A 57,519-nucleotide genomic window follows, 5' to 3' on the forward strand; every position below is an offset into this window, starting at 1 on the left:
GTGTCGTCGAAGTTCACGGTTCCGTATCGCGTATCGAACTTCGACGCCGGCTGATAGAAGACGACGACCTTGCCGTCGCGAGCGTAGGCGGGGAACCCGTAGAACGTCTTCGGGTTCAGCTCGGGGGCCTCCTCGCTCACGATCGTGTGCAGGCGGGTTGCGACCGCGCTGTCCGTTCCGTCGAGCCCATCGATCGCCTTCACACAGGCCTCGAGCTCACGGGCGAGCTTCGCCGCCCCTTTCAGCCCCTTCGTCGACCGCAGCTCCTCGGCCCGCTGCTTCATCGCGGCGCGCTCGTCGTCGCTGAACCCGCTCTTCGTGTCCGTCATGCCGGTCCGCCCTCTCCTCGTCTCAGATCCTGCAGCCTCAGGTTACGACGGCCAGCGCGGGCGCGCTTGTCGATCCGCCGCCCCGGACACGCGCTCGATTGGTCGACGCGGACCAAGACGGGTAATATTGCCCGAGGCCCTTCTTCGGGCTGAGGAGGATTCGCCTAGCGGCCTATGGCGCACGCTTGGAACGCGTGTTGGGTGCAAGCCCTCGGGGGTTCAAATCCCCCATCCTCCGCCAAAGAATCCCCTGATCAGAAGCTATTCCGATCAGGGGATTCCGTCGTCTCCGGCGCCTATCGGCTCGTCGGCGCCGCTCCGTACAGGGCCGCGAGCTCCGCGCGGTTCCGCGCCCCCGTGCGCTTGAGGAGCTTCGAGATGTGGAACTTCACCGTGTGCGCGCTGATCCGCAGTTCACGCGCGATCTCGTCATTGCGCGATCCCGCGGCGAGACACTGCAGCACATCGCGCTCACGCGCCGTGAGATCCGTCAGCTCGTCGCCGAGCATCGCGGGTGGAACGGGATCCAGCGGGATCGTGATCGCAAGATCCGTGCCCCACCCCGGGGTGGATGCGACCTCGAGCCGCCCGTCGAGCGCCGCGACGTGCTCGACGATCGGCCGCAGGGAGTCGTCGTGGGCGTGGGTCTCGCCGCTCCCGTCGTCGCGGATCGCGATGAGGAGGTTGAGGCCGTCGCAGTCCCATTGGATCCGGACACGTCGGGCTTCCGCCGCGTCGACGACCCCCAGCACAGCGCTTCTCGCAATCGCGCGCGCCGAGTGCGCCACATCGCCGGGCAGAGCGCGCCCGTTCGAGGGCGGCTCGACGAACTGCACGTCCAGCTGACCGAAGCGCACGAGCGGGCGCAGATCCCGCTTGAGCCGTTCGAATGCCCCGACAACGGGCTCCAGACGATCCTGCTGTCGCCCGTCGGCCGTCGTCCTCAGATCGACGAGCGCTGCGGCCGCCACATCGAGCGCCGCCTGTCGCGCGGCACGGTCGTCGAGGCGGGTCGACCTCAGCGGCGCGAGGATCGATTCGAGCACGACGGCGTGCGCGTCGGACTGCTCTGCCAGCGCTCGAGCCTGCTCCGACAGACGTGCGCGCGTCGACCGCACCGGGGGCTCCGTCTCCATCGCCCCAGGATAGCCATTCAGGGAGCACTACCCGACCGGCTAGTCTGCGTACCCATCCGGCGGAGGGCGCGCTTTCCGCGTTGCCGGGAGGATCGACGCATGACCACCTCGCAGACCGAGTCCGCCGCGGCTCTCGATCGCATCTCAGACGAGGTGCGGCGCGCTCTCGCGGAGATCGCCGACACCCAGGAGCCCGCACTCGCCCAGCTCGAGGACGCCCTCCTCTCCGCAGATCGCGTCTTCGTCCTCGGGGCAGGGCGCTCCGGGATCGCGCTGCAGATGACCGCCATGCGCCTCATGCACCTGGGCCTGACCGTGCACGTCGCGGGTGAGACGACGACACCGGCGATCGCGGCCGGCGATCTGCTCCTCACCGCGAGCGGATCGGGCACCACGGGCGGCGTCGTCCGCGCCGCGACGACCGCACGAGACGCAGGCGCCACGATCGCCGCCATCACGACCGATCCGGCATCGACTCTCGCGGATCTCGCCCACCTCGTCGTGCGCGTGCCCGCCGCGGGCAAGCTCGACCGATCGGGATCCGCGTCCGCACAGTACGCCGGCAGCCTGTTCGAGCAGACGGTCGCGCTCCTCGGCGACGCCGTCTTCGACGGCCTGTGGCGGAGAGACGGCACGACGGCCGATGAGATCTGGCCCCGTCACGCAAACCTCGAATGACCCCACCGACGCTCCCCGCGACGGCCACCCCATAGGAAGCAGGAACATGAAGATCCAGTTCGCCATCGACACGCTGACCACCGACCACGCCCTGGAGCTCGCGGCTGCCGCGGCAGACCACGTGGACATCCTCGAGCTCGGCACGCCCCTCATCAAGAGCGCGGGCCTCTCGGCCATCACCGCGATGAAGGAGGCGCACCCCGACAAGGTCGTGTTCGCCGACCTCAAGACGATGGATGCCGGCGCGCTCGAGGCCGACATCGCCTTCGCCGCCGGCGCCGACCTCGTGACCGTCCTCGGCGCAGCCGACGACAGCACGATCCTCGGCGCCGTCGAGGCGGCGAAGGAGCACGGCAAGGGCGTCGTCGTCGACCTCATCGGCGTCGCCGACAAGGCGACGCGCGCACAGCAGGTCGTGGCGCTCGGTGCCGACTTCGTCGAGATGCACGCAGGCCTCGACGAGCAGGCTCAGGAGGGCTACTCGCTCGACGGCCTCCTCGAGGCCGGCCGCGCGTCGGGTGTCCCCTTCTCGGTCGCGGGCGGCGTGAATGCCGCGTCGATCGCCGCCGTCCGCGAATCCGGCGCGCAGATCGCCGTCGCCGGCGGCGCGATCTACGGTGCACCCGACGTCTCGACGGCCGCCGCCGAGCTGCGCGGCGCGCTCGCCTGAGACACGCACCCCTCAGATCCCCGTCCCCACGCCGTGGGGGCGGGGATCTGCGTTTCCGGCCCCGCGTGCGCACCACGCGGCGCACGCGCGTCCCGCGGACTTGACGGCACTGCCGAAAAGAATTATTTTCATTGTCACCACTCATCGACGACGATGTTTTTCAAGGGGCAATGGTGTCACGCACGGCAATCGACGGCGGGAACCTGCTGATCGCACAGCAGATCGACGAAAAGCGCGCCGAGATGTCCGCGGTGATGGTGAAAATCGCCGACCTGCTGGAAGAACGCCCCCTGGCCCCCGTGCAGTGCACGATCACGGAGCTCGCAAACGATGCGGATGTCTCCCCCGCGACCGTGACCCGCTTCTGTCGCCTCCTCGGATTCCCCGGGTACATCCAGTTCCGCGTCGCGGTCGCCTCCGAGATCGGACGCGGCGACGTGAGTGAATCCTGGAGCGCCGACATCGGGCGCGACTTCCGCCCGGACGACGCGCCGCAGACGATCGCACGCACGCTCCTCGCCTCTCACATGCAGGCGCTTCAGGAGACGACGGAGCGGATCGACCTGGAGGGCCTGCTGCAGGTCGCTCGCGCCATCGCCGGATGCCGTCACCTCGACATCTACGGCGTCGGCGGCAGCGGGGTCATCGCCGACGAGCTGCAGATGCGGTTGTTCCGCATCGGCATCAACGGACACAGCTGGTCGGACGTCCACAGCGGCCTCGCGAGCGCCGTGCAGCAGACCGCCGATTCAGTCGCCATCGGCATTTCGAACACCGGACGCACCGACGAGACGCTCCAGATGCTCTCGCAGGCGCGATCCGTCGGCGCCCTCACGGTCGCGCTCACATCTGAGCCCGCATCGCCTTTGGCGCGCGAAGCCGACGTGACGCTTGTCACGGCGGGCCCCGGGCAGTACCTCCAGCCTGACGACCTCTCGGTGAAGCACTCGCAGCTGCTCGTGATCGATCTGATCTACCTGATCACGGCGCAGCAGGACTTCGGCGGGATCGCCACGAAGCTCGCGGCCTCTGCGATGGCGGTGTCGGATCACCGCCGGCCCGCACGCCGCTCGGTGCGCTCCGGGCGCACCACGACCTGAATGACAGATCAACGACGATCGTCGACAGAAAGGAAAACACCATGAACATCGACGAGGCACGCGTCAGTCGACGCAATCTGCTTCGCGGCGCCATCGCTGGCGCCGTGCTCTTGCCGTTCGGCGCCTCGCTCGCGTCCTGCGCAGCTCCGGGCGGCGGGGGCGGGACGGGTGACGAGCAGCCACAGGGTGACGTGACCGCTGACAATCCCTTCGGCGTCGCGGCGAACAGCACGATCGACGCGGTCATCTTCGACGGCGGATACGGCACCGACTACGTCGAGAAGGCGGCAGAGGTCCTCCAGGGCTCGCACGACGGCGTCACGGCGACCATCGCGGCATCGACGAAGATCGCGCAGGAGCTGCAGCCTCGATTCGTCGGGGGCACTCCCCCGGATCTGATCGACAACTCGGGTGCGAACTCGATCGGATGGAACACGATCCTCGATCAGCTCGAGACGCTCGATGACGTGCTCGAGGCGAACAACCTCGAGGGCGAGAAGATCGCCGACACGCTGTACGGCGGCGTGAAGGCGCCCGGCACGTTCGGCGGCGAGTTCAAGGCGCTGAACTACGTGATGACGACGTACGGCCTGTGGTACTCGAAGAGCCTCTTCGACTCCAACGGCTGGGACGTCCCCACGAGCTGGCAGGACCTCGCGGATCTCGGCGCCCAGGCGAAGGAACAGGGCAAGTACCTGTTCCTCTGGGGCAAGGAGGCCGCAACCTACTACCAGACCTTCGTCGTCGACTCGGCGATCATCCAGGGCGGCGACGAGGTGCGCCTCGCACTCGAGAACCTCGAGGAGGGCTGCTGGTCGCACCCGGTCATCCAGGACATCCTGACGACGTTCCACGAGCTGATTCAGTCGGGGTACGTCAAGCCGGGCGGCTCAGGAACGCAGTTCACGCAGGCGCAGGCGTCGTGGTCCAACGGCCAGGAGGCGCTCCTGTATCCGTCGGGCTCGTGGATCGAGAACGAGATGAAGGATCAGACGGCCGACGGCTTCGAGATGGCGGGCATCGCCGAGCTGCCGTTCGACGGCAACCAGACGACTCCGCAGGGAACGATGCGCGCCGAAGCGGGCGAGCCCTTCGTCGTCCCCTCGAACGCCGAGAACCCCGCCGGCGGCAAGGAGCTCCTGCGCACCATGCTCTCGAAGGAGGCGGCAACCTACTTCGCCCAGGAGAAACTGTCGCCGCCCATCGTCAAGGGCGTCGTGCCGGCCGACGGCTTCGGGTCTTCGGCGCTCGTCTCGCAGACCGAGATGCTCGAGGCCGCGGGTCAGAACGTCTTCACGGTGAAGTTCATCAACCTCTACGGCATGAACTCCGACCAGCTTCCGATCTGGAACTCGTTCCTCGATGGGAAGATGAGTGTCGAGGAGATCACGAAGCAGCTCCAGGATCTCACCGACCGCGTCCGCGAAGACGACTCGATCGAGAAGATCCCCGCGACATGACGCCCGCACACGGATCCGCGACGGGGCTCGACACCGTTGCGGTCGTGACGCCGGCGGGGCGCCGCGCGGCGCCCCGCCGGCGTCGGCGCCGCCTGACGGCCGACTACGTGAGCTTCCTCGCGGTCTTTCTCGGGCTGCCTCTTGCGATCTTCTTCGTCTTCGTGATCTCGCCGTTCGCGCAGGCGGTGTACTACTCGCTGACGAACTGGACGGGCTTCTCCCCCGAGATGGACTTCGTCGGCGTCGACAACTTCGTCCGGCTCTTCCAGAACCCGACGTTCGTGCAGTCGATGGGCAACAGCCTGTTCCTCGCGCTCGTCGTGCCCTTGGTGACCCTCTCGATCGCCCTCATCTTCGCCTCGATGATCACCGTGGGCGGCCCGAGCCACGGTCAGGTCCGCGGACTCGGCGCATCGAGCTTCTACCGCGTCGTGTCGTTCTTCCCCTACGTGATCCCCGCGATCGCGATCGGCCTCCTGTGGAGCCAGATCTACGATCCGAGCGGGCTGCTGAACGGCATCCTCGTGGCGATCGGCTTCGACGGCGTACAGGACTTCCCGTGGCTCGGCGACCAGCGCACGGCCATGGGCGCATCGATCTTCGTCATCGTGTGGGGCATGGTCGGCTTCTACATGGTGCTGTTCATCGCCGCGATCAAGGGGATCCCCGCGGAGGTCTTCGAGGCCGCACGGATCGACGGCGCGGGCCGCTTCCGCACGACCCTCGCCATCACGCTGCCCTTGATCCGCGACAACGTTCAGACGGCCTATATCTACATCGGCATCCTCGCCCTGGACGCCTTCGTCTACATGGCGGCACTGAACGCGACGGGCGGGCCAGGAAACTCGACGCTCGTGATGTCGCAGTACCTGTTCCGCACGGCATTCGAGAAGGGCCAGTTCGGCCTGGCGAGCGCTATGGGCGTCATGCTCGCGGTCGTCACCCTCGTGTTCGCCGCGATCGTGTTCATCGTCAACTGGGCCACGGGCGGCCGCGACAAGGGAGGGCGAGCATGAGCGTCTCCACCCGCTCGACCATCACGATCGACGAGCGCGCGGCGCGCGCGGACCGTCAGGACCGGAAGACGACGCGCGGCGATCGCGCGGTCGGCATCGCCTCGCACGCGGTGCTCATTCTCTGGTCGATCATCGTCATCCTGCCGCTGGTCTGGACGGTCTTCTCCTCCTTCAAGACCTCAGAGGAGATCTTCGCCTCGCCGTTCGGCCTCCCCGAGAAATGGGGCTTCGCGAACTACGTGACGGCGTGGTCCGAGGACGACTTCGGGCGGATGTTCGTCAACACGGTCGTCGTCGTCGGCGTCGCCCTCGTGCTGGTGATGATCCTCGGCGCGATGTGCGCCTATGTGCTCGCCCGATTCGCGCTCCCGGGCAGCAGGGTCATCTACTACATGATGCTCGCGGGCCTCACCTTCCCCGTGTTCCTCGCGATCGTGCCCCTGTTCTTCATCCTGCAGAACATGGGCCTGCTCAACACTCTGCCGGGGCTGATCATCACCTACGTGGCCTTCGCGCTGCCGTTCACGGTGTTCTTCCTGTTCTCGTTCTTCAAGAACCTGCCGGATGAGATCCAGGAGGCCGCCTACATCGACGGCGCGAGCGAGTGGCGCACCTTCTTCCAGGTGATGCTGCCGCAGGCGCGACCGGGGATCGCCGCGATCGCGATCTTCAACTTCCTCGGGCTGTGGAACCAGTTCCTCCTGCCCGTCGCTCTGAACACCGACCAGGACAGCTACGTGCTCTCGCAGGGGCTCGCCGCCTTCGCCTCGTCGGCCGGGTACAACGTCGACTTCGGATCGCTGTTCGCGGCCGTCGTCATCACGATCGTCCCCGTCCTGATCATCTACGTGTTCTTCCAGCGCCAGCTGCAGGGATCCGTGTCTCAGGGCACGTCGAAGTAGGTCTCCCATGCCGACGATCCGCCCCTCTCGCCCCGCCGACCGCGACGCGCTGTACGACGTGTGCGTCCGGACGGCGGACGCGGGATCCGACGCCACGGGGCTCGCGTGCGACGACCGGCTGTGGGGCGACGTCTGGGCCGTGCCGTACGCCGAGCGCGATCCGGGCCTGTGCTGGGTCGTCGAGTCCGGCGACGGCCGTGTGATCGGCTACATCGTCGCGACGGACGATACCGACGCCTTCGAGGAGTGGTTTCGCGACGAGTGGTGGCCGGATCGGGCGGAGCGCTACGCCGTACCGGAGCCGACCGAGCGGCACCGGAGCGTCGTGTCCGTCGCCGCGGCACGCGCGCCGGGGCGCGAACCGCACGCGTCGACGCACCCCGCGCACCTGCACATCGATCTGCTGCCCGAAGCGCAGGGGCAGGGACTGGGTCGCCGTCTGATCGAGACGCTGCTCGCCGAGCTGCGCCGCCGGAGGATTCCGGCGGCGCACCTCGGAACCGGCGAGGACAATCGCGGCGCGATCGCGTTCTACGAGCGGCTCGGGTTCCGCCGGCTGCCGTCCTCACCCGGGACGGGCGTCTCGTTCGGATACGAGCTGCTCTGAAACGCCCCGTCAGCTGTTCTGGCGATACGCGGTACGCGCGTAGTCGTGATACGGCGCCGGCGCGACGGTCGCGCGAATGCGCACCTGCCGGTGGTGGGCGTCCACCTGCGGCTTCTGCGAGATCGGATCCTCACCCCACACGACATCGACGACGTCGCCATCAGCGATGCTCTCGTCGACAGTCGCGAGCGACATGTAGAGCTGGTCGCAGGCGATGTATCCGGCGTCGGTCGAGATCCCGATCTGGGCGCCGCCCTGCTCGACGGTGTCCATCTGGTAGAAGCCGTAGCGGGCCTTCGGGAAGTCGAGGAACTTCGCCGGCGTGCCCGGCTCGATCTGCGAGCGTACGACGGACGCGACGTCCTCGGAGTTCCACAGCAGCGTCACCTTGCGCCGGGGAGGGTTCTCCGCGATGCGCTCGAGCGCGGCGCGGCCGTGGAAGTCGTGGTCGAAGCGCACCGAGCGCCCGAGACCGATGTCGAAAGGCGTCACGTAGTAGTCACGGATGTCGGCCGAGTACAGGGATCCCCCGATCGAACCGGCGCGGGCTGCGGGCAGCCACTCGCGATACTCGGCCAGATCATCGTCGAAGATCGCCGGCAGCGGCGTCGGCACCCACCCGGATTCGAGCGGCGACGACGAGTACGCCTTCGCGCCGACGCGCCGCACGTCAAACTCGTCGCCCGCTTCGAGCATCGCCTCGAGCACGGCAGGGCCGTCGGCGTAGGCGCCGTAGAACTCGAAGCCAGGCTGGCCCGCCATGCCGTGGCGGAGCGCCTTCACCTTCTTCCCTGCGATCTCGAAGTCGGCGATGTGGAAGAACTTCACCTCGGGCACCGGCCCGCCGAACAGCTTCTCCATCACATCGTCGGCCCGCGGGCCCTGCAGCTCGTAGCGGAAGAATGTCGGATCGCCCTCGCGCATGTTCGAGTTCGCCTCGAGCCGCTGGTGGACGTCTTTCCCCGCCGATGCGGCCTTCTCGACATTGAACCGCACCCAGTCGATGAGGATGTGGTGCCCGATGAGGACGATCCCTTCCGGACCGTCGGAGTTGTAGAACAGGATGCCGTCGCCGATCAGGAAACCGTCCTCGTTCACGCTGATGAGCTGCTTCGCGACCCCCGGCCTGAAGGTCCGGAACGTGTTCGGCGAGATCGTCTCGAGCAGGGGGATCAGGTCTGCTCCGTGCAGGAACAGCTGAGTCATGTGGTGCGACTGATCCATGATCGCAACCGACTGCGACCACGCGCGCTGCTCGTCGCGCCAATTCGTGAACTCGGCCTGGATCGGGAACGTGATGGAGGGCCAATCCTGATTGCGCAGCAGCTCGACGGGGCTGCCGACGCGTTCGATGGCCTGTGCCAGAGTTTCGGACGTCATCGTCTTCTCCTTGCGTGGTGGGCGGTTCGGCGAGTGTAGGCATCGCGCCGCGAGATGCGGACGCGGATTTCCGTTGATCCGAACAGCGACTCTTCGCGTTCTCAGAACAGCGTCGGCTGCGGGCTCGGAGCGAGGGTCTCCGCGGCCGCCACCCGGGCGGCGCGACGCACCTCCGGCTGGTCTTCGTCATCGCGCGGGTCGAGCCCGTGCCGGCGCAGGAGTGGGCGCAGGCGGGCTCCGAGCTGCCGTCGATAGGCGGCCGGGGCGGACGAGGATCGGTCGTAGAAGCGCCGGTATCCCGCCTCGAGCTCGGGATGCTCGCGCGCGATCCACGCGAGGAACCACTCCTTAGCGCCCGGGCGAAGATGGAGCGCGCCGAAGACGACGCGCGTGGCGCCCGAGGCCGCGATCCGCTCCACCGCGTGCTCAAGCTGCTCGGGTGAGTCGGTCAGCCACGGCATGATCGGCATGAGGAAGACGGTCACCCGGAATCCGCGCTCCACCGCCTGCCGCACGGTCGCGAGGCGCGCCTCAGTCGACGGAGTGCCGGGCTCGACCGCGGCCTGCAGCTCGTCGTCGAAAACAGCGATCGACATCGCGATGTCGACGGCCACGTGCTCCGCAGCCTCGCTCAGAAGCGGCAGATCCCGGCGGAGGAGCGTCCCCTTCGTGAGGATCGAGATCGGCGTCGCGCTCTCGCCGAGCGCGCGGATGATGCCCGGCATGAGGGCATACCGACCCTCAGCGCGCTGATACGGATCGGTGTTGGTGCCGAGCGCGACGAGTTCGCGCCGCCACGATCGGCGCCCCACCTCGGCCCGCACGACGTCGGGCGCATTGACCTTGACAACGAGCTGACGATCGAAGTCGTCGCCCGCGTCGAAGTCGAGGTAGCGATGCGTGGCGCGGGCGAAGCAGTACACGCACTGATGACTGCATCCGCGGTAGGGGTTGATGGTCCAGCGAAACGGCATGGGGCTGGCGTCGGGTACGCGGTTGAGCGCCGTCTTCGCCCGGACCTCATGAAACGTGAGCCCTGCGAACTCGGGAGTGCGGACGGTGCGCACGAGACCTGGCATCGGCAGAAGAGCGGGCTCGCCTGGGGACGAGGTTTCGATTTTCTGTCCACTCCACCGCATGCCACCATTCGAACATTTCTTCGACTGCCTGTCAACGGCGCCGCACGCCCTCCGCGATCGCTAGGCTGATCCCACGCGTTCACAACGACGAGGAGCAGCTGTGGAGCATCGGATTCTGGGGCGAACCGCGCGCGAGGTGTCGGTCGTCGGACTCGGCACGTGGCAGCTCGGCGGTGACTGGGGCGATGTCGACGAGGTTGCCGCTCTCGACGTTCTCGACGCGGCCGCGGAAGCCGGAGTGACATTCTTCGACACCGCCGATGTCTACGGCGACGGACGCAGCGAGCAGCGGATCGCGGCGTGGCGGCGCGCGAATCCCGGTTGGCAAGGAACTGTCGCGACGAAGATGATCCGCCGCGCGCCTGCCCCGTCGCTGCGCTACGCGTCGTACGACGCATTCCGCGACTGGGTGGATCGCTCGCGCCGCAACCTCGGCGTCGACACACTCGACCTCGTGCAGCTGCACTGCCCGACCGACGACGTCTTCGCCTCCGACAGCGTGTTCGACGATCTCGACACCCTCGTCGACGAGGGCGCGATCGCCGCGTACGGCGTGAGCGTCGAGACCTGCACGCAGGCGCTTTCAGCGATCGCACGCCCGCACGTCGCGAGCGTGCAGATCATCCTCAACGCGTTCCGGCAGAAGCCGCTCGACCGCGTGCTGCCGGCCGCCGAGGCGGCCGGTGTCGGTGTCATCGCCCGCGTGCCGCTGGCGAGCGGGCTCCTGTCGGGGCGGTACACGGCCGACACGACCTTCGCCGCAGACGACCACCGGTCGTTCAATCGGGACGGATCCGCCTTCGACGTGGGTGAGACCTTCGCCGGAGTCGACTTCGCGACGGGCGTCGACGCGGCCGCCGAGTTCTCCGCGCTCGCGCGTGACATCGACATCGAGCCCGCCGCGGCGGCACTCGCGTGGGTGATCCAGCAGCCCGGCGTGACGACCGTCATTCCCGGTGCCAGAAACGAAGCGCAGGCGCGCGGCAACGCCGCGGCAGCTGACGTGACCGCGCTCCCCGAGTCCTTCGTCTCTGATGTGCGCGCCCTGTACGACGAGAAGATCCGCCCGCAGGTGCACGACCGCTGGTGACGGTCGCGCGATGCTTCGCATGTCGGACGTCGATGCGAAGCTGAGGGCATGACAGACGACTCCCTCCGCTCCGACGCGCTCGCCGCGCTCCGGCTCCTTGTCGGTCGTGACGATGCGAGCTTCCACGATGGCCAGTTCGAGGCGATCGAGGCACTCGTCGGAGAGCGCCGCCGCGCGCTCGTCGTGCAGCGCACGGGGTGGGGAAAGTCCGCCGTCTACTTCGTCTCGACCGCGCTGCTGCGCGCGCAGGGCGCAGGACCGACGATCCTCGTCTCCCCCCTCATCGCCCTGATGCGCGACCAGATTCGCGCCGCGGAGCGCGCCGGGGTGCGCGCCGTGGCGATCAATTCGACGAATGCGCACGAGTGGGACGACGTGCGCGCCCGTCTCGACGCCGACGAGGTCGATGTGCTCCTCGTCTCCCCCGAGCGCCTCAACAATCCGACGTTCCGCGACGAGCAGCTGCCGACGCTCGTGCGGCGCATCGGCATGCTCGTCGTCGACGAGGCGCACTGCATCAGCGACTGGGGCCACGACTTCCGACCCGACTACCGTCGCCTCCGCGATCTCATCGCGAAGATGCCTTCGTCGGTTCCCGTGCTCGCGACGACGGCGACGGCGAACTCACGCGTCGTGGCCGACGTCGTCGACCAGCTCGGATCCGATCGCGTCACGACGATCCGCGGCCCGCTCGCCCGCTCGTCCCTGCGTCTCAGCGTCCTGAGCCTGCCGGATGCGACGGCGCGCCTCGCCTGGCTGCTCAGCCATCTTGATGATCTCCCGGGCTCGGGCATCATCTACGCCCTCACCGTCTCGGCCGCGGTCGACACGGCGCAGCTGCTCCGCGAGCACGGGCACAGGGTGCGGGCCTACACGGGCCAGAGCGACGCGGATGAGCGCGAGGAGTCCGAGCGCCTGCTGAAAGAGAACGAGGTCAAGGCGCTCGTCGCGACGAGCGCCCTCGGCATGGGCTTCGACAAGCCCGACCTCGGATTCGTGCTGCACCTCGGCGCACCGTCGTCGCCCGTCGCCTACTACCAGCAGGTCGGCCGTGCCGGGCGCGCGACCGACTCCGCCGATGTCGTGCTGATGCCCGGCCCCGAAGACGCCGACATCTGGCGGTACTTCGCGACGGCATCGATGCCCGACCAGGAACGCGCAGAGCGGGTGATCCGGGCACTGAACGAGTCGGACAGACCCCTGTCGACCGCAGCGCTCGAGACCGTGGTCGACATCCGGCGCACCCGGCTCGAGCTGCTGCTGAAGGTGCTCGACGTCGACGGAGCCGTGCAGCGCGTGCGAGGCGGCTGGACCGCGACGGGCGCGACATGGACCTACGACACCGAGCGCTACGACCGCATCGCGGAGGAACGGCGCGCCGAGCAGAACGACATGCTCGCGTACGAGCAGACGACCGAATGCCGCATGGAGTTCCTGCAGCGCCGCCTCGACGACGAGACCGCGGCGCCGTGCGGACGCTGCGACAACTGCGCCGGCGCGTGGCTGACGGCCGACATCGCCCAGACCTCGACGGCGGCCGCCGCCTCGGCGATCGATCGCGTCGGCGTGCCGATCGAGCCGCGGCGCCAGTGGCCGACCGGCCTCGAACGGCTGGGAGTTCCGCTCAAGGGCCGCATTCCGGCCGACGAGCAGGCGGCCACCGGGCGCGCGCTCGCCCGGCTCACCGATCTCGGCTGGGGCGGCCCCCTGCGCGAGCTGTTCGCCGCGACTGCTCCCGACCAGGAAGTCCCCGCGCGCCTGCTCGACGCGTGCGTGCGGGTGCTCGCCGAATGGGGATGGGACGAGCGGCCCGTCGCCGTCGCCGCGGTGCCGTCGCGCTCGCGGCCGATGCTGGTCCGCTCCCTCGCCGAAGGCATCGCCCGCATCGGGCGCCTGCCCTTTCTCGGCGAACTCACGACCGACCCGGCCGCACCCCCGGCGCGGCCGGGTGGCAACAGCGCGTTCCGCGTCGCCGATCTCCGGGACCGATTCTCGGCCGAGGGCCTCGACATCCCCGCTGGCCCCGTCCTGCTCGTCGACGACCTCGTCGACAGCCGGTGGACCTCGACGATCGCCGCGCGCGAGCTGCGCCGCGCCGGAGCAGCCTCCGTCCTGCCGTTCGCGCTGGCGCTGCGGTCCTGACCGCGGCAGCCGTCTTTCCCTGTCACACAGAGACGCGCTCGCCACGTGCCCTCGTGATGTCGAGGGCACGCGGCGAGCGCGTGTGGGAGGGTTTCAGTCCGCGGCGGGCGCTTCCTGACCATCCTGCGCTGCAGGCGTCTCGGCGGGCGCACCCTGCTCGGCCCGTGCCTGCGCCTGTCCGGACGCGATGCCCCGCCCCATGGCGTTGCCCTGGATGACGCCCGACAGGTCGATTCCCGTCGCCTCGCGCACCGTGTCGAACATGGCGCGCATGCCCATCGCGGCCTCGCCGGCCATGTGGGTCGTCGCTCCGCCCTCGCCCGATCCGGAGAGCACCGTGACATTGCCGACGTTTGCGTAGCCCTTCGCGAACTCGGTCATCATCGGCACGAGCACGTCGAGCGAGCGCTGTGCGAGCACCGCCTCCTGGTTCTTCTTGAGCGCCTCGGCCTCGGCCTCGATGGCCGCCGCCTTCGCCTCACCGGCCAGGCGGATCGCGTCGGCCTCAGCCTGCGCCTTGGCGCGCGCAGCGTCGGCCTCAGCCTCGGCCTGCACGCGGATCGCCTCGGCCTCACGCTCGGCCTTCTGTGCGTCTGCCTCGGCCGCCTTGATCTGCGAGTAGGCGTCGGCGTCGGCCTCACGACGCTGCACGTCAGCCGCCGCCTCGGCATCCTTGGCGCGCGAGTAGGCGCGCGCGTCGGCCTTCTTCTGCTCTTCGTACTGAGACGCATCGGCGACGCGCTTGACGTCGGCATCCAGCTGGGCCTGCTTGTTCTCGGCCTGCTGCATGAGGACGCCCTGCTCGGCGCGCGCACGCGCCAGCGCCTCGGCCTGCTCGGCCTCTGCGCGCGCCTCGCCGACGTCCGCGGCGGCCGCGGCCTGGTTCTTGTCGTACGCCGTCTGCTCGACGAGCGTCTCCTCGCTCGTCGAGATCTCGCGGGCCTTGATCTGGCGCTCGGCGTCGATGCGAGCGATCTCGGCCTGGCGCTTGACCTTCGAGACCTCTTCGGCACCGAGAGCGTGAACATAGCCGTTCTCGTCGGTGATCCCCTGGATCTGGAAGCTGTCGAGCACGAGACCCTGCTCCTCCAGATCGCTCTTGATGAGCGTGGCGATCTGGTCGCTGAGCTCCTGGCGGTCCCGCATGAGCTGCTCGACCGACAGCGTCGCGACGACGCCGCGGAGGGCACCCTCGAGCTGCTCGGTCGTGAATACCTCGATGGCCTTGTCCTGGGACACGAAGCGCTCGGCCGCGCGCGCGATCGATTCGCCGTCGGATCCGACCTTGACGAGCGCGACGCCCGTCACGTCGACCGTGACGCCCTGGATCGACTGCGCCGTCGGCTGCACCATGATCTGGCGCGCGCGGAGCGACAGCGTCTCGGCGCGCTGCGTGATCGGGTTCACGACCGCGCCGCCGCCCCGGATCACCGCGACGTTGGACGTCGGTCCCGTCCCCTTCTTCTGCTTCCGTCCGACGATCACCAGCGCTTCGTCGGCCCGCGCGACCTTGTACCAGGCCCGCATCAGCAGCGTGACGATCAGGGCGATGATCGCCGCGACGACGAGCAGGATGATGAGCCCGATGACGACGGCGACACCTCCTGCGGCCCCCAGGATTCCACTCACGTTCGTATCTCCCCTTCGTTCAGCCGTCCGCGCGCGCCGGCGACGCCGCCCAACGGGTTCCATCCACTCTATTCACCGCGAGCATCAGCCGCAGGTTCCGTTCCGGCCGAGTTCACGGCCGGCCGTTCGTAGACTGGTGTCATGCCCGAGAATCCGTCGCCCGACGTCGCCCGTCCGCGCATCACGGTGCTCGATGTCCTCCGATTCCTCAGCGAGCTTCTCGCGTTCGGGTCACTGGCGCTCTGGGGCTTCCTCGCCTGGCCGCTGCCGTGGAGCATCGTCTTCGGGCTCGGCGCGCCTCTCGTGGCGATCCTCGTGTGGGCGCTGTTCCTCTCCCCCCGCGCCGTCCTTCACCTGCATCGCGACGTGCGCGCCGTCGTCGAGCTGCTCGTCTTCGTCAGCGCCACTCTCGCGCTGTGGGCGCTCGGTCTTCCCTGGGCGGGTCTCTCCGTCGGCGTGTTCTGCGTCGTCGTCGGCGTGCTCCACGGCCGGCGCGGCGTGCGCTGACGAGCGGCAGCACAGGCACGCAGCCGCGACACGCCCTGCGTATCCCCCCTCGACAAGGCGTGTCGTGACTGCTCGTCGTCGCAGACTGGGGTGATGAGCGACGACACTCCTTCAGCACCCCGACGGCGCGTCGACGCGAGTTCGGCGAGCACTGCCGGATCCGCAGACGTCCTTGGCGCCCTGCGCGGAGCGCTCGGCGACCGTGTGACGACGGATCCGGACGCGCTCGAAGCGGCGCGGCGTGATCGGTCCGGGCACGCCGCCGCCGAGCGCCCGCTCGCCGTCGTCCGCGCCGCCTCCATCGACGACGTCCGCGCGACGATGCGGATCGCGAGCGAGACGACGACGCCGGTCGTCACGCAGGGGGCCCTGACGGGGCTCGCGGGCGCGGCGAACGCTGGGGGCGGCGAGATCGCCCTCTCGGTCGCGGACATGACCCGGATCCTCGACGTCTCGCCCGACGACCAGCTCGCTGTCGTCGAGCCGGGGATCCTGAACGCCGCTCTGAACGAGCACCTCGCCACCCACGGCCTGTGGTGGGCGCCGGACCCGGCCAGCCGCGAGATCTCCACGGTCGGCGGGAACATCGCGACGGGCGCGGGCGGGCTGCTCTGCGCGAAGTATGGTGTCACCCGCGACGCCGTGCTCGGCGTCGACGTGGTCCTCGCCGACGGTTCTCTCGTGCGCATGGGCCACCGCAGCGTGAAGGGCGTGACGGGCTTGGATCTCACGAGCCTCATGATCGGGTCCGAAGGGACGCTCGGCGTGATCGTGGGCGCGACGCTCAAGTTGCGCCGCACGGTCCCGGGCGACGTGTGCACGCTCACCGCGATGTTCCCCTCGGTGCGCGAGGCGGCAGCCGCTTCTTCAGCTGTGACGGCATCGGGTGTCGAACCCGCGATCATGGAGCTCATGGACCACGCGAGCCTCTCGGCGGCCTGCGGCGTGCTCGGCCTGGATGCGCCGACGTCCGGAGCCTCGCAGCTGACGATCCAGACCGACGGGCCCGCTGCGACGGCCGAAGCCGAGAGCATCGCCGACATCCTCCGTCGGCGCGCGTCCGAGGTCCGCGTCACGCGCGACCGGGCCGAGGGCGAGGAGCTGCTGCGCATCCGCCGCGCGATGCACCCGGGCATGGCGTCGCTCGGCACGACGCTGATCGAGGACGTCTCGGTGCCGCGCTCACGCATGGCGGAGATGTTCGACGAGATCGCGCGCGTCGAACGCGACCACGGCGTGCGGATCCCGACCGTCGCGCATGCGGGCGACGGCAATCTGCATCCGAACTTCATCTTCGACGGGGAAGAGGTGCCTCCCGGGATCTGGGAAGCGGCCGACGATCTGTTCCGCGCCGCCATACGCCTTGGCGGAACCCTGACGGGCGAGCACGGCATCGGCGTGCTCAAGAGCCGCTGGCTCGCCGACGAGCTCGGCGAGAAGCAGTGGCAGCTTCAGCGCGACATCAAGAACGTGTTCGATCCGCAGGGTCTGCTCAACCCCGGCAAGGTGTTCGCGCCGCGAGACGAGCTTCTCCAGCACCCGTAGACAGGCGTCCGCCCTCCGGGCTAGCTTGAGCCTGTCGCGGCCGCGACACGGATCTCGAGGAGAGGCTGACCATGGGGGACGACACGACCGGGGCTGCGCGGCCCGCCACCTCATCCGCGCTCATCGCCGAGTTCCTCGGCACATTCCTGCTCGTTCTCGGGGGCGTCGGATCTGCCCTGTTCGCCGCCGACTTCGGAACGGGCGCCAATGGATCGAGCCTCGGCATCGGCTTCGTCGGCGTCGCACTCGCCTTCGGCCTCACGGTCGTCGCCGGCGCCTATGCGTTCGGCCCGATCTCTGGCGGTCATTTCAATCCCGCTGTCACGCTCGGAGCGGCGGCTGCCGGCCGCATCTCGTGGGGAGCGGTTCCCGGCTACATCGTCGCGCAGCTGCTCGGAGGCATCGCCGCGACGAGCATCATCGCACTCATCGGATCGTCGCAGGACGGCTGGCTCGCCGCCGCCCGCGACGGCGGCTTCGCCAGCAACGGATGGGGCGAGATGTCCCCCGGTGGATTCGGGATCGTCGGTGCGATCGTCGTCGAGATCGTCTTCACCGCCATCTTCCTGTTCGTCATCCTCGGCGTGACCGACGCGAAGCGGGGCAATCCCGCCCTCGCAGGTCTCGCCATCGGACTCACTCTCACGCTCATCCACCTCGTGACGATCCCGGTCGACAACACGTCGGTGAACCCGGCCCGTTCCCTCGCCGCCGCGGTGTACGGAGGCGGCGACGCGCTCGCCCAGCTGTGGGTGTTCCTGCTCTTCCCGATCGTCGGCGGACTGCTCGCCGGCTTCCTCTACGGGCCCCTCCTCGGACGCGACAAGAAGTAGATCCGGGGGTCAGATCCCCTGCCACTCCGGCTTGCCGGCGAACGTGTCACGGTAGTAGTCGACCAGGCGCAGCTGCGACGCAGCGGCCTCGTCGACGACGACCGTGACGTGCGGGTGCAGCTGGATCGCCGATCCCGGGAGCATGGCCGTCACGGGCCCTTCGACGGCCCCCGCGACAGCTTCTGCCTTGCCCTCGCCGAACGCGAGCAGCACGAGGTGGCGCGCCTCGAGAATCGTGCCGAGCCCCTGAGTGAGGCAGTGACGCGGCACCTCGTCGATCGATCCGAAGAACCGCGCATTGTCCTCGCGCGTCTGCCGCGTGAGCGTCTTCACCCGCGTGCGCGAGGCGAACGAGGATCCGGGTTCGTTGAAGCCGATGTGCCCGTCCGTGCCGATCCCGAGGATCTGCACGTCGACGCCGCCTGCGGCGCGAATCGCCTCGTCGTAGCGTTCGCCCGCCGTGGCGACATCATCGTCATGCGCGGGCGGCGTGCGAATCAGCTCGGGCGTGAGCCCGAGGGGTTCAACGACCTCCCGCGCGATCACTGACGCGTACGCCTCGGGGTGAGCGGGGTCGATCCCGATGTACTCGTCGAGAGCGAAGCCGCGCACCCGGGAGACATCGACGCCCTGCAGCCGCGCACGCAGCGCCTCGTAGACAGGCAGCGGCGTCGAGCCTGTCGCGAGGCCGAGGACGGCGTCGGGTCGGCGTGTGACGAGAGCGGCGATCTCGTCTGCGACGAGAGCGCCCGCAGACGCGCGATCGGGAACGATGACGACCTCAGCCATGCGGATCCTCCGGGATTCACGAGAAGAGTATTCGACAACGATCCTGTCATGCGGTCCACTGCGATCGTGAACCTTTCGTGATCGATTCCCCCGCCCACATGGAGGTGTGCCCAATATCATGGTCGGTGACCCGCGTGATGCGTCGCGCGAATTGGGGAGGAGATCTCGATGACCGATCTGGTGACCGAGCCGACGCGCACCGACAGCGCTGATTCGACGAGCGAGCCGCACGTGCAGTGGGTCGCGCCGCAGCCGAAGAAGCGATCCGCCAAGAAGCTCTGGCTCGGCATCGGCATCCCGACCGTCGCGGTCGTCGCCGTCGGCGCTCTCGCGTTCGTCGGCACGACGTTCATCGCCCCCGGCACCACGGTCTTCGGTGCCGAGGTGGGTGTGCAGCGCGTCAGCGGCGCTCAGCAGTCGATCGCGGCGCACATCGCGGAGATGCCGATCACGGTCTCCGTCGACGACACCACCGAGACGTTCTCCGGCGCCGACCTCGGCCTCACCGTCGACGCCGAGCAGTCCGCACAGCAGGCCCTCGATGCGGCACCTCTGTGGCAGATCGGCACGTGGGGCTCCGGCGACGTCGACGCCGATCTCACGGTCGACGCTGCCGCGATCCGCGAGTCGCTGGTGAGTGCGTTCCCCGATTCCTACACGGATCCCGTCAACGCGAGCATCGCCTACGTCGACGGCGCCTACGCGGTGACCCCCGCGGAGGCGGGCCGCGGTATCGACATCGACGCGCTCGCCGACGAGATCGGCTCCCAGCTCGCGGCCGAGCAGGGCGTGCAGGCGATCGCCTCCGGCGCGACACCGCTCGCCGCCGCGGCCTCCGCGATCTCGGTTGACGCGATCGTCACGGAACAGGACGCCCCCTTCACGACGGCCGAAGCCGAGGACGCTGCGACGAAGCTCAACGCCGCCGTCGGCGGCGTATCGTTCACACTCGACGGCGACGTCGTCGACGAGGTCCCCGCTGAGACGGCGGCCGAGTGGCTCGACGTCACGGTCTCGGATGCCGGCGAGCTCGACATCGCGGCGAAGACGAGCAGCATCCGCGCATACGTCGACGAGCTGCCGTCGAAGGTCGGCCAGGAGCCGGTCGACAGCGACGTCGTCGTCGACGCGGCCGGCGTCGTGAGCAAGGTTCTCACCGAGGGCCAGGACGGATACCGCGTCACGTCGACGGACGGCGCAGACGTGCAGATCGCCGAGCAGCTCACCTCCCTCGCCTCGGGCGCCGAGATCGCCCTTGAGGGAGAGAAGGTCGCGCACGAGACGACCGAACGTCTTCGCAGCTCGGTCGTCATGAAGAGCGAGGGACGCGCCTACTTCTACGAGTCGGTCAACGGCGGGGAGAAGCAGCTCGTGAACAGCTTCCCGATGGCCATCGGCAAGCCAGGCTATGACACCCAGGTCGGCGATTTCACCGTCTACGGCCAGCTGACGATCCAGCACATGGGCGACTGCGATGCGCAGGGCAACTACGTACCCGATCCGGACACGTCGTTCGACTACTGCACGGCGAACGTGCCGCACCCGACGTACTTCAACGGCGACCAGGGCTTCCACGGCACCTACTGGCACAACAACTTCGGCCCTGGCGCGCGAATGAGCCACGGCTGCGTCAACCTCACCGAGTCGGCCGCCGCCTGGGTCTACTCCTTCCTCCAGATCGGGTCGCCCGTCTCCGTCCGTGCATGACCCGCGGACGGCGCCGTCTTCCCTCCCGCCTCGAGGGTGCTCTACGCTGACTGCATGACCGATCTGCACGTCGAAGAGCTGTCGGCCGACACGATCGTCGCCGCGAACAGTCTCACGCTGAAGCCGGGGCAAGAGGAGTTCATCGCCCCGACGACCTACTCCGTCGCGATGGTGGTGGCCGATCCCCAGAAGACCTGGCAGCGCGTCGTCGTCGACGGCGACGACGTCGTCGCGTTCGTGCGTGCCTACTTCGACCCCGATGCAGAGAGCGAGCACCTTCGCGCCGCCCTCTGGCGCATCAATGTCGACGCCGGCACTCAGGGGCGCGGCGCCGGTCGCTTCGCCGTCCAGGCGGTCATCGACGAGGCGCGACGCCGCGGTTTCGACCGACTCACCGTCGTCTACGAGGCCGGCGAGCTCGGACCGGAGGCGTTCTTCCGACGTGTCGGTTTCACACCGGTCGACGAAACCGAGTACGGTGAGGTGGTTGCCGAGATCATGCTCTGATCCGGCTCTCAGACTGGCGGCGGGACCTAGGTTCCCCTCCCCCCACCGAGGTTCCGCCGCCATCCCTCATGCACGAGGCCCGCATCCCATTGGGATGCGGGCCTCGTCTCGTCGGCGGCGACTCACACGAGCGAGTCCTGCCACGCCTGGTGCAGCTGGGCGAACTTGCCCGTGCCCTCCTTGAGCGCTGCGGGCGCGTCGTCCTCGATGATCCGGCCGTGCTCCATCACGAGCACCCGGTCGGCGATCTCGACGGTCGACAGCCGGTGCGCGATGATGATGGCCGTGCGATCGGCCAGCAGGGTCTGCAGGGCCGTCTGGATCATCCGCTCGGACGGAATGTCGAGCGACGCCGTGGCCTCGTCGAGGATGAGGACCGACGGATCCGCGAGGAAGGCCCGCGCGAACGACACGAGCTGGCGCTGCCCCGCCGAGACGCGACCACCGCGCTTGTTCACATCAGTGTCGTAGCCGTCGGGGAGCTGCTCGATGAATTCGTGCGCTCCGACCGCCTCGGCCGCGCGCACGATCTCCTCCATCGACGCCCCCGGCTTGCCGAGCGCGATGTTGTCGGCGACGGATCCGCTGAACAGGTAGGCCTCCTGCGTCACCATCACGATGGCGCGACGCAGATCCTCCGGCGCGAGATCGCGCAGATCGATCCCGTCGAGGGTGACGCGACCCTCCGTCGGATCATAGAAGCGCGAGACCAGCTTCGCGAGGGTCGACTTGCCGGCGCCCGTCGTGCCGACGATCGCGACGGTCTGCCCCTCCGGGATGTCGAGCCGGAAGTCGGGAAGCACCGTCTTGCCCTCGCCGTACGCAAAGGTGACGTCGTCGAACAGCAGGTGGCCACGCGATTCCGGCAGGGCGACCGGCTTCTCGGGGTCCGGAACGGTCGGCTGCTCCTGCAGCACGCCCGACACCTTCTCGAGCGCTGCGGAGGCCGCCTGGAACGAGTTGATGAACATCGCCACCTCCTGCAGAGGCGTGAAGAAGTTCCGCACGTACAGCACAGCCGCGAGCAGCAGTCCGACGGAGAACTCGCCCCATGTGATGCGCACGCCGCCCCACAGGACGACCGCTCCGATCGCGAACGCCGAGATCGCCATGAGCCCGGGCTCGAACGTGCCGAAGAGCCGGATGACGCGCATGTTCGCGTTGCGGTAGTCCCACGCGAGGGATCCGAACTGCTTCTCGTTGCGGGGTTCGGTGCGGAACGCCTTGCCCGCGCGGATCCCCGTCATCGTCTCGACGAACTTCACGATCACCTGCGCGCTGATGACGCGGGTGTCGCGGTACGCGAGCTGCGAGCGGCGGTAGAACCAGCGCATCAGGAAGGCGAGGGGGATGCACGCGAGCACGATCACCGCGCCCGACTGCCAGTCGATGATCATGAGCGCGATGAACGTGAAGACGCCGTAGAGCACGCCGCTGACGAGCTGCTGCAGGCCGCCGTTCATGAGCTCGCGGATCGTCTCGAGGTCGCTCGTCTGGCGCGAGATGATGCGCCCCGAGGTGTACGTCTCGTGGAACTCGAGGCTCAGCCGCTGCGTGTGACGGAAGACGCGGCGCCGGAGGTCGAGCAGCACGGTCTGCGTGAGCCTGGCCGAGAGCATGTCGAACCAGGCGAGCATCCCCGCGCCCAGGATCGCGGTGAGCGCGTAGGCGCCCGCGATGAGCCACGTCAGCCCCCAGTCGTCGCCGTCGAGGACGGCCGGAAGTGCCTCGTTGAGCCCCAGCCCGAGCAGCGCGGGACCGAGCACACGGATGCCGGTCTGCGCGACGACGACGATCGCCGTGAGCGCGACCTGCCCCTTGAGCGGGACGAGGAGCGAGACGAGCAGCCGCCAGGAACGGCGACGGATCGCCCGGCTCTCCTCGCGCGTGTAGTCGTTGCGGTCCTCGCCCGCGACGCCCTGAACCGTCGTGCTCATCGTGCGCCTTCCTCGTCCGCGTCGTCGGCGTGCACGGTGCCCGCCAGGATGTCCAGCTCCGAGGTGGGGTTCGGGTCCCTGCGCACCCGCTCGGCCTCACGCTCGTCGGCCTCGAAACTCGAGATAACCGAGCGATAGCTCGGCGATGTCGCCATCAGCTCGTGGTGCGTGCCGACGGCGGCGATGCGGCCGTTCTCGAGCAGTGCGACGCGATCGGCGAGCGCAACAGTCGACGGCCGGTGCGCGACGACGAGCGCCGTCGTGCCGGCAAGAACTCGCTTCAGCTCGGTCTGCACACGCTCTTCCGTGTTGACGTCGAGAGCCGACAGCGGATCGTCCATGACGAGTACCTTCGGCCGCGCCGCGACGGCGCGCGCGAGAGCGAGACGCTGCCGCTGGCCTCCCGACAGGCTCATGCCCTCCTCGCCGATCATCGTCGCAGCGCCGTCGGGCAGCTCTTCGACGAAATCAGCCTGGGCGACGGCGAGGGCCTCGCGCATGACGCGGTCGGCCTCCTCTGAGAAGAGATCGAGGTCGTCGCGCCCCAGCAGCACGTTCTCGCGCACGGATGCCGAGAACAGCGTCGCGTCCTCGAACGCGGTCGCGATGTGCGTACGCAGCTCGACGAGCGACATCTCGCGCACGTCGACGCCGTCGAGGCTCACGCGTCCTGCTGTGACATCGTAGAGGCGCGTCGGCAGTGTCGTGAGCGTCGTCTTCCCGGATCCCGTCAGACCGACGAGGGCCATCGTCTCCCCCGGTTCGAGGGCGAGATCGATGCCGTCGAGAAGGTCGCGCTCGTGCTCGCGCGCGTCCTGATAGCGGAAGTGCGCGTTCTCGAAGGCGAGTGCGCCGCGCGGTCGCTCGATCGACACGGGCGACACCGGATCCGTGATGGTGTCGACCGCGTCGAACACCTCGAAGATGCGATCGGTCGCGGTACGCGCGTCGAGCATGAAGGAGAACAGGAAGCCGATCGACTCGATCGGCCACCGCAGGATCGTCGCCATCGCGAAGAAGGCGAACAGCTGCGAGATCTCGACCTGCCCGTCGGCCGTCAGCCAGATACCCGTCGCGAGGCACGCGGCGAAAGCGAGCTCGGGCATGAGCACGAGCACGAAGTCGACGACGGCGATCTCGCGGGCCTTGCGCATCTCCGTGCCGCGTAGGCCCTCCGCCTGGGTCGTGAAGCGGCTCAGCGCGTGAGGTCCGCGGCCGAACGCCTTGAGCACGCGGATCCCGTGCACGCTCTCCTCGACGCTGGTCGCGAGATCGCCCTGCTGATCCTGGCTCCGCCGGGTCAGGAGGCTGTACGCGTTGTGGAACCGGTAGCCCTGGATCCAGAGCGGGATGCCCGAGACGACGAAGATCGCACCCAGCAGCCAGTGCCACTGGAACAGCAGCACGGATCCGATCACGACCGTGAGGCAGTTGACGACGAGCATGATGAACCCGAATGCCATCCACCGGCGGATGAGGCCGATGTCCTGCATCATCCGGCTGAGCAGCTGCCCACCCTGCCAGCGATCGTGGAACTCGATCGGCAGCTTCTGCAGGCGGTTGTAGAACGACGCCCGCACGTTGTACTCGATCGCCGTCGCCGGGGCGAGCACGAGCCAGCGGCGCAGATAGACCATGACCGCCTCGAGCAGCCCGAGCCCGAGAACGGCGAGCGCGCCCCAGACGACGGCCGAGGTCATGCCGCTCGCGATGGGACCGCCGACGATCCATTCGAGGGCGGTCGGGATCAGGAGCGCGACGACGGAGGCTCCGAGCGCCGACAGCCCGCCCAGAGCGATCCGCGGGAGATCTTTCTTGGCGAAGGGCACCAGGCGCAGCAGAGCACGGTGAAGCGGGAGGCGCGCGGGCGCGCCGGAAGAAGTATCAGCAGACATCTCAGCCTCGAAACGGAACCGATGCCGCGAATGCGACAGCCCTCCAGCCTATGACAAGACTGGAGGGCTGTGGAACGTCCGAACCGAACTCAGTGGAAGAAGTGGCGCTCTCCCGTGAAGTACATCGTGACGCCGCGAGCCTTCGCGAGGGCGATCGTCTCCTCGTCGCGCACCGATCCGCCGGGCTGGATGATGACCTTCACGCCCGCATCCATGAGCACCTCGGGCCCATCGGAGAACGGGAAGAACGCGTCGGAGGCGGCGATGCTGCCCTCCACGCGGTCTCCCGCGCGTTCAATCGCAAGCCGGCAGGAGTCCACGCGGTTGACCTGCCCCATGCCGATCCCGACCGTCGCCGACGAGCGGGCGAGGACGATCGCGTTGGACTTCACCGCGCGGCAGGACTTCCAAGCGAACACGAGGTCGGCGAGAGGGACATCGGGCTCTTCGCCCGCGACGCGCTCCCAGTTCTTCGCAACCGATTCGAAGTCGTCATCGGGGAAGAGATCGGCATCCTGCAGCAGCAGGCCGCCCGAGACGAGCCGCACGTCCATGCGCTCCTGCCGCCAGTTCGCCGGCAGCTTCAGCACGCGGAGGTTCTTCTTCGCCGAGAACAGCTCGAGCGCCTCCGGCTCGAAGTCGGGGGCGACGATGACCTCGGTGAAGATGTCGCGCAGGTTCTCGGCCATCTTGAGCGTGACGGGGCGGTTCGCCGCGATGACCCCGCCGAAGGCCGAAAGCGGATCGCACTCATGCGCGCGCAGATGCGCGCTGGCGATGGGATCCAGGGCCTTCGAATCAGCGATCGCGAGCCCGCACGGATTGGCGTGCTTCATGATCGCGACGGCCGGCATCACCATGTCGTACGCGGCGCGCAGGGCCGCATCGGCATCGGTGTAGTTGTTGAACGACATCGGCTTGCCCTGAAGCTGCTCGGCCTGCGCGATTCCGTGCCCGCCGACTCGCGTGTAGATCGCGGCGCGCTGATGCGAGTTCTCGCCGTAGCGCAGGTCCTCGATCTTCTCGGCCTGCACCGTGAGATGGTCCGGAAGAGCCGTTCCCCCGCCCATCGTCTCTTCGGCGAACCACTGCGCGACCGCCGTGTCGTAGGCGGCGGTGTGCGCGAACGCGCGAGCGGCGAGCTCCTTGCGTGCCTCGAGCGTCGTGCCGCCGTGAGCGAGCGCCTCGATGATGGAGGGATACGAGGCGGGGCTCACGACGATCGCGACGTTCGCGAAGTTCTTCGCCGACGCCCGCACCATCGCGGGGCCGCCGATATCGATCTGCTCGACGACGTCGTCGCCCTGAGCGCCCGAGGCGACCGTCTCGACGAACGGGTACAGATTGACGACGACGAGGTCGAAGGGAGCGATGCCGTAGTCGGCGAGCTGCGACTCGTGGTGCTCGAGGCGCCGATCGGCGAGGAGCCCGCCGTGCACGTTCGGGTGCAGCGTCTTCACGCGGCCGTCGAGCATCTCGGGCACGCCGGTCACGTCGGCGACGTCGGTGACCTCGTGGCCCCCGTCGCGGATCCGCGCCGCCGTCGAGCCGGTCGACACGATCTCGACGCCCGCGTCGGCGAGGGCCTGTGCGAGCGGCAACAGCTCGGTCTTGTCGCTCACGGACACAAGCGCCCGCTTGATCGGCACCACGTCGCGGTGGCGGTAGAGCGAGGGGTCGTGGCTCGGGCCGGCCATGGGGTCTCCTTGTGCGTGTCGGGAACGAGGTCTATGTGAGAACGAGGTCGCCCGCGGCGATGCGGCGCACGACATCGATGAGGAGTCTGCGCTCGACGGGCTTGATGCGGGCGTGGAGCGAGCCTTCCGTGTCGCCGGGCTCGATGTCCACACGCTCCTGAGCGAGGATCGGCCCCGTATCGACCCCGTCGTCGACCTGGATGACGCTCGCTCCCGTGCGGCTCGCACCGGCGGCGAGCGCGTCGCGCACACCGTGCGCACCCGGGAACTCCGGCAGATAGGCGGGGTGAGTGTTGATGATGTTCGGGCCGAACTCCGCGACGACGTTCGCGGGGAGCAGGCGCATGAGACCGCTCAGCACGATGAGATCGGGTGACCACGCCCGCAGCTGCGTCGCCAGCTCCTCGCCCCACGCCTCTCGTGAGGAGAAGGCGCGAAACGGCACGGCGAACGATGCGGCGCCGAAGTCGGTCGCATGCTGCAGGCCGTCCGCATCGCGGTCGGCGCCCACCGCGATGACGCGGGCGGGGTACGCGGGATCCTCCGCCGCCTCGAGCAGAGCGCGCAGGTTCGATCCGGCACCCGAGATCAGGACAGCGACGTTCAGCACGCGTCCAGTCTACGCACGCGTCCCCGCTGTCTCCGACTCCGCGGTCTCGATCGCGGGCCGTCGCAGAGGAGCAAGCAGCAGGATCCCCGCGCCGACGAGCGCCTCGAGGCCGACTGTCAGCGCCACGGCGCCCGGATCCGGCCCCACGTCGGCAAGACGCCCGGGCCCCATCGCACCGGCCGACGCGACAGCGATGACGGACGCGGCCGCACCGGCGCAGACGGCGATGCCCGCGGTGATCGCGGCACGGGGGGCGAAGAGCTCTTCCCCGTCGCCGTCGAACGCCCAGTCGTATGCGTAGCGGCGGCGGGCGATCCACCCGGCGAGCGCGCCGAGTGCAACGGGGACGAGGACGACGAGCAGCAGCCACCCGGATCCGCTCTCGGGCAGAACGCCGAAGATCGGGACGCCGGGGATGACGCCGAGCGACGTGCCCGACGGCGACACCGCCGTTCCCATGCCGAGCGCGAAGCCCGGGCCCGCGAACCAGGCGACGCCCCAGCCGAGCATCGTCGGGACATAGGCGAGCTGCGCGAGTGTGAGGGCGGTCGCGCCGACGGCGTCGACGTTCGCACGTTCGAAGAGCGCGATGATGTCGCCGCCGCGCAGAGCGACGAGAGCGGCGAACAGCAGCGCGGACGCGCCGACGAGGCCGACGACCACGACGGTCGCTCCCGTGACGATGAGCGCGGGGACCTCACGCCAGGCGGGCCCCCAGTCATCGAGGACATCGTGGATTCTGTCGATGACGCCGCCGTCGCCCTCGGACCACGCCGCCCAGGTGATCCCGCCGACGAGGCCCGCCGCGTAGATCGCGCTCGGCAGGAGGATGGCCTGCCACGGCGCAACCGTCGCGATCGGGTTGTCGCTCGTCGCGACGACGAGGGAGCTGGCGATCGCGGTCGTCGCGACGCCCGCGACGAATCCGGGGAGCGAGGCACCGGAGGAGGCCGCGCGGCGGCCCGAGCGCGCGGCGAACAGCAGCGTGAAGACCGCGAACAGCAGCGGTGCGAGGCTCGCCCAGAAGGCCGAGCCGGCGTCGGGAATGCCGAGGTCCTCTGTCGCGTCGGCGAGGTCGAGATGCACGGGCACGAGGTGGCCCAGCTGCCAGATCCGTGCCGTCGTCGGCCAGAGCGCACCCCACGCATCCGCGCCGCCGAAGACGGCGATCCACAGAAGAGTGAGAGGGGCGAGCACGGCGGCCAGCCCGACGGCGGCGGCGACGATCGCATCGACGGCGGCGAGGGCGGCGACCAGGACTCGTTGCATAGCCGTTCGAGGCTACCCGGCGCGGTACGAGGAACCCCTCCGGCTCGCGAGCGGCGCAGGCATTTGCCAGCGACGCGCCCGACGCCGACGGGCGTCGCAGGGTTCACACGGGCGACGAGCTCCGGACCGTCTGCGTGTTCGAGACCTGCGCACGCGGTCGGATGACCAGCGTGTCGACGTTCACGTGGTGCGGCCGGGTCACGCTCCACGCCACGGCGTCCGCGATGTCCTCGGCGACGAGCGGTTCGTATCCGGCGTACACGGCCGCGGCCTTCTCCGTATCGCCGTCGAAGCGGACGAGCGAGAACTCCGTCTCGGTCGCGCCGGGGGCGATCTCGATCACGCGGATCGGCTCGCCGCCGAGCTCGAGCCGGAGCGTCTTCACCATCTGGCGCTCGGCGTGCTTCGACGCGGTGTACCCGGCGCCGCCCGGATACTCGCCGTGCGCGGCGGTCGAGGTGATCGTCACGACGTCTCCGCGCCCCGAAGCACGCAGCATGGGGAGCATCGCCTGGGTGACGCGCAGCGTGCCGAGAACATTCAGCTCGTACATCGCACGCCATCTCTCGATATCGCCCGTTTCCACGGCTTCGAGGCCGAACGCATTTCCGGCGTTGTTGACGAGAGCGTGGAGGGGCCCTCCCTCGGCGACGGTCCTCACGAGCGCGGCGACGGAATCCGGATCCGTCTGATCGGCAACAACCGTCTCGCAGCCGGTCTCCTCCGCCAGCTGCTCGAGCCGCGTGCGTCGACGCGCCGAGGCGACGACCCGCCATCCCTCGGCACGCAGGCGCCGGACCGTCGCGGCGCCGATTCCGCTCGACGCCCCGGTGACGAGGACGCGCAGGGATGAGTCAGTCATGATCCTCCAGGTGTTCGGGGGCTCCGAGGGCGGCGAGCGCCCCGTCGAGGGCCGTGAGGAAGGCGCCCACCTCGGCCTCGCTCACGGTGCACGGGGGAACGACGTGGATGCGGTTCGCGGCGGTGAAGGCGATGACACCGCGATCGAGCAGGAGCGCCTTCACACGGGCGACGGCGGCGTCCGGAACGGGTTCGCGCGTCGCCCGGTCGGCGACGAGCTCGACGGCCCAGAACACTCCGAGCCCGCGAACGTCGCCGATGATGGGCCGCCGTTCCGCGATCTCCCGCAGCCCGGGCCCGATCACGGCGGATCCGATGCGCCGCGCGTTCTCGACGATGCGTTCCTCGGTCATGGCGTCGAGCGCCGCAACGATCGATGCGGCGGCGAGCGGGTGGCCGGAGTAGGTGAGCCCTCCGGGAAAGACCGTCTCCGAGAACCGGTCTGCGACGTGCGGCGCCGGGAGCACGCCGCCGATCGGCACATACCCCGAGTTGACCCCCTTCGCGAAGGTGACGATGTCGGGGACGATGCCCCGAGGGTTCGTCTCCTCGCTGTGCCAGGAGAACCACTCTCCCGCGCGCCCGAATCCGGACATCACCTCGTCGAGGATCAACAGGATCCCGTTCGCATCGCAGATCTCGCGGACGCCGTCGAGGTACCCCGCGGGAGGGACCAGGATGCCCGCCGTGCCCGGGATGCCTTCGAGGAGGATCGCCGCGATCGACGCGCCTCCCTCGGCCGCGACGACCCGTTCGAGGTGTTCGAGGGCGCGCTCCGACTCCTGTTCGGGCGAGTCGGCCCAGAATTCGCTCCGGTAGGCATAAGGCCCGAAGAAGTGCACGTGGCCGCGGGAGAACTCGTTGGGCACGCGCCTCCAGTCGCCCGTCGCCGCGATCGCCGCCCCCGTGTTGCCGTGATAGCTGCGGTAGTGGCTGAGGATCTTGTCGCGCCCCGTGACGAGGCGCGCCATGCGCATCGCGTTCTCGTTGGCGTCGGCTCCGCCGTTCGTGAAGAAGACCTTCTCGAACTCGCCGCCGGCCCGTTCGAGGATCCGCTCGGCTGCCTCCCCGCGAGCGAGGTTGACGGTCGCGGGCCCGATCGTCGCGAGCTCGGCGGCCTGCCGCTGGATCGCCTCGACCACCCGCGGGTGCCCGTAGCCGATGTTGACGTTCACGAGCTGACTCGAGAAATCGAGGTACTCGCGGCCGTCGTAGTCCCAGATGCGGGTGCCAGCCCCACCGGCGATCGTCATCCCCGCGGCCCCTCCCTGGGCCGACCACGAGTGGAAGACGTGCCGGTCGAGGTCCCGCGCGCGCTGCGCGAGGTCGCTCACGCTCCGCCCTCCGCCAGGCTCACGTCGATCGGCTCATAGGCGGTGCCGCGAACGTCGACGCCCTCAGCCTCCAGGTCGTCGAGCGCCTGCTGGACGTACTCGTTCGTGTAGGCGCCCGCGGGCGGCTCCTCCGTGATGAGGTGGGCGCCCTGCTCGTTGACCGCGGCCAGCGCCCCGGCGACCGTTCGATCCCAGGCGTCCGCGTCGATGTACCCGATGCCGTTCTCCGCGGGCCAGACGAGCTTGTTCGTCTCGTTCGCCATCCACAGCTCGTGGCCTGCGCCCCAACTCGACCCGGCTTCGATCGTGATGTCCGCAGCCGCCTCGACATCGTCGCGGGCATACACCCACCCGCGAATGACGGCCCGCAGGAACGCGACGGTCGTCTCGCGGTACTCCTCGTCGTCCGCGAGCCGTTCGCTGTCGGCCCACAGCGCGTCCTGGAGCATCGCGCCCGACGTCTCCTCATAGGAGATGACGGAGAAGTCCTCAGGCTGGTAGAGCTCGCCGGTGTCGGGATCCACCGCCTCCAGCAGCATGGCGTATTCGTTGTACGTCATCGCCTGCGCGGCGTCGATGTCGCCGGAGAGGAAGGCGTTCATGTCGAAGCTCTGCGTGATGATGTCGACCGACGATGCGTCGAGCCCCTCCGCGGCCATCGCTGCGAAGATCTCCCACTCGTTGCCGAAGCCCCAGGATCCGATGCTCTTCCCCTCGAAGTCGGAGACGTCATCGATCCCCGCGTCCGCCCACGCCACCTGCAGCGTGCCCGACCGCTGGAAGATCTGCGCGACGTTCGTGACCGCCGCTCCCTGTTCGATGGATCCGAGGACCTTGGGAACCCAGGCGACGGCGTAGTCGACATCGCCGCTCACGAGCGCATCCTGCGGCACGATGTCTCCGCCGGACTCGATGATCTCGACCTCGAGCCCCTCCTCCGCGAAGAAGCCCTGTTCCTGCGCGGCGAAGTATCCCGCGAACTGCGCCTGCGGCAGCCACTGCAGCTGAAGCGAGACGGGGGTGAGCCCGTCGTCGGCCGTCGGCGCACCGTCGGCCGCCGAGCATCCTGCGAGCGCGAGAGTGACGGCGGCCCCCGTCATCGTGATGGCCGTGAGTCGGCCCGTGGTGCTGTGCATGTGCGGTGTTCTCCTTCGTCTGGGCGGTGCGGTGATCAGCGGTGGCCGAGGCGCGCATTCGCGACGCGCTCGACCCCCGAGGTGACGGCGTAGAACAGCACGCCGAGCAGAATCGCGCCGAGAACGAACGCCCAGCTCCGGGCGTATGCGCTCTGCGCGGCATAGGTCGAGATCAGTCCGCCGAGTCCTCCACGCGGCCCGCCGAAGTACTCGGCGACGAGCGCGGAGATCACGGCGAGAGAGCTGGCGATGCGGATCCCCGTGACGACGTGCGGCGTCGCGGTGGGAAGCGTCACGACACGGAAGCTCTGCCATCCCGATGCGGCGTACGCGCGCATGAGGTCTCGGTGCACGGGCGCCGTCTGCCGCAGCCCGCGCAGAGTTCCGAGGAAGACGGGCGTGAACGTCGCGATTCCCGCGATCATCTGTCGCCCCGTCTGACTGTCGGCGCCGAACATGGTGTTGAGGACGGGCGCGAGCGCAACGATGGGAATGACGGCGAGAGCCGCCACGAGAGGCGCGAGCATGCCGTCGATCAGCCGCCTGCTCGCCGCAACCGCGGCGAGCGCGATCGCGACGACGGATCCTCCGAGCAGCCCCACGGCGGCGTTGCCTCCCGTCACGGCCGCCCCCTCCGCAATCGCCGGCAGGAACGCGACGAACTCGACGACGATCGCCGCCGGGCTCGGCAGCACGTATTCGTCGACGAAGCCGAGCGCGATGACTGCCTGCCACAGGACGACGCCGACGACGCCGAGCGCGACGGGCCACGCGAGCGGCCCCCACGCCGAGGATCCCCCGCGCACGCGCGGATCCGATGCCACGGTCATCGCGTCTCCACTCCGCGCATCGCGATCTCGCCGCCGTGCAGCGACTCGCGCACGGCCGTGATCATGTCGAAGTAGCCCTGCTCCTCGCGCAGTTCATCTCCGCGATGCGCCGTGTCTGCGATGTCCATCGCCACGATCTCGCTGATGCGCCCCGGCCGGGGCGACATCACGACGACGCGGTCGGACAGGTACACCGCCTCCGGGATCGAATGGGTGACGAAGACGACGGCGGCGCCGGTCTCGGCACGGATCCGGAGCAGATCCGACTGCATCTTCTCGCGGGTCATCTCGTCGAGCGCGCCGAACGGCTCGTCCATCAGCAGCAGCCGCGGCTTCTCGGCGAGCGATCGGGCGATCGCGACACGCTGCTGCATCCCGCCGGAGAGCTGGTCCGGGAAACGGTCGGCGAACTCAGCGAGTCCGACCATCTCGAGCAGCTCCGCGGCCCGCTCTTCGCGCTGGGCCCGACCGATTCCGTGCACCTGGAGCGGCAGCGCGACGTTCGCGGCGACAGTGCGCCACGGAAGAAGCCCCGCCTGCTGGAACGCGATGCCGTAGTCCTGATCGATGCGGGCCGCAGCGGACGACTTCCCGAAGACCTCGACGGATCCGCTGTCGGCGCGGTCGAGGTCGGCGATCAGCCGCAGAAGCGTCGATTTTCCGCATCCGGATGGGCCGATGAGCGACACGAACTCGCCGGGAGCGACATCGAGATCCACGCCGCTCAGGGCGTGCACACGCCCCTCCTTGGTGTCGAAGAAGCGGTCGACGCCGCGTACCGAGACAGCGGGAGTGAGATCGGTCATGCGGACGCCTCCGTTCGTCGGAAGTTCTTCAGGATCCCGCCTGCGGCCGCGACGGTCGCGGCGGCGACGAGCCCCAGCACGATGGCGCCGAAGACCGGCGCCCACGCCTTGGGCGGATCTGACGACGCCTGTCCCGCGAACTGGATGACGAGGCGCCCGAGACCGCCGCGCATGCCCGTGGAGACCTCCGCGACGACGGTGCCGACGATGGCGCCCGCAGCCCCGAGCCGGAGAGCCGTGAGCAGGTGCGGAACCGACGCGGGGAGCCGCAGTCGCAGGAGGGTGCCCCACCACCCCACCCCGTAGGTGCGCATCAATTCGAGATGGATCTTCTCCGGCGCGTCGAATCCCGACAGCGCGCCGACGGCGATGGGGAAGAACGCGAGATAGCTCGCGATGACGGCGACGCTCATCTCGTCGGTCCACCCCGCCTGCGCCCCGAGCGATCGGACGAGCGGCGCGAAGGCGATGAGCGGCACCGTCTGGCTCAGCACGATCCACGGCAGCAGCGACATTCGCGCGATCGGCGAGGCGAGCATGGCGAGCGCGAACGCGATCCCCACGACGAGGCCCACGACGAGGCCCGCCGCGGCGATCCCGAGCGTCGTCGCCGACGCCTGCGCGACGACGAGCCAGAGCGGCTCAGCTCGCGACGACGCCGTCTCGGTCCCGACAAGGCGAGCGATCATCTCCCAGATGTGCGGCATCGCGAGATCGGTGGCACGCGGCAGCACGCGCGCCGAGCCGATGGTGAGCCCGTCTGCCGGGCTGAGCAGCCGGACGGCCTCCCAGAGAAGCGCGACCGCGACGATGCCCGCGACACCCCACACGAACGCGCGTCGGCGTCCTGCTGCCGCCGCGCTCACGACGTCGCCCTCACCGTCTCGCGCATTGCAGGGATGACCGTCTCGCCGTAGACCCGCAGCGTCTCATCCTTCGCATCATGCTGGAGATAGCCGGCGAACTGGTCGACGCCGATCGCGCGCAGCTGCTCGACCTTCTCGAGGTGCTGCTCGGGCGTCCCGAGCACGCAGAACCGGTCGACGATCTCGTCCGGCACGAAGTCGACGTGATCGTTTCCGGCCCTGCCGTGCGAGTTGTAGTCATAACCCGTGCGACCCGCGATGTAGTCGGTGAGCGCCTGCGGCACGGAACCGGAGGATCCGTACTTCGCCACGATGTCGGCGACGTGATTGCCGACCATGCCGCCGAACCAGCGGGTCTGCTCACGCATGTGGGCCCAGTCATCGCCGATGTAGAAGGGCGCCGCGACGCAGAAGGTGATGCTGTCAGGGTCGCGGCCGGCGCGCTCCGCGGCCTCGCGGACCGTTCCGATCATCCACCGCGCGATGTCGACATCCGCGAGCTGCAGGATGTATCCGTCTGCCACCTCGCCCGTGAGCTGCAGCGCTCGAGGGCCGTACGCCGCGACCCACATCTCGAGTTCGCTGCCGGTCGACCACGGGAACCGGATGGTGGCCCCGTCTCGTTCGACTGCGCGAGAGTTCGCGAGCTCGCGGATCACGTGCACGGCCTCGCGCAGCTCCTTCAGCGTCGACGGACGCCCCTGCAATGTGCGGACGGCGCTGTCGCCGCGACCGATGCCGCACACCGTGCGGTTGCCGAACATCTCGTTGAGCGTGGCATACAGCGACGCCGTGACCGTCCAATCACGCGTCGCAGGGTTCGTCACGAACGGTCCGACCGTGACCTTCCGGGTCGCCGCGAGGATCTGGCTGAACACGACATACGGCTCCTGCCACAGGAGGTGCGAATCGAATGTCCACACGTGGCTGAACCCGTGGTTCTCCGCCCGCACGGCCAGGTCGACGACGCGCGACGCGGGCGGATCGTTCTGAAGGACGACTCCGAAGTCCATGCTCTCTCCCTCAGCTCAGGTACTGACTCAGGCCGCGCTTGATATAGCGCCCATGGCCGGCTCTGCCGACGTACCCGGACTCGTCGACGACGACCGATCCGCGCGAGAGCACGACGTCGACGTGTCCGTCGATCTCGAACCCTTCCCACGCGGAGTAGTCGAGATTCATGTGGTGCGCTCCGCCGACGCCGATCGACGTGTGCCCCTTCGGGTCGTAGACGACGATGTCGGCGTCGGCGCCGGGCTGGATCACCCCTTTCCGGCCGTACATCCCGAACATGCGAGCGGGCGTCGTCGAGGTGATCTCCACCCACCGCTCGAGCGTGATGCGTCCGTCGACGACCCCCTGGTACATGAGGTCCATGCGATTCTCGACGCTCCCCATCCCATTGGGGATCTTCGCGAAGCTGTCGCGTCCGAGCTCCTTCTGCTCCTTCATGCAGAAGGGACAGTGATCGGTCGAGACCATCTGAATGTCGTTGGTGCGAAGGCTCTGCCACATCGCGTCCTGGTGGCCGTGTTCGCGCGAGCGGATCGGCGTGGAGCACACGTACTTGGCGCCTTCGAAATCTCCCCATTCCGCGCTTTTCGCGGCGAGATGCTCTTCAAGCGAGAGGTACAGATACTGCGGACACGTCTCGCCGAAGACGTTCATCCCGCGATCGCGAGCCGCGGCGATCTGCTCGACGGCCTGCTTCGCCGACACGTGCACGACGTACAGCGGGGCACCCGTGAGATCGGCGATCGAGATGACTCGATGCGTCGCCTCCTCCTCGGTCTGCCACGGCCGCGTGAGCCCGTGCCATTCCGGAGAGGTATGCCCGGCTTCCAGCGCCTGCTGCTGCAGGACATCGATGATGGAGCCGTTCTCCGCGTGCATCATCATCATCGCGCCGTTCTCAGCACCCTTCTGGAACGCGCGGAAGATCTGGCCGTCGTCCGAGAGGAAGACACCCTTGTACGCCGTGAACAGCTTGAAGCTCGTCACTCCCTCCGCGACGAGCTCGTCCATCGCCGTCAGCGACGACGACTGCACGTCGGAGAGGATCTGGTGGAAGCCGTAATCGATCGCACACGCCCCTGCGGCCTTCTCCTGCCACAGCTGGTGCTGGTCGAGGATGTTCTGATCGGGGTACTGCACGACGAAGTCGACGATGCTCGTCGTTCCGCCCCACGCGGCCGCGCGGGTTCCCGTCTCAAAGGTGTCGGAGGCGAACGTCCCCCCGAAGGGCATCTCCATGTGGGTGTGCGCGTCGACCCCTCCCGGGATGACGTACTTCCCGGTCGCGTCGATGACCGTGTCGACGGCGCGCGTCAGATCGGATCCGAGCAGCTGCGATCCCGGTTCGAGGACCGCCGCAATCTTCTCGCCGTCGACGAGAACGTCGGCGAGGCCCCGGCCCGTCGCGCTGACGACCGTCCCGCCCGTGATGAGTGTCGTTGTCATGTCGATTCCTCTCAGGGTGCGGGGATGGCGGCGTAGGAGTCGGGACGCCGATCGCGGTAGAACTGCCAGCTGTCGCGCGCCTCGCGGATGAGCGAGAAATCGAGGTCGCGCACGAGCACCTCCTCGTCGGACTCGGATCCGTAGGAGCCGACGATGTTCCCCCGCGGATCGCAGAACTGGCTCCGGCCATAGAACGTGACGGCCTCGTCGCCGTACTCGTTGTCTTCGGTTCCCACTCGATTGGGCGCGGCGACGAAGTACTGATTTGCCGCCGCCGCGGCGGGCTGTTCGAGCTCCCACAGCCGGTTCGAGAGCCCCGGCTTCGTGGCGTTCGGGTTGAACACGATATCGGCGCCGTTGAGGCCGAGCTCACGCCATCCTTCGGGGAAGTGCCGGTCGTAGCAGATGTACATCCCCACCCGCCCGATCGCCGTCTCGAAGACGGGGTAGCCGAGGTTCCCGGGGCGGAAGTAGAACTTCTCCCAGAACTTCTCGACATGCGGGATGTGGTGCTTCCGGTAGGTTCCGAGCACGGATCCGTCGGCGTCGACGAGGACCGAGCTGTTGTAGTACACGCCCGTCATCGCCTCCTCGTAGATCGGGAGAACCATGACCATCCCGGTCTCCTTCGCCACATCGGCGAAGCGCTGCACGATCGGGCCGTCGGCGGGCTCTGCGTAGCGGTAATACTTCGCGTCCTGCGTGATGCCGAAGTACGGGCCATAGAACAGCTCCTGGAAGCTCATCACCTGCGCGCCCCGTGCCGCCGCATCACGCGCGAACTGCTCGTGCCGGTCCAGCATCGACGCCTTGTCGCCTGTCCAGCTCGTCTGGCTGATGGCTGCTCTCACGATCGTCATGGGGATCCTCCGTCGTCGCGTCCGGTCGATGTTGCGTTACTGTTCCGCCTGAACATTTCTCTGATATTTCTCTGTCGACCGCCGCGGTAAATTCCTCGCCCGCCTCCCCGTTTCCGCGGCAGGATCATCACCGTGACCCCTCCTCTCGCGACGGCCGGCGTGCTCGCGCAGCGCGTCGGCGCCCCCACGCCGACCGGCATCGCGTCGACGCTCGCGTCGCTCATCGCCGACGGGTCGCTCGCGCCCGGTGACCGGCTCCCGACGGTGCGCGACTTCGCGCGAGCGCTCGGGGTGAGCCCGGCGACGGTGTCGACCGCGTGGCAGGCCCTTGCGGGTGCGGGCGCGATCATCGCGCGCGGCAGAGCCGGCACCTTCATCCGCCAGACCGAGACAGACGCGGTCACCCCGCACACGACGCGCCTCGCGGGCCACGTCGAGCAGACCCGCCTCGATCTTTCCCGGGGAACTCCCGATCCGGCGCTCCTGCCCGACCTCGCCCGGGCCTTCGCGCGCGCGACACCGCGTGCGGGGACCGCAAGCTACCATGACAGCCCCGTGCTGCCGGCCCTGGAACGACAGCTGCGGGCGGGGTGGCCGGAGCCATCCCACCGGATCACGATCCTCGACGGCGCTCTCGACGCGATCGACCGATCCCTGCAGCAGCTGACGCGCTTCGGCGACCGCGTGATCATCGAGGAACCGACGTTCCCGCCATTTCACGACCTGCTCGAGGCGCTTCACCTGGTCGCCGTCCCCGTCGAGATGGACGAGAACGGCATGCTCCCCGACGCGCTCGCCGATGCGCTCGGGTGTGGTCCGCGCGCCGTCCTCCTGCAGCCGCGGGCGCAGAATCCGACGGGCGCATCGATGTCAGCCGGACGCGCGGCCGAGATCGCCGACGTCCTCCGCCTCTCTCCACGCGGCCGCGCCCTGACGGTGATCGAGGATGATCACTCCGACGCGATCGCGCAGGCGTCCCCCGTTTCCCTCGCCCCCGCCCTGCCCGAGCAGACTCTCGTCGTGCGGTCGTTCTCGAAGTCACACGGCCCGGACCTGCGCATCGCCGCGCTCGGCGGTCCCGATGCCGTCGTCGAGCGCATCGAAGCACGGCGCACCCTCGGCGCATGGTGGACGCCGAGGTTCATCCAGCGCATCGTCGCGGAACTCCTCGTCGATGGCGAGGCGATCGCCGACCTCGCGCTCGCCCGCGCCACCTACGCGGCGCGCCAGCGCCGCTTCGCCGCCGCGCTCTCCTCTGAACTGGGCCACGAAGTGGGGGCGTTCGACGGCATCAATGCGTGGATCCCCGTCGCCGACGAACGCGCCGCCATCGTCTCGCTCGCCGCGCAGGGCATTCGTGCCGCCGCGGGCAGCGCCTTCACGCTGTCGGATGCGAGCGATCGGATCCGATTGACGATCGGCGCCCTCGACTCGGATCCCGCTCCGATCGCCGCCGCCGTCGCCCGCGCCTCCCGCGCGGGGTAGCGACTTCCAGAGAACGCAAAGGGCGCCCCGCCGGATCGATCCGACGGGGCGCCCTCGACGAGGCTCAGGGCTTACAGCGCCTGCAGGATCTCGCGCATGAGCTGGGCGGTCTCGCTCGGCGTCTTGCCGACCTTCACGCCCGCGGCCTCAAGGGCCTCCTTCTTGGCCGAGGCCGTGCCTGCCGATCCGGAGACGATGGCGCCGGCGTGACCCATCGTCTTTCCCTCGGGCGCGGTGAAGCCCGCGACGTAGCCGACGACCGGCTTCGTCACATGCGCCTTGATGTACTCGGCCGCGCGCTCCTCGGCGTCGCCACCGATCTCGCCGATCATGACGATCGCCTTGGTCTCGGGGTCGTTCTCGAACGCCTCGAGCGCGTCGATGTGCGTCGTGCCGATGACCGGGTCGCCGCCGATGCCGATGGCGGTCGAGAAACCGAAGTCGTTCAGCTCGAACATCATCTGGTAGGTGAGGGTTCCCGACTTCGACACGAGGCCGATCGGTCCCTTGCCCGTGATGTTCGCGGGGGTGATGCCCGCGAGCGCCTCGTCGGGCGTGATGATGCCCGGGCAGTTCGGCCCGATGATGCGGGTCTTGTTACCCTTCGACTTCGCGTAGGCCCACGCCTCGGCGGCGTCACCCACGGGCACACCCTCGGTGATGACGACGAGCAGCGGGATCTCGGCATCGATGGCCTCGATCATCGCGTCCTTCGTGAACTTCGGCGGGACGAACGCGACCGACACATCAGCGCCCGTCTCCTTCATCGCCTCCGCGACGGAGCCGAACACGGGCAGCTCCACCTCGCCCTCGTGCGCCGTCTCGTGCGTGACGGTCGTACCGGCCTTGCGCGCGTTGACGCCGCCGACGATGTGGGTGCCGGCCTTGAGCATCAGCGCGGTGTGCTTGGTGCCCTCGCCGCCGGTGATGCCCTGGACGATGACCTTCGAATCCTTGTTGAGGTAGATCGACATCTTCTTGTCCTTATCCGTCTTCGTCTCAGGCGTTCGCCAGCTCGGCGGCCTTGTCGGCGCCCTCGTCCATCCCGGCGGCGAGGGTGACGAGCGGGTGGTTCGCGTCCGCGAGGATCGCGCGCCCCTCCTCGACCTGGTTGCCGTCAAGACGCACGACGAGCGGCTTCGTGGCCGCGTCGCCGAGGATCTCGAGCGCCTTCACGATGCCCTCTGCAACGGCCACGCAGCTCGTGATGCCGCCGAAGACGTTGACGAAGACGCTCTTGACCTGCGGGTCGCCGAGGATGACGTCGAGGCCGCTGGCCATGACCTGCGCGTTCGCGCCGCCGCCGATGTCGAGGAAGTTCGCGGGCTTCACGCCGCCGTGGTTCTCGCCTGCGTACGCCGTGACGTCGAGCGTCGACATGACGAGGCCCGCGCCGTTGCCGATGATGCCGACCTCGCCGTCGAGCTTGACGTAGTTGAGGCCGGCCTCCTTGGCCTTCGCCTCGAGCGGATCGGCCGCACCCTTGTCCTCGAGCTCCTCGTGCTCGGGGTGGCGCACCTCCGAGCCGTTGTCGTCGAGCGAGACCTTGCCGTCGAGGGCGATGATGTCGCCCTCCGCCGTGCGCACGAGGGGGTTGACCTCGACGAGCGTCGCGTCCTCGCCCGTGTAGACGTCGTACAGCTTGACGAAGACCTCGGCGACCTGGCTCACGAGCTCCTCGGGGAAGTTCGCGGCCTGGGCGATCTCGATCGCCTTGGTCTTGTCGATTCCGACGAGCGGGTCGACCTCGACGCGCGCGAGCGCCTCGGGCTTCTCGACCGCGAGCTGCTCGATCTCGACGCCGCCCTCGACGCTGCACAGCGACAGGTAGGAGCGGTTCGCGCGGTCAAGCAGCACCGAGAAGTAGTACTCCTCGGCGATGTTGGCGCCGGCAGCCACCATCACACGCTGGACGGTGTGGCCCTTGATGTCGAGGCCGAGGATCGCCTTCGCCGCCTCGTACGCCTCTTCGGGGTTCTTGGCGACCTTCACGCCGCCAGCCTTGCCGCGGCCGCCGGTCTTCACCTGGGCCTTGACGACGACCACGCCGCCGATCTTCTCGGCCGCTGCCTTCACCTCCTCGGGGGTGTCGGCCACGAGGCCGGCGAGCACCGGCACCTCGTACTTCTCAAAAAGGTCTCGAGCCTGGTACTCGTAGAGATCCACGTCGCATTCCTTCGGTGGGGCACGGGAAAAGAGGCAGCCGCGCTCGTGGGTTGGACTGTCTCGATGTCGAGAGACCTCGACCGTCGTCCAGCCTACTACCGCCGCGAAAACGGTCGCCCCACGAAAAAGCGCCCCGCGGCCGCGGGGCGCCTTCGCGTGAAGACCGCTACTTCGCGCTCTTGAACATCGGCAGCGCCATCGCGAGGCAGACGGCGAGGATGCCGAGCGCAAAGACGAGCCCCTGGAACGACGAGACCATGAATGCGACGGCAAACAGGAACAGCCCGCCGAGGAACAGGATCAGCGCGAGAATGAACATCATGATGGAACAGCCCTCCGGAAAAGTCTGAGCTCCAGCCTACCGGCTGCGGAGGGCGCGCGAGGACGACCCACTCCGGGACAGATCACACCCCCACGAGCGCGTCGATGGCGGCACGCACTCTGCGCGGGACGCGATGCTGACCGGCGGTGACGGCCACGATCGCGTTCGACTCGGCGAGCCCCCGCAGCGGCGGGAACACGACGCGGCGACCGTCGAAGGTCTCATCGGTCGCGGGCGGGCTGTTCACCAGGGAATACCCGTAGCCACGCGCTACCAGCGACAGAATCGTCTGAATGTTGCCGCTCGTATACCGGATCCGCGGCTCGTGCCCCGCCGCGCGCAGCTGTGCGGTCAGACGCTCAACAGTCGGAGGCACGCTGAGAAAGATCGCATCCTCCCCCACGATATCCGCGATCTCGACGGCGTCCCTGCGGGCAAGCGGATGCGATGTGGGGAGCACGGCGTGCAACCGGACCTTCGCCAGCAGGTCCTGGCGGAGCGCCGGATCGGCCTGCTGGCTGTACAGCAGCGCCATGTCGAGACGCCCCGTGCGCACCTCTTCCTGTATGTCGCCGGGCGACCCCTCGTGGAAGTCGACTTCGACGCGCGGATGGCTCTGATCGAAGCGCTCGACGAGCTCGGGAATCAGGCGCGGCGACAGCGTGAAGCTGCATCCGACGCGCAATGTGCCCGTCAGCTCGCCTGCACCGTCGGCGACGACCTCCACTGCCTCGTCGACCCCCTCGAGCACGCGCCGCGCGTGAGCCGCGAACAACAGTCCGCGTCGAGTCGGCACGACTCGGCGCGATCTGCTCCTGATCAGCAGATCGACGCCGAGCGCGCGCTCGAGCTGCGCGACCGACATGGACAGCGCCGCTTGGGACACGTGCTCGGCAACAGCCGCGGCGGTCACGGACCCGGCGTCGACGACGGCCACGAAGTACTGCATCTGCCGGAGCGTCACGTCTGCCATCGGTTTCCTTGATTGATGAGATCAGATCATTTGACTTTTCAGATTAGCGGGGGGCGGTCACTCTGGACAGAGCCGCCACCTCCGAAGGGAATCTCATGACGAACCGCGACCTCACCCCTCGCGTCATCACGCTGGGAACCGCCGGCGGTCCGCGCTGGTGGGGATCGGGCCAGCCGATCCGCCGCTCCGGCATCGCCACGGCGATCCAGGTCGGCGACGCGTTCTATCTCGTCGACTGCGGGCACGGCGTCGGACGTCGCATCAACGAGGCCGGCCTCAGTCTCGGCAACCTGCGTGGCGTGTTCCTCACCCACCTCCACTCCGACCACACGATCGACCTCGCGAGCCTCGCCGTCTTCGGCCTGTACGAGATGCTCGAGCGGACCGGCTCCCCCGTCGTGCTCATGGGCCCGGGAGACCGCGGCATGCTGCCGCCGGTCTCTCCCCGCGCCGCCGTGCCGCCGCGGCCAGTGGCCCCCGAACACCCCACGCCCGGGACGGCCCGGATGTTCGACACGCTGATGGCGGCGCACGCCACCGATCTGAACGACCGGATCATCGACAGCCTGCGGCCGAGTCCGCTCGACCTCTTCGCGGCGCGCGACATCGAGATCCCCGAGGGCGTCGGCTATCACCCGAACGACGCCCCCACGCCCCGCATGGCGCCCTTCGAGATCTACCGAGACGAGCTCGTCACCGTCACCGCGACGCTCGTCGAGCATCCGCCCATCGCCCCCGCGTTCGGATTCCGCTTCGAGACCGCGGGCGGCTCCGTCACGATCTCCGGCGACACGGCCCCGACCCCGAACATGATCGAGCTCGCGCGCGACACCGACCTGCTGCTGCACGAGGCGATCGACTTCGACTTCGTCGAGTCGATCTATGCGCATCGCACTGACGATGGCTCACGCGCCTCGCGCGACCACCACTACAAGTCCCATACCTCGGTGCGCGACGCGGCCCGCATCGCCGCGCGCGCAGGGGCCCGCCAGTTGGCGCTGCACCATCTCGTCCCCGGCACCGCGGACGACGACGTCTGGCGGGCCGCCGCCGACGAGTTCGACGGCCTCTTCCACCTCCCCGATGACCTCGACGTCATCCCCCTGCGCGACGAGGACGCCCTCGTCGGCTCTCCCCCGCTCCGTCGACGCGCCTGAGCGTCGACATCTCGGTCGATTCAAGGAGGAATCATGACTGATCGCACCCGCCCGGCCGGAGCCGAGACACTCGACTCCGCCGACACCGCCACCGTCGTCGCCACGTCGCTGAACACGCCGCAGATGCGGCGCATCCTCTCTTCGAGCTTCATCGGCACGGCGATCGAGTACTACGACTTCATCCTCTACGCGGTCGCGTCCTCCGTGGTATTCAACCGCGTGTTCTTCGAGAACCTGCCCGACGCCGTCGCGATCTTCGCCTCGTTCGCGACCCTGGCCGCCGGATACATCGTCCGCCCTCTCGGCGGGATCGTGTTCGGACACTTCGGCGACCGCGTCGGGCGAAAGAAGATGCTCGTCCTGTCGATGCTCATGATGGGCGTCGCCACGACGGCGATCGGACTGCTGCCGACGACCGCGCAGATCGGCGTGATCGCCCCGATCCTGCTCGTCACGCTCCGCCTCGTGCAGGGAGTCGCCGTCGGCGGCGAGTGGGGCGGAGCCGCGCTCATGGCGATGGAGCACGCGCCCCGGCACCAGCGCGGGTTCGCGACCTCCTTCGCGAACGCTGGTGGTCCCGCCGGCGCGATCCTCGCGACGCTCGTGGTCTCGTTCCTATCGGGCGTCACGGGGGATCAGTTCCTCACGTGGGGATGGAGGATCCCCTTCCTCCTCAGCGCCGTGCTCATCGCCGTGGGGCTCGTCATTCGGCTCCGCGTGACGGAGTCGCCGCTGTTCCAGAAACTCGAGCAGTCGAGCGAGAAGCGGCGCCTGCCGATCCTGGACGTGCTCGCCCACCACCCGCGCGCCGTGCTGCTCGCCCTGATCGCGACGATGAGCTTCTACTGCTGCCAGGGCATCGTCACCGTGTGGGGCGTATCTGTCTCCGTCGAGGCGGGCGCCGACCGCACGAGCGTCCTCGTGTGGAAGGCCGTCGGCGCGGCCCTCACACTCGTCATCACCTTCCTCTCGGCCCGTCTGAGCGACCGCATCGGCCGTCGCACCGTCCTCGTCATCGGCGGTGGCCTCGGGATCCTGCTCGCCTACCCGATGCTCATCCTGCTGACGAACGGCACGGTGTGGGGATTCGCGACGGCCGATCTGCTCGGGAACGGACTCGTCCAGGGACTGCTGTACGGCCCCATCGGCGCGTACATTGCCGAGCAGTTCCCGACTCGCGTCCGATACACGGGAGCATCGCTTGCCTACCAGGGCGCATCAACTCTCGGCGCCGGCTTCACTCCCATGATCGCAAGCGGACTGGTGCTCCTGGCGGACGGATCCATCTGGCTCGTCGGCGTGTTCTGGATCGCGGTGATGCTCGCCGGAACGATCGCCGTCCTGCGAACCGCCGAAGGGTCCCGCAAGGAGCTCACCTAGCCGCCCACGGGCCTTTGTAGGCTCCCGACAGCCCGCTCGTGCGCGACGCGCCTGGCGCCCTAGCCTGGCCCTCATGGCAACGGAGCAGTTCCCCGGCGAGCGCGTGAGCTCGTACAACGTCACCGGACCTCTCGACACCGACTACTACGACGTCTTCGCGGATCTCGCAGACGGCGAGCGCGACGCGTGGAGTCGCGCCCGCGCCGTCGTCGGCGAAATCGCAGACGATCTGCTGGACGCGTGGGAGCGGGCGGAGTACCCACACGAGCGGATCCTCGGCTCGCTCGGACGTCACGACGTCATGACCGACGGTGTCGAACACGACGGCCTCACGCGTCTCAGCCCGCTCGCGGCGGGACTCGTGAACATGGAGCTGTCGCGCGGCGATGGATCCCTCGGAACCGTCCTCGCCGTCCAGGGCGGTCTCGCGCTGCGCACGCTCGCCCTGTTCGGCAGCGATGCGCAGAAGGAGCGATGGCTGCGGCCGATCGCGCGCGGCGAGGTGCCCGGATCCTTCGCTCTGACAGAGCCTGATCACGGCAGCGATTCGACGGGCCTCGAGACGACGGCCCGGCGCGACGGCGACGAGTGGGTGCTGCGCGGCGCGAAGAAGTGGATCGGGAACGGCGCCTCCGGCGGCATCACCTTCACCTGGGCGCGGATCGACGACGAGTCCGACGACGACCACGGACGTGTCGGCTGCTTCCTGGTTGCCCAGGACACGCCGGGCTACCGCGGGGATGTCATCCAGGGCAAGGGGTCGCTGCGCGCGATCCACCAGGCCCACATCCGGCTCGACGACGTGCGCCTGCCCCTCGACGCGCGCCTCCCCGGTGCGCACGCCTTCGCCGACACCTCGCGCGTGCTGTTCGCGACGCGATCGGGCGTCGCGTGGTCGGCCCTCGGCCACGCGACCGCCTGCTACGAGGCGGCGCTGCAGTACGCGGGCGAGAGGATCCAGTTCGGCCGCCCGCTGGCCGGTTTCCAGATCGTGCAGGAGCGCCTCACGCGCATGCTCTCCCAGCTCACCGGCATGCAGCTCTTCTGTCGGCGCCTCGCCGACCTCGAGGCATCGGGGGCGCTGCGCCCGACGCAGGCGTCGCTCGCGAAGTACACGAACACGCGCGCCGCGCGCGACATCGCTCGCGAGGCGCGCGACATGCTCGGCGGCAACGGGATCCTGCTCGAGAACCGCGTCATGCAGCACCTCGCGGACATCGAGGCCCTCCACACCTACGAGGGCACCGAGAGCGTGCAGGCTCTCCTCATCGGCCGGGACATCACGGGCGTCGGGGCGTTCGTGTAGAGTCCCGCCGCCCGTTCAGGCCCTCACGACGGCGTGCTTCTGCACGAGCACGATGCCGCTCGGCGTCACCGCGAATCCGCGCGCGACATCGGCCTCGTGATCGACGCCGATCGACGCGCCCGCCTCGACGACGACGTTCTTGTCGAGAATCGCGCGACGGATGGTCGCCCCCGGCTTGATGCGCGCGTCCTCGAACACGATCGCGTCGTTCACGTGAGCACCGGATTCGACGATGCCGCCTGCGCTCAAGACGCTGCGTTCGATGTGCGCGCCCGAGATCACGCTCCCTGCCGCGACGATCGAGTCGATGACCGTGCTCAGCGTGCCGCGGGCGTCGCGCGTGAACTTCGCGGGCGGGAGATTCACCTGCTGGGTGAAGATCGGCCATTCCTGGTTGTAGAGATTGAACACGGGAAGCACCGAGATGAGGTCCTGGTGCGCCTCGAAGTACGAGTCGATCGTGCCGACATCCCGCCAATAGCTGTGGTCGCGCTCGGACGAGCCGGGAACCGAGTTGCGCACCATGTCGTAGACGCCGGCGGTGCCGCGCTCGACGAAGGCGGGGATGATGTCGCCGCCCATATCGTGCTTCGACTGCGCCTCGTCCCCGTCTGTAACGATCGCGTCGACGAGGGCGTCGGCCGTGAAGATGTAGTTGCCCATCGACGCAAGAACCTCGCCGGGCGAGTCGGGAAGCCCCGCCGGATCCTGCGGCTTCTCCCGGAAGCGATGGATGCACGTCGGATCGTCCGGATCCACCTCGATCACGCCGAACTGCTCGGCGAGCGAGATCGGCTGGCGGATCGCCGCGACGGTCGCCTCGGCCCCCGAGTCGATGTGCGCCTCGAGCATCTGGGAGAAGTCCATGCGGTAGACGTGGTCGGCGCCGACGACCGCGATGTAGTCGGGCCGTTCATCGTGAATGAGATTGAGGTTCTGCAGGATCGCGTCGGCGGATCCCTGGAACCATCGTTTGCCGAGCCGCTGCTGCGCCGGAACGGACGCGATGTAGGAACCCAGCAGCCCGTTCGTGTTCCAGACCTGCGAGATGTGCCTGTCGAGGCTGTGGGACTTGTACTGCGTCAGCACGACGATCTGGCGCAGCCCCGAGTTGATGAGGTTCGAGAGCGCGAAGTCGATGAGTCGGTACTGGGCTCCGAACGGCACCGCGGGTTTCGCGCGAAGCTCCGTCAGAGGCATGAGCCGCTTTCCCTCGCCGCCGGCGAGCACGATTCCGAAGAGCTTCATGGCCACACCGTAGGACGATCGCGCTCCCAGAACCAGACCCCTTCGCGCGACGATCTGCGCGGCTCCTCCGGGGGTTCCTCTGGGGGCATCGCGGGTCTAGGTTGAGGGGCATGCGAGTCGACGTCCTCTCCCGCGAGTATCCCCCCGAGGTGTATGGCGGCGCTGGCGTCCACGTCGCCGAGCTGGTGAAGGCGCTGCGTGCGGGAGGGGTCGACACGGTCGTGCGCACCTTCGGCGCCGAACGGGACGAGCCGGGCACATTCGCCTACGGCACGCCCGACAATCTCGCCGAGGCGAACGGCGCGCTGCAGGCGATGGGCACCGACCTCGCGATCGCGCACAACGTCGCCGGCGCCGACCTTGTGCACTCGCACACGTGGTACGCGAACTTCGCGGGCCGTATCGCGAAGCTCCTGCACGGGATCCCGCACATCGCAACCGCGCACAGCCTCGAGCCCCTGCGCCCGTGGAAGGCCGAGCAGCTCGGCGGCGGATACCGGCTCACGAGCTGGATCGAACGCGAGGCCCTCGGCGACGCCGATGCGATCGTCGCCGTCAGCGAGGGCATGCGCCGCGATCTGCTGCGCGTCTATCCGGATCTCGACCCCGGGCGCGTTCAGGTGATCTACAACGGCATCGACCTCGACGGGTGGAGCCGTGTCGACGATGGCGACGCCGTGCGCGCCCTCGGCGTCGACCCCGACCGCCCATCAGTCGTCTTCGTCGGCCGGATCACGCGGCAGAAGGGGCTCCCCTATCTGCTGCGCGCCGCCCGGCTGCTTCCGCCCGAGGTGCAGCTCGTGCTGTGCGCGGGCGCCCCCGACACGGCCGAGATCATGGCTGAGGTCGAGGGGCTCGTCTCCGAGCTCCGCGGGCGACGCGACGGCGTGGTCTGGATCGATCGTCACCTGCCGCGACCCGAACTGTGCGCGCTGCTCAGCGCCGCGACGACGTTCGTGTGCCCGTCGGTGTACGAGCCGCTCGGCATCGTGAATCTCGAGGCGATGGCCTGCGGTCTCCCCGTCGTCGGAACGCGCACGGGCGGGATCCCGGAGGTCGTCGCCGACGGCGTGACCGGAACGATCGTGCCGATCGAACAGCTCGACGACGGCACGGGCACGCCGCTCGACCCCGATCGATTCGTCGCCGACCTCGCCGAAGCCCTGACCGAGATGGTCTCCGACCCCGAGAGGGCGCGCGCGCTCGGCGCCGCGGGCCGCGAGCGCGCCGAGCGCGAGTTCTCGTGGACGACGATCGCCGCCCGCACGCGCGCGCTCTATGCGGACGTGCTCGCGGACGGACTCTGAACCGGTATCACCGGCGCAGGACGCGGCGCGCGAGCGCGTTGCCGATGGCCTGGACGATCTGCGTCACGATGATGATCGCGACGAGGGCGCTGAGGATGACGACCCAGTCGTTCTGGCGCTGTCCGTAGGCGATCGCCCAGTTTCCGATGCCCAGACCGCCGATCATGCCGGCGACCGCCGACATGTCGATGATCGCGATCGTCGCGAAGGTGTAGCCGAGGATGAGCGGTCCGAGCCCCTCGGGCAGCATCACGGTGAGGATGATGCGCCACGGGCCCGCGCCCATCGCCCGCGCGGCCTCGATGACGCCGTCGTCGACCGTCACGAGGTTCTGCTCGACGATGCGCGCAACGCCGAACGTCGCGGCGACCGAGATCGCGAAGATCGCCGCCGTGTTGCCGATGCCCGTGCCGAGGACGATGCGTCCGAGCGGCTGCAGGACGCCGAGCAGGATGATGAACGGGATCGGCCGGAAGACGTTCACGAGCAGGTTCAGCGTGCCGTAGACGAGCGACTGCTGCAGGATCCCGCCCCGGCGCGTGACGGTGAGGGCGACGCCCACGATGAGCCCGGCGACGCCGCCGAAGACGAGGGCCGCCGAGACGAGCCACAGCGTGATGCCCGTCTGCTCGAGGATGTCGGGGAGGATGGCGACGATGTCGCTCTGGAGGTCGCTCACGCCGTCACCTCCGAGATCGTCACGCCGGACCCGATCGATCCGATCGCCTCGCGCACCGCCTGCTCGTCGCCGCGCACGGCGATCGTCAGCAGCCCGTAGACGCGACCCTGAATGTCGTCGACGCCCCCGTGCACGAGATTGAAGTCGACACCGGCCCGCGCGAGCGCACCGAAGACGCGCGCCTCAGAGACGCCCTCGTCGGTGAACGAGATCGTGAAGAGCCGCCCCTCGTGCTTCTTCCGCAGCTCGACGAGCGCGTCGCCCTCCGGCAGGGCGCGCACGACCGTTCGCACGAAGCGCGTCGCCGTATCGGTGCGCGGACGGGTGAACACGTCGTACGTCTCGCCCGACTCGACGACGCGACCGCGTTCCATCACCGCCACACGACTCGCGATGCGGGCGATGACGTCCATCTCGTGCGCGATGACGACGATCGTGATGCCGAGCTCGCGATTGACGCGCGAGAGCAGCTCGAGCACCTCGTCGGTCGTGTCGGGGTCGAGCGCGCTCGTCGCCTCGTCGGCAAGGAGGATCGCGGGATCCGCCGCGAGCGCCCGCGCGATACCGACGCGCTGCTGCTGTCCGCCGGACAGCTGCTCAGGGTAGGCATCGGCGCGATCGGCGAGCCCGACGAACTCAAGCAGCTCCGAGACGCGGCGCGCGCGTTCGGCACGAGGCACGCGCGCGACCTCGAGCGGATATGCGACGTTGCCGCGGATCGTGCGCGAGCGCAGCAGGTTGAACCGCTGGAAGATCATGCCGATCCCCTGCCGCAGGTGCCGCAGCCGCCGCGGCGAGATCGCGGCGATGTCGACGCCGTCGATGTCGATGGATCCGCTCGTCACGGGCTCGAGACCGTTCATGAGTCGCACGAGCGTGGACTTGCCCGCGCCCGAGTACCCGATGATCCCGAACACGTCGCCGCGCTCGATCTCGAGCGACACCCCGTCGACGGCCGTGACAGCCTCGCCTCCCCGCGAACGTGGCGGGTAGGTCTTCGTCACGTCCCTCAGCGTGATGTGCGGCATGTGCGGCGGCTCGTCACTCGCCCGCGGCGCGGACCTGCTCCTCGACCTCGGCGAGCGAGGCCTGCAGCTCGTCCTTCGGCGTCGTCGCGACGACGGCCGTCCCCCCGCTGACCTGGATGACGCCCTCGAGCACCTCGTCGTTCGCCTGGTAGATCTCGACGAGCTGGTTCAGCACCTCGTCGTCGACATCGTCGGCGCGGGTCGCGAAGATGTTCACGTACGGACGGGCCGACGGATCCGCGGGGTCGTCCGTCGCGATGGCGTCCTCACTCGTGAGGCCGGCGCTCTCGAGGAAGTCGTTGTTGATCACGGCTGCGGCCGCGTCGGGAAGCGACGGGGCGATGAGCGCCGCGTCGAGGCCCTTCACCTCGACCGCCGATTCGTCCTCGATCACGTCGTCGAGCGTCGAGAACGGGCTGCCGCCCTCCTCGAGGGTGATGAGGCCGGACGACTGCAGAAGCAGAAGGGCCCGCGCCTGGTTCGTCGTGTCGTTCGGGACGAGAACCGTCTCGCCCTCGGGAATGTCGGCGACGTCGCCGTACTCGGCCGAGTACAGGCCGAGCGGGTAGGTCACGGTCGCACCGATGGGCTGGAGGTCCTTGCCCGCCGAGACGTTGTAGTCGGCGAGGTAGATGATGTGCTGGAACTGGTTGATGTCCAGCTCGCCCTCCGCGAGCGCCGGGTTGGGCTGCGTGTACTCGGTGAAGTCGACCAGCTCGACCGCGATGTCCTCGTCGGCCGCGGCATCGACGAAGACGTCCCAGTACGCATCGCTCGCGCCCACGACCCCCATGCGCACCGGATTCGACTCGCTTCCGAGGGCGGCGGCGTCGGAATCGTCGGAGGCGCCGGAAGCGCATCCGGCGAGCGCGAGAACGGCGACGGCGGACAGGGAGGCCACGGTGCGGGCGCGGAAGGTCATGATGAAACTCCTCGGGTCAAGGATCATCGACTGTACGCAAGCGCGAGGGCGCGAGGCGAACCATCCCGACATACGGCGCAATGCGCGGGCGGTGGCCCCGCCCGCGCATCATGTCTCGCTGTCAGATCTGCGTGTCGAGGCCCGTGTCATCCGCTTCGTCGGCGAGGGCGAGTACGGGGTCGAGCTCCTCACGCGTGAGCGTCATGAGGGGGCCCGCGGGGTCGATGAGGATGCCGCCGAGCTCGGGGTGGTCGACGAGCACCTTCGCGACCTTCTCGACACCGAACGGCAATGCGCGCTCGCTGCGCCCCTGGGCCACGACCTCGAGGGGGTGCGAGTACACCTGCAGCAGGCGCGTGCCGTTCGCGAGGCGGGCCTCCGCGATCCCCATCTTCTTCTCGTCCTTCGGCGACGGCCCGACGGCGACCCACAGCGGGGGGCGTTCGGAAAGGATCGACGCGACCTTCTTCGGCGTGTCGGTCTCGCGCGGCTGCGCGAGCGCCGATTTGACGCGCAGATTCGGATCGGCCTGCTCGCGCGCTCGTTCGAGGACCTCGCGCGGGAGCACGATGCGATGCGGACCCGATGCGTTGTCGACGATGAGGCCGTCGAAGCCGTTGTCGATCATGTGCCCCAGAATCATGGGAACGGGCTGCGCAACCGCCGAGGTCTGCGCATTGCCGTCGGCCTGGACGGCGGCGCGCAGTGCCTTGCCCGAGCTGAAGACCAGCATGTAGCTCTTGTCTCCGTTGCGCGCGACGCCGAACGAGAGGGTGGCCTTGCCGTTCTCCTGCATCTGCTCGCGGACATCGCCCGTGACGCGCAGGAAGACGTGCCCCTGCATCAGCTGACGGGCAACGCCGAGAAGCTGCTGCGGCGTGGGCTTCTCGGGAAGGGACGCGAGCGCGTCGCGCAGCAGCGTGTTGTCGCGCAGCCCCTTCACGGTCTCGATGTCGTTCGGCGGGGCGGCGGGCGCGAGGGGCAGCTCGCGCGGCGGCACGGGGCGGCCGCCCTGCGGGGCCGGGGTGGGCTGCGGCGAGGGCTGCTCCTGACGCGGCTTCTTCTCGTCGGGCGAACCGACCTCGGGGCCGGAGGGCGCGCCGACGCCCTGGAAGGACGAGAACGAGATGTTGACGCCCGGGGCAGCGCTCTCATCCTGCGGAGCTTCGGCCGAGGCATCCGCCGCCGAGCCTTCCTCCGCGGGCGCCTGGGGCTCCTCGCGCTGCGGATCGACCGATCCGTCGTCGTCGCCGTCGGACTTCTTCTTGCGCGAGAAAAGACCCATGCGCCCAGCCTACGTCCGTCTCTCCAGGGGCGTCACATCCAGCGGCGACGCGTCAGAGCTTCTCGATCGGCGCAACCTTGATCAGCAGCTTCTTCGCCCCAGCCTCCTCGAAACGCACGTGCGCGATGCGCTTCGCACCCTGGCCTGTCACGACATCGACCACGCCCTCACCGAAGTCGTCGTGGCGGATCCGGTCACCGGCCGCGAGCTCGAGGTCACCGTTGTCGCGCACCTTGCCCGTCACGCGATTGGAGAACTCGGCGAGCGACGAAGACGTGCCCTTCGACTCGAGGGGGCGCGCGCCCCATCGGTTCTCTCTGGGGCGCACGGCGTTGAGCGCGCGCGACTGCGTGCCGCCACGCGAATTGACGTCGCCCGGCGATTGACGCCAGTCGATGAGGCCGGCCGGGATCTCCTGCAGGAAACGGCTGGGCATCGCGACCGAGACCTCACCGAACTGCGCGCGCGTCATGGCCAGCGAGAGAAACAGTCGCTTGCGGGCGCGCGTGATGCCGACGTAGAACAGGCGCCGCTCCTCCTGCGGCCCCCCGGGCTCCCCCGCGGCGATGCGATGCGGAATGAGGTCTTCTTCGACGCCCGTGAGAAAGACGACGTCGAACTCGAGCCCCTTCGCGGTGTGCAGGGTCATCAGCGAGACGGTCCCCGATGCGTCGTCGATGTCGTCGCTGTCGGCGACGAGCGCCACCTCGGTGAGGAAGTCGATGATCGTTCCCTCGGGGTTGTTGCGCGCGAACTCGCGCGTCACCGCGACGAGCTCGTCGAGGTTCTCGACCCGCGCCTCGTCCTGCGGATCGCGCGATTGGCGCAGAACGTCGAGGTATCCCGACTTGTTCAGCAGCACCTGGAGCCCCTCGGCGACGGCACTCGGCGGGGCGGGATCGCCCGACGCCGGCAGCAGGATCTCCTGCGCCTCGCGCAGCACCGAATCGAGGTGAGAGAGCGCCTTCTGCAGCTTGGGACCGAGCCCGATCTCGCTGGCGTGACCGATCGCGTCACGGAAGGTGATGTCGTTGTCGGCCGCGAACCGCGCGATGTTCGTCTCGGTGACAGCGCCGATGCCGCGCTTGGGCTTGTTGAGGATCCGCCGCACAGCCATCTCGTCGGCCGGGTTGACGACCGCGACGAGGTACGCGAGTGCGTCCTTGATCTCGGCACGGTCGTAGAACTTCGTGCCGCCCATGATCCGGTACGGGATCGCCGAGCGGATGAAGATCTCTTCGAGCGCGCGCGACTGCGAGTTAGTGCGGTAGAACACAGCGACGTCGCTGTAGTCGACGCCGTCGCGGCGGAGCGAATCGATCTCGTCAGCGACGAACTGCGCCTCGTCGTGCTGCGAGTATCCGGTGAAGCCGACGACCGCCTTCCCCTCGCCCTGATCGGTCCAGAGCTTCTTGTCCTTACGGTCGAAGTTGTTGCGGATGACCGCGTTCGCGGCGTCGAGGATGTTCTGGCTCGATCGATAGTTCTGCTCGAGGAGCACGACCTTCGCTCCCTCGAAGTCGCGTTCGAACTCGGTGATGTTGCGGATGTCCGCCCCGCGGAAGGCGTAGATCGACTGATCGGAGTCGCCCACGACCGTGAGGGAGGCCGGCTCGTCAGCCGCATCGGGCATCAGCGCGACCATGCCGCCGCCCACATCGACGCTGTCTCCCTGGACGGGGCGCGTGAGCTCGCGGATCAGCTGATACTGCGCGTGGTTCGTGTCTTGATATTCGTCGACGAGGATGTGTCGGAACCGGCGGCGGTAGACGTCGGCAACCTGCGGGAACGCGCGGAACAGGAAAACCGTCTGCGCCAGCAGATCGTCGAAGTCGAACGCGTTCGCGCGGCGCAGGTGGCGGGCGTAGTCCTGGAACACCTCCGCGAACACGCGCTCGGCCGGGTCGTTCATATCGGCCTGACGTGAGTGAGCATCGGCGTCGATCAGCTCGTTCTTGAGCTTCGAGATGCGGCTCTGCGTCGTCGCAGGCGTGAGCCCGTAGGCGTCGGCCTGATGCTCCTTCACGAGCCGCTTGAGCAGGGCGCGCACATCGCCCGAGTCGTAGATCGTGAATGCCTTCGTGAAGCCGAACTGCTCGGCCTCGCGACGCAGGATGCGCACGCAGGCCGAGTGGAACGTCGAGATCCACATGCCCTTCGCCTGCTCGCCGACGAGCTCCTGGACGCGCTCACGCATCTCGCCCGCCGCCTTGTTCGTGAAGGTGATCGCGAGGATCTGGCTCGGCCAGGCGTCTCGGGCCCGCAGCAGCGACGCGATGCGGTGCGTGAGGACGCGAGTCTTCCCGGATCCCGCCCCCGCGACGATGAGCAGCGCACGTCCGCGATACTCGACCGCCTCGCGCTGCTGCGCGTTCAGGCCGTCAAGAAGCGGATCGTGGTCGGATGGGACGAGGGGCGAGTCGGGTGCATCAGGCATGGCCCGATCGAGTTTATGAGAGACCCCTGACATTCAGCGGCGTAGTATCGCAAGAACAGCGACGGGAGAGCCGTGGAAACCGACATGTCCGAGACCCAGGCGCAGCACAAGCGGCTCGCCGACATCGTGTACGAGAGACTCTGCCAGGCCGTCGTCGATGGCTCGCTCACCCCCGGTCAGCGCGTGCGCGACAGCGAGCTCGCCGACCGCCTCGGCGTCTCGCGCATGCCCGTGCGCGAGGCCCTGCAGCGCCTCGAGCGGCAGGGGCTCATCGAGATGGTCGCAAGCCGGTACACGCGCGTGACCGAGGTCACCCCCGAGATGCCCGCCCAGTCGCTCGAGTTCCTCGGCTACCAGCTCGGGATCGGCATCCGACTGGCCGTGCCGAGGATGGACGAGACGGCGCGCGCTCAGGTCACGGCTCTGCTCCGCGAAATCGGCCGCCTCGTCGCGAACGAGCCGAAGTCGGCCTATGAGGGCACGCAGCGACTCGGCGAGATCCTCGGAGCGCACAGCAACAACCCCCTCTTCCAGTCGACGATGTCCGACGCGTGGCTCACGCTCTCGCGCAATCTGCGCGGGACCTTCCCGATCGTCACGGCCGCTGCCGATATCCGAGCGACGCTCGAAGAAGCCGCGGTCGCGATCGAGCGAGGCGACGCGATCGCCGCCGAAGAATGCGTGCGAAGGATCTTCCTTCTGGGACCGGGTCAGTCCGGGTTGGTCGGTCGCGTCTCGAACCCCTGGGACGACGACGGCGACGAGAGCGCCCTCCGCGCGAGATCGGGCTGATCGGCGAACACTCCGGTCACGCCGGCCGCGCGCAGCGCGCGCCATTCCGCGCGCCAATCGCCGTGCGCGGCGCGTGCAGAACCGAGGCGGTATCGCCGCGCCAGAAACGCGTTCTCGGCGCGGAACGTCCAGGTGAACAGCTCGAGCCCGCGTTCTCGCGCCTCGAGCGCGAACCGCGGGGGCGCCGTCTCACGGAGCAGAAGGCTCTTGTGCACGCTGATGCCGTCGATCTGCGCGGCGAGAGAGTCGAGATCCTTCAGCTGGGCACGGTACGTGGGGGCAGCATCGCCCTCGGCGAGCGCGAGATCAAGCGCGGTTCCCGCGCGCTCGACGAGGTACACGTACTCGGCACGGATCCCGTGAACGCGCACCGCGTCGAGCGCAGACTGCTCGAACGACTCGATCACGAGGCGCCCCGGCGCGCCCGGCTTCTGCCAGCCCGACGCCCGTATCTCCTCCGCGACGAGGGCGGGGAGATCGATCCCGATCGCGGAGAAGTACGGCGCGTGCTTGATCTCGATCACGACGCCGACCCCGCCGTCCCGCGCGATGTCGAGCACCTCCCGGAGGGTGAGGATCCGGTCCTCGCCGTCGTGCGCGGCGCTCGCGGGACGCAGCTTCGGGATCCTCTCGCGGCAGCGGAGCGTGCGCAGCTCGTCCCAGGTGAAGTCCTCCGTGAACCATCCCTCGAGCACGTGGCCGGCGAACTCCTTCGTCGTGCGCAGGTGCGCGAACTCGGGGCGGCCTGCGATGTCGGTCGTTCCGGAGATCTCATTCTCGTGCCGGACGACGAGCTCGCCGTCACGCGTCGCGACGACATCGGGCTCGATCGCGTCTGCCCCCTGGGCGATCGCGAGTTCGTACGCCGACCGGGAGTGCTCCGGCCGATAACCGGGCGCGCCGCGATGGCCGATGACGATGGGGGCGGAGGAACGCATCGTCACAGGGTAGAGCTGCCCCGAGAAATCCGCGTGAACACAGCCCAGCCATAGGCTCGCGTCGATACTCTGGAGGAACCGCGCGCACGCGCGACCAAGAGAACCCAGGAGTGTGACCGCAGCAATGGCCAGCGCCGGATTCAACAACCCCTACTTCACGCAGGAGCCTGGACGCGCCCAGAACGGGTACGCCACGCCCCTCACTCCCACCGCGCCCCCCGTTCCGCCCGCGCAGGGCGTCGCAGATCAGGCGCAGATCGAGGGCATGTACGCCGCGCCCTCCGCCGGCACGCCGCAGACCGGCCGCATGACGTACGAGGACACGATCGTCAAGACCGTGATCCTGTTCGCCATCATGCTCGCCGTC

The 57,519-nt window shown here is 68.8% G+C and carries 52 protein-coding genes and 1 tRNA gene (2 of these 53 running past the window's edge); 22 read left to right on the forward strand and 31 right to left on the reverse strand.

Translation table 11 applies throughout. The features are described from left to right. Positions 1-329, reverse strand: the 5' portion of a protein-coding gene (locus C0012_RS12540) for a hypothetical protein (RefSeq protein WP_110590525.1). The gene continues 109 nt to the left of window position 1, outside the view; the window shows 329 of its 438 coding nt (coding positions 1-329); it begins with the start codon at positions 327-329; its stop codon lies beyond the left edge, outside the window. 153 nt (positions 330-482) lie between these two features. Between C0012_RS12540 and C0012_RS12545 the strand changes: the two genes are divergently transcribed. Further along, positions 483-570: transfer RNA gene (locus C0012_RS12545), tRNA-Ser, on the forward strand. 55 nt (positions 571-625) lie between these two features. Here the strand turns inward: C0012_RS12545 and C0012_RS12550 are convergent. Next, a complete protein-coding gene (locus tag C0012_RS12550; RefSeq protein WP_110590526.1) occupies positions 626-1,465 on the reverse strand; it encodes a helix-turn-helix transcriptional regulator in 840 nt (279 codons plus the stop codon). A 99-nt stretch (positions 1,466-1,564) separates the two neighbouring features. Between C0012_RS12550 and hxlB the strand changes: the two genes are divergently transcribed. From hxlB to C0012_RS12585, 7 genes are all read left to right on the forward strand, one after another. Then, positions 1,565-2,143, forward strand: a complete 579-nt coding sequence (gene hxlB / locus C0012_RS12555) for a 6-phospho-3-hexuloisomerase (RefSeq protein WP_110590527.1) — start codon at positions 1,565-1,567, stop codon at positions 2,141-2,143. A gap of 46 nt (positions 2,144-2,189) precedes the next feature. Next, on the forward strand, positions 2,190-2,813 hold the full coding sequence (hxlA, locus tag C0012_RS12560) for a 3-hexulose-6-phosphate synthase (RefSeq protein ID WP_110590528.1): 624 nt from the start codon (positions 2,190-2,192) through the stop codon (positions 2,811-2,813). A gap of 173 nt (positions 2,814-2,986) precedes the next feature. Continuing rightward, entirely contained in the window at positions 2,987-3,913 is a 927-nt protein-coding gene (locus C0012_RS12565; protein ID WP_232527924.1) for a MurR/RpiR family transcriptional regulator, read from the forward strand. Positions 3,914-3,954: 41 nt separating this feature from the next. Next, on the forward strand, positions 3,955-5,373 hold the full coding sequence (gene ngcE, locus C0012_RS12570; protein WP_110590530.1) for an N-acetylglucosamine/diacetylchitobiose ABC transporter substrate-binding protein: 1,419 nt from the start codon (positions 3,955-3,957) through the stop codon (positions 5,371-5,373). Next, positions 5,370-6,389 carry a carbohydrate ABC transporter permease gene (locus tag C0012_RS12575; RefSeq protein WP_111466957.1) on the forward strand — a complete coding sequence of 340 codons (1,020 nt, stop codon included), beginning with the start codon at positions 5,370-5,372 and terminating at the stop codon, positions 6,387-6,389. Before ngcE ends, C0012_RS12575 begins: the two co-directional genes overlap by 4 nt. Next, on the forward strand, positions 6,386-7,291 hold the full coding sequence (locus C0012_RS12580; protein WP_111466958.1) for a carbohydrate ABC transporter permease: 906 nt from the start codon (positions 6,386-6,388) through the stop codon (positions 7,289-7,291). The genes C0012_RS12575 and C0012_RS12580 overlap by 4 nt, the downstream gene beginning before the upstream one ends. Before the next feature lie 7 nt (positions 7,292-7,298). Beyond that, positions 7,299-7,898, forward strand: coding sequence for a GNAT family N-acetyltransferase (locus tag C0012_RS12585; protein WP_111466959.1), 600 nt, complete (start codon positions 7,299-7,301; stop codon positions 7,896-7,898). A gap of 9 nt (positions 7,899-7,907) precedes the next feature. Here C0012_RS12585 and C0012_RS12590 read toward each other — a convergent pair whose 3' ends face one another. Both C0012_RS12590 and C0012_RS12595 read right to left on the reverse strand, forming a co-directional pair. Then, a complete protein-coding gene (locus C0012_RS12590; protein ID WP_111466960.1) occupies positions 7,908-9,278 on the reverse strand; it encodes an aminomethyltransferase family protein in 1,371 nt (456 codons plus the stop codon). A gap of 101 nt (positions 9,279-9,379) precedes the next feature. Continuing rightward, positions 9,380-10,417, reverse strand: coding sequence for an Rv2578c family radical SAM protein (locus C0012_RS12595; RefSeq protein WP_111466961.1), 1,038 nt, complete (start codon positions 10,415-10,417; stop codon positions 9,380-9,382). Positions 10,418-10,517: 100 nt separating this feature from the next. Between C0012_RS12595 and C0012_RS12600 the strand changes: the two genes are divergently transcribed. Beyond that, entirely contained in the window at positions 10,518-11,507 is a 990-nt protein-coding gene (locus C0012_RS12600) for an aldo/keto reductase (protein WP_111466962.1), read from the forward strand. Between the two features lie 48 nt (positions 11,508-11,555). Next, positions 11,556-13,649: a RecQ family ATP-dependent DNA helicase gene (locus C0012_RS12605; RefSeq protein WP_111466963.1), complete on the forward strand. Its 2,094-nt coding sequence runs from the start codon at positions 11,556-11,558 to the stop codon at positions 13,647-13,649. A 93-nt stretch (positions 13,650-13,742) separates the two neighbouring features. Here C0012_RS12605 and C0012_RS12610 read toward each other — a convergent pair whose 3' ends face one another. Next, positions 13,743-15,278: an SPFH domain-containing protein gene (locus C0012_RS12610; protein ID WP_232527925.1), complete on the reverse strand. Its 1,536-nt coding sequence runs from the start codon at positions 15,276-15,278 to the stop codon at positions 13,743-13,745. A 141-nt stretch (positions 15,279-15,419) separates the two neighbouring features. On the opposite strand from C0012_RS12610, the gene C0012_RS12615 reads away from it, so the two are divergent. The 3 genes from C0012_RS12615 to aqpZ all read left to right on the forward strand — a co-directional run bounded on the left by C0012_RS12615 (position 15,420) and on the right by aqpZ (position 18,163). Continuing rightward, positions 15,420-15,785, forward strand: a complete 366-nt coding sequence (locus C0012_RS12615) for a YrdB family protein (RefSeq protein WP_111466965.1) — start codon at positions 15,420-15,422, stop codon at positions 15,783-15,785. A 93-nt stretch (positions 15,786-15,878) separates the two neighbouring features. After that, positions 15,879-17,330 (forward strand): FAD-binding oxidoreductase, encoded by a 1,452-nt coding sequence (locus C0012_RS12620; protein WP_111467201.1) that lies wholly within the window; start codon positions 15,879-15,881, stop codon positions 17,328-17,330. A gap of 71 nt (positions 17,331-17,401) precedes the next feature. Continuing rightward, positions 17,402-18,163: an aquaporin Z gene (gene aqpZ / locus C0012_RS12625; RefSeq protein ID WP_111466966.1), complete on the forward strand. Its 762-nt coding sequence runs from the start codon at positions 17,402-17,404 to the stop codon at positions 18,161-18,163. 9 nt (positions 18,164-18,172) lie between these two features. Here the strand turns inward: aqpZ and C0012_RS12630 are convergent, their stop codons facing one another. Beyond that, a complete protein-coding gene (locus C0012_RS12630) occupies positions 18,173-18,952 on the reverse strand; it encodes a glucosamine-6-phosphate deaminase (RefSeq protein ID WP_111466967.1) in 780 nt (259 codons plus the stop codon). A 168-nt stretch (positions 18,953-19,120) separates the two neighbouring features. Here C0012_RS12630 and C0012_RS12635 point away from each other — a divergent pair, with 168 nt between their 5' ends. Then, entirely contained in the window at positions 19,121-20,659 is a 1,539-nt protein-coding gene (locus C0012_RS12635) for a L,D-transpeptidase family protein (protein ID WP_111466968.1), read from the forward strand. A gap of 54 nt (positions 20,660-20,713) precedes the next feature. Continuing rightward, positions 20,714-21,166, forward strand: a complete 453-nt coding sequence (locus C0012_RS12640; protein WP_111466969.1) for a GNAT family N-acetyltransferase — start codon at positions 20,714-20,716, stop codon at positions 21,164-21,166. A 122-nt stretch (positions 21,167-21,288) separates the two neighbouring features. Here the strand turns inward: C0012_RS12640 and C0012_RS12645 are convergent, their stop codons facing one another. The 14 genes from C0012_RS12645 to C0012_RS12710 all read right to left on the reverse strand — a co-directional run bounded on the left by C0012_RS12645 (position 21,289) and on the right by C0012_RS12710 (position 37,727). Beyond that, entirely contained in the window at positions 21,289-23,103 is a 1,815-nt protein-coding gene (locus C0012_RS12645) for an ABC transporter ATP-binding protein (RefSeq protein WP_111466970.1), read from the reverse strand. Further along, complete coding sequence (locus C0012_RS12650; RefSeq protein ID WP_111466971.1) at positions 23,100-24,998, reverse strand: ABC transporter ATP-binding protein; 1,899 nt, start codon at positions 24,996-24,998, stop codon at positions 23,100-23,102. The genes C0012_RS12645 and C0012_RS12650 overlap by 4 nt, the downstream gene beginning before the upstream one ends. 89 nt (positions 24,999-25,087) lie before the next feature. Next, complete coding sequence (purH, locus tag C0012_RS12655) at positions 25,088-26,695, reverse strand: bifunctional phosphoribosylaminoimidazolecarboxamide formyltransferase/IMP cyclohydrolase (protein ID WP_111466972.1); 1,608 nt, start codon at positions 26,693-26,695, stop codon at positions 25,088-25,090. Positions 26,696-26,726: 31 nt separating this feature from the next. Further along, the gene (gene purN, locus C0012_RS12660) at positions 26,727-27,305 is read right to left on the reverse strand and encodes a phosphoribosylglycinamide formyltransferase (RefSeq protein ID WP_111466973.1); all 579 of its coding nucleotides are present in this window, start codon (positions 27,303-27,305) and stop codon (positions 26,727-26,729) included. Between the two features lie 9 nt (positions 27,306-27,314). After that, positions 27,315-28,574, reverse strand: a complete 1,260-nt coding sequence (locus C0012_RS12665; protein WP_111466974.1) for a cell division protein PerM — start codon at positions 28,572-28,574, stop codon at positions 27,315-27,317. Between the two features lie 103 nt (positions 28,575-28,677). Further along, positions 28,678-29,436, reverse strand: a complete 759-nt coding sequence (locus tag C0012_RS12670; RefSeq protein WP_111466975.1) for an SDR family oxidoreductase — start codon at positions 29,434-29,436, stop codon at positions 28,678-28,680. Then, positions 29,429-30,769: an aspartate aminotransferase family protein gene (locus C0012_RS12675; protein WP_111466976.1), complete on the reverse strand. Its 1,341-nt coding sequence runs from the start codon at positions 30,767-30,769 to the stop codon at positions 29,429-29,431. Before C0012_RS12675 ends, C0012_RS12670 begins: the two co-directional genes overlap by 8 nt. Beyond that, the gene (locus C0012_RS12680; protein WP_111466977.1) at positions 30,766-31,905 is read right to left on the reverse strand and encodes an ABC transporter substrate-binding protein; all 1,140 of its coding nucleotides are present in this window, start codon (positions 31,903-31,905) and stop codon (positions 30,766-30,768) included. The genes C0012_RS12675 and C0012_RS12680 overlap by 4 nt, the downstream gene beginning before the upstream one ends. Positions 31,906-31,940: 35 nt before the next feature. Next, positions 31,941-32,735 (reverse strand): ABC transporter permease, encoded by a 795-nt coding sequence (locus tag C0012_RS12685; protein WP_111466978.1) that lies wholly within the window; start codon positions 32,733-32,735, stop codon positions 31,941-31,943. Next, positions 32,732-33,541, reverse strand: coding sequence for an ABC transporter ATP-binding protein (locus tag C0012_RS12690; protein WP_111466979.1), 810 nt, complete (start codon positions 33,539-33,541; stop codon positions 32,732-32,734). Before C0012_RS12690 ends, C0012_RS12685 begins: the two co-directional genes overlap by 4 nt. Next, the gene (locus C0012_RS12695; RefSeq protein WP_111466980.1) at positions 33,538-34,407 is read right to left on the reverse strand and encodes an ABC transporter permease; all 870 of its coding nucleotides are present in this window, start codon (positions 34,405-34,407) and stop codon (positions 33,538-33,540) included. The genes C0012_RS12690 and C0012_RS12695 overlap by 4 nt, the downstream gene beginning before the upstream one ends. After that, positions 34,404-35,420: a TIGR03842 family LLM class F420-dependent oxidoreductase gene (locus C0012_RS12700; protein ID WP_111466981.1), complete on the reverse strand. Its 1,017-nt coding sequence runs from the start codon at positions 35,418-35,420 to the stop codon at positions 34,404-34,406. Before C0012_RS12700 ends, C0012_RS12695 begins: the two co-directional genes overlap by 4 nt. 10 nt (positions 35,421-35,430) lie before the next feature. Beyond that, positions 35,431-36,867, reverse strand: a complete 1,437-nt coding sequence (gene hydA, locus C0012_RS12705; protein ID WP_111466982.1) for a dihydropyrimidinase — start codon at positions 36,865-36,867, stop codon at positions 35,431-35,433. A gap of 11 nt (positions 36,868-36,878) precedes the next feature. Continuing rightward, positions 36,879-37,727, reverse strand: coding sequence for a nitrilase-related carbon-nitrogen hydrolase (locus C0012_RS12710; protein ID WP_111466983.1), 849 nt, complete (start codon positions 37,725-37,727; stop codon positions 36,879-36,881). A gap of 132 nt (positions 37,728-37,859) precedes the next feature. Here C0012_RS12710 and C0012_RS12715 point away from each other — a divergent pair, with 132 nt between their 5' ends. After that, positions 37,860-39,212: an aminotransferase-like domain-containing protein gene (locus C0012_RS12715; RefSeq protein ID WP_232527926.1), complete on the forward strand. Its 1,353-nt coding sequence runs from the start codon at positions 37,860-37,862 to the stop codon at positions 39,210-39,212. A gap of 71 nt (positions 39,213-39,283) precedes the next feature. Here the strand turns inward: C0012_RS12715 and sucD are convergent, their stop codons facing one another. The 4 genes from sucD to C0012_RS12730 all read right to left on the reverse strand — a co-directional run bounded on the left by sucD (position 39,284) and on the right by C0012_RS12730 (position 42,673). Next, positions 39,284-40,186 (reverse strand): succinate--CoA ligase subunit alpha, encoded by a 903-nt coding sequence (gene sucD / locus C0012_RS12720; protein WP_111466985.1) that lies wholly within the window; start codon positions 40,184-40,186, stop codon positions 39,284-39,286. Positions 40,187-40,211: 25 nt separating this feature from the next. Continuing rightward, a complete protein-coding gene (gene sucC / locus C0012_RS12725; RefSeq protein ID WP_111466986.1) occupies positions 40,212-41,378 on the reverse strand; it encodes an ADP-forming succinate--CoA ligase subunit beta in 1,167 nt (388 codons plus the stop codon). Positions 41,379-41,544: 166 nt separating this feature from the next. After that, positions 41,545-41,700, reverse strand: coding sequence for a hypothetical protein (locus C0012_RS15490; protein ID WP_162622941.1), 156 nt, complete (start codon positions 41,698-41,700; stop codon positions 41,545-41,547). 82 nt (positions 41,701-41,782) lie between these two features. After that, the gene (locus C0012_RS12730) at positions 41,783-42,673 is read right to left on the reverse strand and encodes a LysR family transcriptional regulator (RefSeq protein WP_111466987.1); all 891 of its coding nucleotides are present in this window, start codon (positions 42,671-42,673) and stop codon (positions 41,783-41,785) included. Between the two features lie 95 nt (positions 42,674-42,768). On the opposite strand from C0012_RS12730, the gene C0012_RS12735 reads away from it, so the two are divergent. The 3 genes from C0012_RS12735 (at position 42,769) to C0012_RS12745 (ending at position 46,516) form a co-directional block, all read left to right on the forward strand. Further along, complete coding sequence (locus C0012_RS12735; RefSeq protein ID WP_111466988.1) at positions 42,769-43,830, forward strand: MBL fold metallo-hydrolase; 1,062 nt, start codon at positions 42,769-42,771, stop codon at positions 43,828-43,830. 33 nt (positions 43,831-43,863) lie between these two features. Then, a complete protein-coding gene (locus C0012_RS12740) occupies positions 43,864-45,210 on the forward strand; it encodes an MFS transporter (protein WP_111466989.1) in 1,347 nt (448 codons plus the stop codon). A 73-nt stretch (positions 45,211-45,283) separates the two neighbouring features. Continuing rightward, entirely contained in the window at positions 45,284-46,516 is a 1,233-nt protein-coding gene (locus C0012_RS12745) for an acyl-CoA dehydrogenase family protein (RefSeq protein ID WP_111466990.1), read from the forward strand. A 15-nt stretch (positions 46,517-46,531) separates the two neighbouring features. On the opposite strand, the gene glgC is transcribed toward C0012_RS12745, so the two are convergent. Beyond that, positions 46,532-47,764: a glucose-1-phosphate adenylyltransferase gene (gene glgC, locus C0012_RS12750; protein WP_111466991.1), complete on the reverse strand. Its 1,233-nt coding sequence runs from the start codon at positions 47,762-47,764 to the stop codon at positions 46,532-46,534. A gap of 110 nt (positions 47,765-47,874) precedes the next feature. Here glgC and glgA point away from each other — a divergent pair, with 110 nt between their 5' ends. Continuing rightward, on the forward strand, positions 47,875-49,071 hold the full coding sequence (glgA, locus tag C0012_RS12755; protein WP_111466992.1) for a glycogen synthase: 1,197 nt from the start codon (positions 47,875-47,877) through the stop codon (positions 49,069-49,071). Positions 49,072-49,078: 7 nt separating this feature from the next. Here glgA and C0012_RS12760 read toward each other — a convergent pair whose 3' ends face one another. The 5 genes from C0012_RS12760 to C0012_RS12780 all read right to left on the reverse strand — a co-directional run bounded on the left by C0012_RS12760 (position 49,079) and on the right by C0012_RS12780 (position 55,422). Further along, positions 49,079-49,750 carry a methionine ABC transporter permease gene (locus C0012_RS12760; protein ID WP_232527927.1) on the reverse strand — a complete coding sequence of 224 codons (672 nt, stop codon included), beginning with the start codon at positions 49,748-49,750 and terminating at the stop codon, positions 49,079-49,081. Next, positions 49,747-50,778 (reverse strand): methionine ABC transporter ATP-binding protein, encoded by a 1,032-nt coding sequence (locus tag C0012_RS12765; RefSeq protein ID WP_111466993.1) that lies wholly within the window; start codon positions 50,776-50,778, stop codon positions 49,747-49,749. The genes C0012_RS12760 and C0012_RS12765 overlap by 4 nt, the downstream gene beginning before the upstream one ends. 13 nt (positions 50,779-50,791) lie before the next feature. After that, the gene (locus C0012_RS12770) at positions 50,792-51,700 is read right to left on the reverse strand and encodes a MetQ/NlpA family ABC transporter substrate-binding protein (RefSeq protein WP_111466994.1); all 909 of its coding nucleotides are present in this window, start codon (positions 51,698-51,700) and stop codon (positions 50,792-50,794) included. A gap of 121 nt (positions 51,701-51,821) precedes the next feature. Further along, positions 51,822-52,985, reverse strand: coding sequence for an SseB family protein (locus tag C0012_RS12775; protein WP_111466995.1), 1,164 nt, complete (start codon positions 52,983-52,985; stop codon positions 51,822-51,824). A gap of 52 nt (positions 52,986-53,037) precedes the next feature. Beyond that, positions 53,038-55,422 carry an ATP-dependent helicase gene (locus C0012_RS12780; protein WP_111466996.1) on the reverse strand — a complete coding sequence of 795 codons (2,385 nt, stop codon included), beginning with the start codon at positions 55,420-55,422 and terminating at the stop codon, positions 53,038-53,040. 84 nt (positions 55,423-55,506) lie between these two features. Here C0012_RS12780 and C0012_RS15495 point away from each other — a divergent pair, with 84 nt between their 5' ends. Beyond that, positions 55,507-56,214 (forward strand): GntR family transcriptional regulator, encoded by a 708-nt coding sequence (locus tag C0012_RS15495; protein WP_162622942.1) that lies wholly within the window; start codon positions 55,507-55,509, stop codon positions 56,212-56,214. Here C0012_RS15495 and C0012_RS12790 read toward each other — a convergent pair. Further along, complete coding sequence (locus C0012_RS12790; RefSeq protein WP_111467203.1) at positions 56,133-57,152, reverse strand: glycerophosphodiester phosphodiesterase family protein; 1,020 nt, start codon at positions 57,150-57,152, stop codon at positions 56,133-56,135. The two genes, C0012_RS15495 and C0012_RS12790, sit on opposite strands and share 82 nt — an antisense overlap. Before the next feature lie 124 nt (positions 57,153-57,276). Here C0012_RS12790 and C0012_RS12795 point away from each other — a divergent pair, with 124 nt between their 5' ends. Further along, positions 57,277-57,519, forward strand: partial view of a Bax inhibitor-1/YccA family protein gene (locus C0012_RS12795; RefSeq protein ID WP_111466997.1) — the start only. The gene runs 651 nt beyond the window's last position; only the first 243 of its 894 coding nucleotides appear in the window; the start codon lies at positions 57,277-57,279; the stop codon falls past the right edge of the window.

Source organism: Microbacterium suaedae, assembly GCF_003254645.1.
Taxonomy (GTDB): domain Bacteria; phylum Actinomycetota; class Actinomycetes; order Actinomycetales; family Microbacteriaceae; genus Microbacterium; species Microbacterium suaedae.

Coding starts and splice junctions, on each gene's coding strand:
- C0012_RS12735 (WP_111466988.1), top strand. CDS start 42,769: ATGACGAACCGCGACCTCACCCCTCGCGTCATCACGCTGGGAACCGCC.
- glgC (WP_111466991.1), bottom strand. CDS start 47,764: ATGAAGCTCTTCGGAATCGTGCTCGCCGGCGGCGAGGGAAAGCGGCTC.
- C0012_RS12640 (WP_111466969.1), top strand. CDS start 20,714: ATGACCGATCTGCACGTCGAAGAGCTGTCGGCCGACACGATCGTCGCC.
- C0012_RS12690 (WP_111466979.1), bottom strand. CDS start 33,541: ATGACCGATCTCACTCCCGCTGTCTCGGTACGCGGCGTCGACCGCTTC.
- C0012_RS12585 (WP_111466959.1), top strand. CDS start 7,299: ATGCCGACGATCCGCCCCTCTCGCCCCGCCGACCGCGACGCGCTGTAC.
- purH (WP_111466972.1), bottom strand. CDS start 26,695: ATGGCCGGCCCGAGCCACGACCCCTCGCTCTACCGCCACCGCGACGTG.
- aqpZ (WP_111466966.1), top strand. CDS start 17,402: ATGGGGGACGACACGACCGGGGCTGCGCGGCCCGCCACCTCATCCGCG.
- C0012_RS12645 (WP_111466970.1), bottom strand. CDS start 23,103: ATGAGCACGACGGTTCAGGGCGTCGCGGGCGAGGACCGCAACGACTAC.
- C0012_RS12765 (WP_111466993.1), bottom strand. CDS start 50,778: ATGCCGCACATCACGCTGAGGGACGTGACGAAGACCTACCCGCCACGT.
- C0012_RS12780 (WP_111466996.1), bottom strand. CDS start 55,422: ATGCCTGATGCACCCGACTCGCCCCTCGTCCCATCCGACCACGATCCG.
- C0012_RS12790 (WP_111467203.1), bottom strand. CDS start 57,152: ATGCGTTCCTCCGCCCCCATCGTCATCGGCCATCGCGGCGCGCCCGGT.
- C0012_RS12770 (WP_111466994.1), bottom strand. CDS start 51,700: ATGACCTTCCGCGCCCGCACCGTGGCCTCCCTGTCCGCCGTCGCCGTT.
- C0012_RS12680 (WP_111466977.1), bottom strand. CDS start 31,905: ATGCACAGCACCACGGGCCGACTCACGGCCATCACGATGACGGGGGCC.
- C0012_RS12730 (WP_111466987.1), bottom strand. CDS start 42,673: ATGGCAGACGTGACGCTCCGGCAGATGCAGTACTTCGTGGCCGTCGTC.
- hxlB (WP_110590527.1), top strand. CDS start 1,565: ATGACCACCTCGCAGACCGAGTCCGCCGCGGCTCTCGATCGCATCTCA.
- C0012_RS12575 (WP_111466957.1), top strand. CDS start 5,370: ATGACGCCCGCACACGGATCCGCGACGGGGCTCGACACCGTTGCGGTC.
- C0012_RS12685 (WP_111466978.1), bottom strand. CDS start 32,735: ATGACCGTGGCATCGGATCCGCGCGTGCGCGGGGGATCCTCGGCGTGG.
- C0012_RS12630 (WP_111466967.1), bottom strand. CDS start 18,952: ATGGCTGAGGTCGTCATCGTTCCCGATCGCGCGTCTGCGGGCGCTCTC.
- hxlA (WP_110590528.1), top strand. CDS start 2,190: ATGAAGATCCAGTTCGCCATCGACACGCTGACCACCGACCACGCCCTG.
- C0012_RS12550 (WP_110590526.1), bottom strand. CDS start 1,465: ATGGAGACGGAGCCCCCGGTGCGGTCGACGCGCGCACGTCTGTCGGAG.
- C0012_RS12620 (WP_111467201.1), top strand. CDS start 15,879: ATGAGCGACGACACTCCTTCAGCACCCCGACGGCGCGTCGACGCGAGT.
- C0012_RS12775 (WP_111466995.1), bottom strand. CDS start 52,985: ATGGGTCTTTTCTCGCGCAAGAAGAAGTCCGACGGCGACGACGACGGA.
- ngcE (WP_110590530.1), top strand. CDS start 3,955: ATGAACATCGACGAGGCACGCGTCAGTCGACGCAATCTGCTTCGCGGC.
- C0012_RS12700 (WP_111466981.1), bottom strand. CDS start 35,420: ATGGACTTCGGAGTCGTCCTTCAGAACGATCCGCCCGCGTCGCGCGTC.
- C0012_RS12595 (WP_111466961.1), bottom strand. CDS start 10,417: ATGCGGTGGAGTGGACAGAAAATCGAAACCTCGTCCCCAGGCGAGCCC.
- C0012_RS12605 (WP_111466963.1), top strand. CDS start 11,556: ATGACAGACGACTCCCTCCGCTCCGACGCGCTCGCCGCGCTCCGGCTC.
- sucD (WP_111466985.1), bottom strand. CDS start 40,186: ATGTCGATCTACCTCAACAAGGATTCGAAGGTCATCGTCCAGGGCATC.
- C0012_RS12665 (WP_111466974.1), bottom strand. CDS start 28,574: ATGCAACGAGTCCTGGTCGCCGCCCTCGCCGCCGTCGATGCGATCGTC.
- C0012_RS15490 (WP_162622941.1), bottom strand. CDS start 41,700: ATGATGTTCATTCTCGCGCTGATCCTGTTCCTCGGCGGGCTGTTCCTG.
- C0012_RS12590 (WP_111466960.1), bottom strand. CDS start 9,278: ATGACGTCCGAAACTCTGGCACAGGCCATCGAACGCGTCGGCAGCCCC.
- C0012_RS12740 (WP_111466989.1), top strand. CDS start 43,864: ATGACTGATCGCACCCGCCCGGCCGGAGCCGAGACACTCGACTCCGCC.
- C0012_RS12745 (WP_111466990.1), top strand. CDS start 45,284: ATGGCAACGGAGCAGTTCCCCGGCGAGCGCGTGAGCTCGTACAACGTC.
- C0012_RS12710 (WP_111466983.1), bottom strand. CDS start 37,727: ATGACGATCGTGAGAGCAGCCATCAGCCAGACGAGCTGGACAGGCGAC.
- C0012_RS12615 (WP_111466965.1), top strand. CDS start 15,420: ATGCCCGAGAATCCGTCGCCCGACGTCGCCCGTCCGCGCATCACGGTG.
- glgA (WP_111466992.1), top strand. CDS start 47,875: ATGCGAGTCGACGTCCTCTCCCGCGAGTATCCCCCCGAGGTGTATGGC.
- C0012_RS12650 (WP_111466971.1), bottom strand. CDS start 24,998: ATGTCTGCTGATACTTCTTCCGGCGCGCCCGCGCGCCTCCCGCTTCAC.
- C0012_RS15495 (WP_162622942.1), top strand. CDS start 55,507: ATGTCCGAGACCCAGGCGCAGCACAAGCGGCTCGCCGACATCGTGTAC.
- C0012_RS12580 (WP_111466958.1), top strand. CDS start 6,386: ATGAGCGTCTCCACCCGCTCGACCATCACGATCGACGAGCGCGCGGCG.
- C0012_RS12670 (WP_111466975.1), bottom strand. CDS start 29,436: ATGACTGACTCATCCCTGCGCGTCCTCGTCACCGGGGCGTCGAGCGGA.
- C0012_RS12635 (WP_111466968.1), top strand. CDS start 19,121: ATGACCGATCTGGTGACCGAGCCGACGCGCACCGACAGCGCTGATTCG.
- hydA (WP_111466982.1), bottom strand. CDS start 36,867: ATGACAACGACACTCATCACGGGCGGGACGGTCGTCAGCGCGACGGGC.